We start from the raw sequence: 56485 nt of genomic DNA, 5'->3' as shown, positions 1-56485 counted from the left end.
CTGTTCTTCGGCTGGGAAGGCGTGGGTCTGGCCTCGTATCTGCTGATCGGCTTCTGGTTCAAGAAGCCCTCGGCCAGCGCCGCCGCCATCAAGGCCTTTGTCGTGAACCGCGTCGGCGACTTCGGTTTCGCCCTCGGGATCATGACCACCTACTGGGCGTTCGGCACCATCGAGTTCGCTGAACTGTTCCCGCTGATCCAGGCCAGCGCCGGCAAGACCTGGGAATTCGCCGGCCACCTGTGGCCGCTGATGGATATCGCCTGCTTCCTGCTGTTCATCGGCGCGATGGGCAAGTCGGCGCAGTTCTTCCTGCACACCTGGCTGCCGGACGCCATGGAAGGCCCGACCCCGGTGTCGGCCCTGATCCACGCGGCCACCATGGTGACCGCCGGCGTCTACATGCTGTGCCTGCTGTCGCCGATGTTCGAATACGCCCCCGTGGCCAAGAACATCGTCACGGTCATCGGCGCGGTGACGGCCCTGTTCGCCGCCACGGTCGGTCTGACCCAGAACGACATCAAGCGCGTCATCGCCTACTCGACCTGCTCGCAGTTGGGCTACATGTTCTTCGCGGCCGGCGTCGGCGCCTACCAGGCGGCCATGTTCCACCTGTTCACGCACGCCTTCTTCAAGGCCCTGCTGTTCCTGGGCGCCGGTTCGGTGATCCACGGCATGCACCACGAGCAGGACATGCGTCGCTACGGCGCCCTGGCCAAGTTGCTGCCGGTGACCTTCATCGCCATGACGATCGGCACGATCGCCATCACGGGCCTTGGCTTCCCGCCGCTGCACCTGGGCTTCGCAGGCTTCTACTCGAAGGACACCATCATCGAGGCGGCGTTCGCTGCGGGCGGCCACAACGCGCTCGCCATGTTCGCCTGGGTGATCGGCGTGCTCGTCGCGGGTCTGACCTCGTTCTACTCCTGGCGCTTGGCGTTCTTCACCTTCAACGGCACGGCGCGTTGGGGTCATGACGCCCATGGTCACGACGATCACGCCCATGCGGCGCACGGTCATGATGACCATGCCCACGACGCCCACGGTCATGACGACCACGGCCATGGTCACGACCACAAGCCGCACGAAAGCCCGTGGGTGATGCTGTTCCCGCTGGTCGTCCTATCGATTGGCGCTGTCGCCGCCGGCTTCGTCTTCGTCGGCCACTTCGTGGGTCACCACCAGGAAGAGTTCTGGCGCGGCGCGATCTACACCGCCCCGACCAACCACGTGCTGCATGAGGCGCACGAGGTGGCCATGTGGGTGAAGTGGAGCCCGCTGATCGCCTCGCTGATCGGGCTGCTGATCGCGGTGTACGTCTATCTGATCAAGGGCAACGAGCGCCTGGGCCTGAAGCTGGCCGAGCGCAAGGGTCCGCTGTACGTCTTCTTCTACAACAAGTGGTTCTTCGACGAGCTCTATGAGGCGACGTTCGTGCGCTTCGCCAAGTTCCTCGGCGACCTGTTCTGGAAGGGCGGCGACCAGAAGATCATCGACGGCCTGGGCCCCGATGGCGTGAGCGCGGTCTCGTATGAGGTCGGCAAGCGCACCGGCAAGCTGCAGACCGGCTATCTCTACCACTACGCGTTTGTCATGCTGCTCGGCGTCGCCGGCCTGCTGACCTTCGCCTTGTACGCATTCCGTTGAGGGGGACGGAGCTCATGAGCGGCCTTCTCAGCCTTACGACCTTCGCGCCCCTGGCCGGCGTCGCGGTGATCCTCGCCGCGCGCGCCCTGCATGGCGCCGGGGAAAAGACCGACACCCTGGCCAAGTGGATCGCGCTCGTGACCACGCTGGTCACGTTCGGCCTGTCGATCGTTCTCACCGTCCAGTTCGACCCGAAGAACCCGGGCTTCCAGTTCGTGGAAGACATCGCCTGGTTCGCGGGCCTGCACTACCGGATGGGCGTGGACGGCATCTCGGTGCTGTTCGTCCTGCTGACCGCGTTCCTGCTGCCGATCTGTATCGTGGCCAGCTGGAAGTCGGTCGAGAAGCGCGTTGTCGAATACCTGATCGCCTTCCTCGTGCTCGAGACCCTGGTGATCGGCGTCTTCTGCGCGCTGGACATCGTGCTGTTCTACCTCTTCTTCGAGGGCGGCCTGGTTCCGATGTTCCTGATCATCGGCATCTGGGGCGGCAAGCGCCGGATCTACGCGGCCTACAAGTTCTTCCTCTACACCCTGCTCGGCTCGGTGCTGATGCTGGCTGCGATCCTGGCGATGATCGGGATTTCGGGCACCTCGTCGATCCCCGAGTTGATGACCTTCAAGTTCGCCCCGTGGCTGCAGACCTGGCTCTGGCTGGCCTTCTTCGCCTCGTTCGCGGTGAAGATGCCGATGTGGCCGGTCCACACTTGGCTGCCCGACGCTCACGTCGAGGCGCCGACGGCCGGTTCGGTGATCCTGGCGGGCATCCTGCTGAAGATGGGTGGCTACGGCTTCATGCGCTTCAGCCTGCCGATGTTCCCGCACGCCTCGGAGATGTTCCAGCCCCTGGTGTTCGCGCTGTCGGCCATCGCCATCGTCTACACCTCGCTGGTGGCCTTCCGTCAGACCGACATCAAGAAGCTGATCGCCTATTCGTCGGTCGCCCACATGGGCTTTGTGACCATGGGTATCTTCTCGGGCAATGCGGCTGGCGAGCAGGGCGCTCTGTTCCAGATGCTGAGCCACGGGATCATCTCGGGCGCGCTCTTCCTCTGCGTCGGCGTGGTCTACGACCGCATGCACACCCGCGAGATCGCCTTCTACGGCGGCCTCACCAACCGGATGCCGATGTATGCGGCGGTGTTCATGCTGTTCACCATGGGCAATGTCGGCCTGCCGGGCACCTCGGGCTTTGTCGGTGAAATCCTGACGATGACCGGCGTCTACAAGGCCTCGACCTGGACCGCGATCGTGTCGGCCCTGGGGGTGATCCTGTCGGCCATGTACGCTCTGACCCTGTATCGCCGCGTGATGTTCGGCGAGATCACCAACCCGCAACTGGCCACGATCACCGATCTGGACAAGCGCGAGATCCTGATCTTCGCCCCGCTGATCGTCTCGACCCTGGTGCTGGGCATCTATCCCAATCTCGTGTTCAACCTGACCGCGACGTCTGTCGACGCGCTCGTCGGCGCCTGGCGCGCCGCCGTGGGTGGGTGAGGAGCCAATGACCTTTTCCGCCAACTTCTCGCTCGTGCTGCCTGAGGTCGTTCTCGCGATCGCGGCGCTGGTCCTGCTGGTCGCCGGCGCCTTCCGAGGCAAGGTCGGGGCCATCTTCACCCTTGCGGCCGTCGCGTCGCTGATCGCCGCCGCCGCCACGGCGGTGCTGGGACCCAAGGGCGTTGCTTTCGGCGGCGTTTACGTCGCCGACGCGGCTGCGACCTACGCCAAGGTGGCCATCTATCTGTCGAGCGCCGTGGCCGTCGTCCTTGGTGACCGCTGGCTGGCTCAGCGCGGCGACCAGAAGTTCGAGTACGCCGTCCTGGTGATCCTGGCCGCGCTTGGCATGGGCGTCACCGCCTCGGCCGGCGACCTGATCAGCCTCTACATCGGTGTCGAACTGCAGTCGCTGGCCCTGTACGTCCTGGCCGCCATGCGCCGTGACGACGCCAAGTCGTCGGAAGCGGGCCTGAAGTACTTTGTGCTGGGCGCGCTGTCGTCGGGCCTGCTGCTGTACGGCAGCTCGCTGATCTACGGCTTCACCGGCTCGACCCACTTCAGCCAGATCGCCCTGGCGGCCGCACACGGCGGTTCGCATGGCGTGGGCCTGCTGTTTGGCCTGGTGTTCGTGATCTGTGGTCTGGCGTTCAAGGTCTCGGCCGCCCCGTTCCACATGTGGACCCCGGACGTCTATGAAGGCGCCCCGACTCCGGTCGTCGGCTTCTTCTCCGCCGCGCCCAAGCTGGCCGCCATGATGATGTTCGCCCGCGTGCTGGGCGACGCCTTCCCGGCGTCCGAGGAGCAGTGGCGCCAGATCCTGGTGATCGCGGCTCTGCTGTCGGTGTTCGTCGGCGCCTTCGCGGGTCTCGCGCAGAGCAACCTCAAGCGCCTGTGGGCCTATTCGTCGATCGCTAATGTCGGCTACGCGCTGCTGGGCGTCGCCGCAGGCGGCGAGGTCGGCCTGCAGTCGATGCTGATCTTCATGACGCTCTACATGGTGGACGTCACCGGCTTCTTCGCCTGCCTGCAGGCCCTGAACCGCGACGGCAAGCCGATGGAGACGATCCAGGACATGGCGGGCCTTGTGAAACAGCGTCCCGGCATCGCCCTGGCCATGACCGCCTTCTCGCTGTCGGCCCTGGGGCTGCCGCCGTTCTCGGGCTTCTGGGCGAAGTACTTCGTCTTTAAGGCCGCCATGGGCTCCGGCGATGTGATGCTGCAGTGGGCCGCCGTGATCGGTCTGGTCGGCTCTGTGGTCGCGGCCTTCTATTACCTGCGCCTGATCAAGGCGATGTGGTTCGACGACGCCGCAGGCGCCGTCGACGCCCCGTCGCCTTCGGCCCGGGCCGTGGGCTTCGCCGCCGCGATCTTCTCGTTCCCGATCGTGCTTGTGGCCCTGGTCTGGCTGGAACCAGCCGCCAAGGCCGCCGCCGCCGCCTTTGGTCACGCGTGACGTGACGGGCGTTTCGCCCGTCACCGTGCCTCCCATCGTCGTTCTCGACGAGATCGACTCGACCAACGCCGAGGCCCGTCGCCGGGCCGAGGCCGGCGCGGTGGAGCCCCTGTGGCTCGTGGGCCTTCGCCAGACAGCCGGGCGGGGGCGTCGCGGGCGGGCCTGGGAAACCGGCGAGGGCAACCTCGCCGCCACCCTGTTGTTTCGCACTGAGCGGCCGCCTGCCGAGGCGGCGCAGGTGTCTTTTGTCGCCGCTCTGGCGGTGGCTGACCTGCTGGCGCGTTACGTCCCCAGTCACCTGATCAGCCTGAAGTGGCCGAATGACCCTCTGCTGGGGGGATTGAAAGTCAGCGGCATCCTCGTTGAGTCGGGCGCCTCGCCGTTCGGCGGGCTGTGGCTGGCGGTCGGGATCGGCGTGAACCTGAAGCGCAAGCCGATCGACGCCGAGCGCCCGGCCACGGCGATCGCAACCTATCTGGAAGCGCCGCCATCGCCGCAGGAGGCTGCCGAGGTTCTGGCGGAGGCCTTCGAGCGCTGGCTGCGGACATGGGACATCCTGGGCTTCCGCGCGATCGCCGACGCCTGGACCGCCCGGGCCCATGGGTTGGGCGAGCCTTGCGTGGCGCGTCTGGGCCATGAGACCGTCGAAGGGGTCGCTGAAGCCCTGGACGCCGATGGCGCGCTTCGTCTGCGCCTGGCTGATGGAAGTGTGCGTCGGATTACGGCCGGCGACGTGTTTTTTGGAGGCGCGTGATGCTGCTGGCCATTGAGCAGGGCAACACCAACACCATGTTCGCCATTCACGATGGCGCATCGTGGGTCGCGCAGTGGCGGTCAGCGACCGAAAGCACGCGCACGGCCGATGAGTACGTCGTCTGGCTTTCGCAACTGCTGTCGATGCAGGGGCTTGGCTTCCGGGCGATCGACGCCGTGATCATTTCCAGCGTCGTGCCGCAGTCGATCTTCAATCTGCGCAACCTGAGCCGCCGCTACTTCAACGTCGAGCCTCTGGTCATCGGTGAGAACGCCAAGCTGGGCATTGATGTCCGCATCGAGAAACCCTCCGAGGCCGGCGCCGACCGCCTGGTCAACGCCATTGGCGCGGCGATGGTCTATCCGGGTCCGCTGGTCGTGATCGACAGCGGCACCGCGACGACGTTCGACATCGTGGCCGCCGACGGCGCCTTCGAGGGCGGGATTATCGCGCCCGGTATCAACCTGTCGATGCAGGCTCTGCACGAGGCGGCGGCGAAGCTGCCGCGCATCGCCATCCAGCGTCCCGCCGGTAACAAGATCGTGGGAACCGATACGGTCTCCGCCATGCAGTCCGGCGTCTTCTGGGGCTATATTTCGCTGATCGAAGGCCTCGTCGCGCGGATCAAGGCCGAGCGCGGCGAGCCTATGACCGTTATCGCCACGGGTGGCGTCGCCTCGCTGTTCGAGGGCGCGACTGACAGCATTGACCACTTCGACTCTGATCTGACGATCCGGGGTCTTCTCGAAATCTACCGCCGAAACACCATCGCCGAGTCCTGATGAAAAAGTCCAAGAACGACGAGTTCGTCTTCCTGCCGCTGGGCGGGTCGAACGAGATCGGCATGAATTTCAACCTGTATGGCTTTGGGCCGGCGCACGATCGCAAGTGGATCGTGGTCGATCTGGGCGTGACGTTTGGCGACCAGACGACCCCCGGCGTCGAGATCATCCTGCCCGACCCGAGCTATATCGAGCCCTATGCCGACGATATTCTTGGCATCGTACTGACCCACGCGCACGAGGATCACCTGGGCGCCGTGCACTGGCTGTGGCCGCGTCTCAAGGCGCCGGTGTTCGCTACGCCGTTCACCGCCTTCCTGCTGCGCGAGAAGCTGCGCGACGCCGATCTGCTGGGCGAGGTGCCGATTACCGAGGTGCCGCTGGGCGGTAGCTTCAAGCTTGGTCCGTTCGAGCTGGAACTGATCACCCTGACCCATTCGATCCCGGAGCCGAACGGCCTGGCGATCAAAACGCCTCTGGGCACCGTTCTGCACACCGGCGACTGGAAGATTGACCCTGACCCGCAGCTTGGCGCGCCGACGGACGAGGCGGCTATCCGACGCCTTGGTGACGAAGGCGTGCTGGCCATGGTGTGCGACAGCACCAACGTTTTCCAGGAAGGCTCTGCCGGTTCCGAGGCCGACGTCCGCACGGCCCTTGGCGACCTGATCAAGAGCCTGAACGGCAAGATCGCCGTGGCCTGTTTCGCCTCCAACGTTGCGCGCATGGACACCGTCATCCGCGCGGCCCAGGCTTGCGGCCGCAAGGTCAGCCTCGCTGGCCGGTCAATGCATCGCATGGCGGCGGCCGCCCGCTCCGTCGGTCTGTTGGAAGGCCTCGAGCCCTTCATCAACGACGACCAGGCCAAGCATCTGCCGGAGAACGAGGTCCTCTATCTCTGCACTGGCAGCCAGGGCGAGGCGCGCGCCGCCCTGTCGCGCATCGCCGACGGCAGCCATCCGCATGTGAAGATGGGCTCGGGCGATCATGTGATCTTCAGTTCGCGCGTGATCCCGGGCAACGAAATCCCGATCCGCAACCTGCAGAACAAGCTGGCCGACCGCGGCGTTCGGCTGCACACCGAACGCGACACGCCGGGTATCCACGTGTCGGGTCACCCGTGCCGGGATGAGCTGCGCCAGATGTACGCCTGGGTGCGGCCGCATATCGCCGTGCCCACGCACGGCGAACGTCGTCACCTGATCGAGCATGCGGCCCTGGCCAAGGATCTTCAGGTCCCGCACGCCGTCAGCCCGCGCAACGGCGACATGGTGCTGCTGGCGCCCGGCCAGCCAGGCATCATCGACGAGGTGCCCGCCGGCCGTCTCTATGTGGACGGTGGGGTGGTCACGCCCGAGAACGGCGAAGCGCTGCGTGAGCGTCGCCATGCCGCCTTCAACGGGGTGCTGGCGGTGTCGATCGTGCTCGACGGTCGCAACAAGATCGTCTCCGGACCCCAGATCCGGGGTATCGGCCTGACGGGCGATGACGAGTACACGCTGGACGATGCTCTGGACGATCTCTGCGAGGAGGCCGAGAGCGCCTACAAGAAGCTGGACGGCGACGCGCGCGAGATTGACGAGACGATCGAAAGCGCGATCTCCCGCGCCGTGAAGAAGGCGGCTTTTCGCATCTGGGAGCGCAAGCCCGTCGTAGAAACCACGGTTCTTCGCATTTGATGGGAGGGGGCGGCTGCGGCGGTTCCGTGGACGCCCCATCTTTCCGCGTTGCAGCACTGGTGCTAGGCCAACAGCCAACAATCAGAACAGCAGCGGGAGTTCCTCAAGATGATCGGCAAGCTCAATCACGTTGGCGTCGCCACACCGTCCATCGATGAGTCGGTGAAGATGTACCGCGATCTGCTCGGCGCCACGTCGATCACCGACAAGTGGGCGATGCCGGAGCAGGGGGTGTGGGTCTGTTTCGTCAACCTGCCCAACAGCCAGATCGAGCTTATTGAGCCTTATGGTGAGAAGTCTCCCATCCATGGCTTCCTGGCCAAGAACCCCAAGGGCGGTCAGCACCACATCTGCTTCGAGGTGGAGAACATCTACGAAGCCCGTGACGCCCTTGTGGCCAAGGGCGCGACGGTGCTTGGCGAGCCTCGCATCGGCGCGCACGGCACCCTGATCATCTTCGTCCACCCCAAGGACATGGGCGGCATGCTTGTCGAGCTCATGGAAACGCCAAAGGACGCGCATCACTGATGAGCCCCATGACCTGGTTCGCGATCTACATGATCATCTGGTGGACCGTGTTGTTTGCGGTCCTGCCGCTCGGGTCGCGCAGCTTCTTCGAGGCCGGGATCAAGCCGCCGCCGGGCGTTGATCCCGGCGCGCCGATGAACCCGAATCTGAAGCGCAAGTTCATCACCACGACCTGGCTGTCGGCCGTGGTTTTTGGCCTGTTCTTCCTGATCATGCACTTCAAGCTCATCAGGCTTCCGGATCTGCCCGCCGGCGCCTGATGTGCGAATGCACAAGCCTTGGGCGTGGAGCGGGCGATTTGCCTCCAAACGCTCAAGGCTTGGGCGAATGGCCTCATTGTTAGCGCTTCCGGCGGTTGGGCGTGCCCCAACAAACGTTTGGCGGGTAGAGTGTTTTTCAGGAGATCGGCCTTGCCGGTCTCGCTCTGTGGCGTCTTCCCCGACGATGACTGTCAGGCCGCGCGGCGATCCGCGCGGCCTTTCTTTTGTCCGTCACGCAGCCTTACTTCCGCCCAAAGCGCGACTGCACAAAGTGGTCGTTGGTGTCTGTAATCGTCGCGCTTCCGGGCTTGGAGGGACGAGCTTGCTGCCCGGTTTGGATCAAAGATCTGAGCCAGGCCGGCTCTACCGCGTTGCCAAGCTGTCGGGCGAGGGGCTATCTCAGGCCCTTCTCGAATTCCCGGAGTTTCCAAGCTGATGCGCTCTTCGCGCTATTTCCTGCCGGTGCTGAAGGAAGCGCCTTCCGACGCCCAGATCGTTTCGCACCAGCTGATGCTCCGCGCCGGCATGATCCGCCAGGAAGCGGCGGGCATCTATGCCTGGCTTCCGCTGGGCTTGCGGGTGCTGAACAAGATCGAGCAGATCGTCCGCGAGGAAATGGATCGCGCCGGCGCCATCGAGCTCTTGATGCCGACCATCCAGCTGGCCGATCTGTGGCGCGAGAGCGGTCGCTATGACGACTACGGCGACGAGATGCTGCGCATCACCGACCGCCACAAGCGCGAACTGCTGTTTGGTCCCACCGCCGAGGAGGTCGTCACCGACATCTTCCGCGCCTCGATCAAGAGCTACAAGGACCTCCCCAAGAACCTCTACAACATCCAGTGGAAGTTCCGGGACGAGCGCCGCCCGCGCTTTGGCGTGATGCGCGGCCGCGAGTTCCTTATGAAGGACGCCTACAGCTTCGACCTCGACGCCGACGGCGCGCGCAAGTCGTACAACCGCATGTTCGTGGCCTATCTGAATCTGTTTGCGCGGATGGGTCTGAAGGCCGTGCCGATGCGGGCGGATACGGGTCCGATCGGCGGCGACCTTTCCCACGAGTTCATCGTGCTGGCTGAAACCGGCGAAAGCGCCGTGTTCTGCCACAAGGACCTGGTGGAGATGCCGGCGCCCGGTCCGGATCTCGACTGGATCAACGGCGACCTGCAGCCGCTGGTGAACCAGCGCACGGCGCTGTACGCCGCGACCGAGGAAATGCATGACGAAGCGGCCTTCAACGCCCTGCCGGAAGGCGACCGCCTGTCGGCGCGCGGTATCGAGGTCGGCCACATCTTCTCGTTCGGCACGAAGTACTCCGAGCCGATGAAGGCCACGGTGCAAGGGCCGGACGGCCAGCAGGTCCCGGTGCAGATGGGCAGCTACGGCGTCGGCGTCTCCCGTCTCCTGGGCGCGATCATCGAGGCCAGCCACGACGAGGGCGGCATCATCTGGCCGGAAAGCGTCGCGCCGTTCGACGTCGGGATCGTGAATATGCGCCAGGGCGACGCGGCCTGCGACGCCGCCTGCGAGACAGCCTACAACGCTCTTAAGGCCGCCGGCCGTGAGGTGCTTTACGACGACACCGACGCCCGTGGCGGCGCCAAGTTCGCCACCATGGACCTGATCGGTCTGCCCTGGCAGCTGATCGTCGGACCCAAGGGCATCGCCGAAGGCGTCGTCGAGATCAAGAACCGCAAGACCGGCGAGCGCCATACCGCCTCGCTGGAATCCGTCCTGGACGGCCTGACCAAGAGCAAGACCGCCTGATGCCAGACGCCCGCGCCGCCGGTCCCTTCAGTCGCTGGGAGCGCTCGGTCGCTCGCCGGTATCTGTTCGCCAAGCGCAAGAACGGCGGCGTGGCTCTGATCTCGATCATCTCGTTCAGTGCGGTGATGCTGGCGGTCTTCGCCCTCATCACCGTGATGAGCGTGATGAACGGCTTCCGCGCCGAGCTTCTGGGGCGCATCCTCGGCTTCAACGGCCACCTCTACGCCCAGTCGCCGCTGATCAACGGTCCCGATCGCGACACCATCATACGCCGCATCAAGGCCGCCCCAGGCGTTATCCAGGCCGCGCCGATGGTCGAGGCGCAGGCCATGGTCATTGGTCCCACGCAAGTGACGGGCGCCATCGTTCGAGGCGTCACGACCAGCGACCTGCGACACATGTCGCTGATCTCGGGTAACATCAAGAACGGCTCGATGGAGGGCTTCGGCCAGGGCGAATATGGCGGCGACATCGTCCTGATCGGCGAGCGCATGGCCCAGACCCTGGGCGTTCAGCCTGGAGACCCGATCACCATCATCTCGCCGTCCGGGCCGGCCACGGCCTTCGGCAGTTCGACGCGCGAGAAGAACTACATCGTCGGCGGCGTGTTCAGCGTCGGCATGAGCCAGTTCGACGAGGCCTTCATCTACATGCCCCTCGAACAGGCCCAGCTGTTCTTCGGTCGCGACACCACGGTCGACTATGTCGAGATCAAGGTCGAGGATCCGGACAAGGCCAAGGAACTCAAGCAGGCGGTCGAGATCGCCAGCGGGCCGGGCGCCGTGGTCAATGACTGGATGGACAAGAACCACAGCTACTTCACCGCGCTGCAGGTCGAGCGCAAGGTGATGCGGCTGATCCTGTTCTGCATCGTGGCGATCGCGACGCTGAACATCATCTCCAGCCTGGTCATGCTGGTGAAGAACAAGGGCAAGGACATCGCGATCCTGCGCACCATGGGCGCGAGCCAGGGCGCGGTGCTGCGCATCTTCCTGATGGCCGGCGCCTCGATCGGCGTGGCCGGCACTCTGTGCGGCCTGGCGCTGGGCGTGCTGTTCTGCGCCTACATCACCCCGATCCAAAACTTCGTGGAATGGGCGACCGGAACGTCTGTGTTCAACGCCGACGTCTACATGCTGTCCCATATCCCGGCGAAGATCGACTGGCGCGAGGTGGGCGGCATCGTCCTCGCCTCGGCCGCCATGAGCATCCTGGCGACTTTGCCGCCCGCCCTGCGCGCCTCGCGCCTCGATCCGGTGGAGGCGCTCCGCTATGAGTGATCCTGTTCTCGCGCTGCGCGGCCTGGAACGTGTCTACAAGACCGAAGCCGGCGATTTGCCCGTGCTGCGGGGCGTTGATCTGGACGTCTATCCGGGTGAGGTGGTCGGCCTGATCGGCCCGTCGGGCTCAGGCAAGTCGTCGCTGCTGCATTCGGCGGGCCTGCTGGAGCGGCCCGACGCGGGTCTTGTCGCCCTCGAGGGACGCGACTGTTCCAAGCTCTCAGAGCGGGCGCGTACCCGCATCCGTCTTGGCACAGTGGGCTTCGTCTATCAGTTCCACCACTTGCTGCCGGAGTTCTCGGCGCTCGAGAACGTCGCCATGCCGCTGACCATCGCCGGCAAGAGCCGCCGCGAGGCCGAGGCGCGGGCGCGTGAGCTGCTGGAGAGCCTGGGTCTGGGTCATCGCCTCAACCACCAGCCGGCGCAGATGTCAGGCGGCGAGCAGCAGCGGGTCGCCATCGCCAGAGCGCTCGCCAACCGTCCGAAACTGCTGCTGGCCGATGAGCCGACCGGGAACCTGGATCCCGCGACCTCCACCGCCGTCTTCCAGGCGCTCTACCAGGTCTGCCGTGAGCAGGGCGTCGCCGCGGTGATCGCGACGCACAACATGGAGCTTGCGCGCTACATGGACCGCGTGGTGGCCCTGAAAGACGGCCACTTGGAGCTTCAACGCGTTTAGAGCAGTGCGGTCCGCATCGCCGCGAAGAAGCCTTCGCGGTCGATGGCCTTGATCACGCGGGCGTTCGGCGGGCGGCGCTTGAGGGCGGGGTCGGCGATCTCGATGTCCGGCAGGATCGAGTGCGAGACGCTCAGATAGCCGCGCGTGAGCTCGCCCACCGTTTCAACGTCGACGACACAGGTTTCCGCCTCCAGGATCAGGCCCTCGTCCAGTGCGATCGCGCAGGTCAGCGCATCGGGATGCAGGCTGCCGTCCAGGCCTTCGGTCTCGCGCGCGAACGCCAGCGATGCGCGGTTCACATCGGTGAAGAACCGGGCTTTCTCGGTGTCCAACGCGTCAAGCGCGTCCAGTTGCTCTGTCGTCCATAGACCGTCCTTCAGGGTCAGGGTCCAGGTGGCGATGGAGAGGTTGAAGCCCGCATTGATGACGATCTTGGCGGCTTCCGGGTCGGCGTAGAAATTGTACTCGGCCGCCGGGGTCACATTGCCCACGCCGTTGTCTGTACCGCCCATCACCCACAGATGCTTCAGCGCTTTGGCGATGCGGGGCTCTCGCTGGTAGGCGAGGGCGATGTTGGTCAGCGGCGCTTGGGCGATCAGGGTGATCTCGCCGGGCGCATCCATGATCCGGCGCACCAGCTCATCCACGGCATGGCCCTCGGCGGGGCGCTGCGAGGTCCGCGCAAAGCAGCTATCGCTCATGCCGTCGCGGCCGAACACATAGGCGGCGTCCAGCGGCGCGCGCATCAGGGGAAACTGGGCGCCCAGATAGACCGGAACCTCGCCGGCCCGCCCGCAGCGATCCAGGGTCACCAGGGCGTTCTCGGCATGCTGCTCGAAGCCCACATTGCCGTGCGCGATGGTGATGGCCTCCAACTCAACACCCGGGCGGGTGAGGGCGAGCATCAGGGAGAAGACGTCGTCTCCCGCCGTGTCTGTGTCGATGATCAGGCGCATGGCGTTGATCTGGCCGACTCCCGGCGGCTTGGCCACTCGTTTCGAGGCTTGCGCGGGACTGACCAACGCTCCGCGCAAAGAAAATGCACAAGATTGCAGTGGAACATCTTGTGAACAGAACAAAACCGGAATATGGAACAAAACAAGAAATCTGTGGAGGTTCCGATGATCCGTGTCGCGCGTGAGTCTTTCGCCCTTGTTTCTGTGATCGGCTTCGTCTGGATGATGTGCACGGTGGCCAATCTCGTGGCCTGAGTCGCCAAGCGGCGATGATCTAGCGGAGGTCGGTCATGTCGGACGCGGAGGGGCAAGGCTTCGTCCACCTGCGGGTCCGTTCGGCCTATTCGCTGCTGGAAGGCGCTATCAAGGCCGACCATATCGGCAAGCTGGCCGCCGAGGCCAAGATGCCTGCCGCCGGCCTTGCCGACCGCGCCAACCTGTTCGGCGCTCTTGAGTACTCGTCCTACGCCAAGGATGCGGGCGTTCAGCCGATCATTGGCTGCGCCATCCCCGTCGTCGGGATTGGCGGCGGCCCGACCGAGCGCTGGGCCCGTGCGCCGACGCTCATGCTGCTGGCGCAGAATGAGCGCGGCTATCTCAACCTCTCTGAACTGTCGTCGATCGCCTATCTCGACAGCGCTGAACTGCCCGAACCCGTTGTTCCGTGGGCCAAGGTGGCCGAGCATAGCGAGGGCCTGATCCTGCTGTCAGGCGGGACCGATGGGCCCGTCGACGCTCTCTTCGCCGCCGGCAAGACCGCCGAGGCCTCGGCGGCCTTGGCCGAGATGCATCGCGTGTTCGGCGATCGCTTTTATGTCGAACTGCAGCGCCACGGGCTGCCTCGCCAGGCGGCGGCGGAGCCGGGTCTGGTCAACTGGGCGTATGACCACGACGTGCCGCTGGTGGCGACCAACGACGTCTATTTCGCCAAGCCGGGCTTCTACGACGCCCACGACGCGCTGCTGTGTATCTCCGACGGCGCATTCGTCGGCCAGGACGAGCGGCGGCGTGTCACGCCCGAGCATTGGTTCAAGCCGGCTGAAGAGATGCGCAAGCTGTTCGCCGATCTGCCCGAGGCTTGCGACAACACCCTCGACATCGCCCGGCGCTGCGCCTTCATGGTGCACAAGCGCGACCCGATCTTGCCCAGCTTCCCGACCGGCGATGGCCGCAACGAGGCCGAGGAGCTCGAGCACCAGGCGCGCGAGGGCCTGAAGATGCGCCTTGAGGGGCTGACCCTCTCGGCCCCCGAGGAAGAGTATTGGAAGCGGCTCGATTTCGAGCTCGGCATCATCAAGAAGATGGGCTTCCCAGGCTACTTCCTGATCGTGTCGGACTTCATCAAGTGGGGTAAGGCTCACGGAATCCCCGTCGGCCCCGGCCGGGGTTCGGGCGCCGGCTCGCTGGTGGCCTGGGTGCTGACCATCACCGACCTGGATCCGCTGCGGTTCGGGTTGCTCTTCGAGCGCTTCCTCAATCCCGAGCGGGTTTCGATGCCCGACTTCGACGTCGACTTCTGTCAGGAGCGGCGCGAAGAGGTGATCTCCTACGTGCAGGAGAAGTACGGCCGCGATCGCGTGGCCCAGATCATCACCTTCGGCTCGCTTCAGGCGCGCGCGGTGCTGCGCGACGTGGGGCGCGTGATGCAGCTGCCACTGGGTCTCGTCGACCGGCTCTGCAAGATGGTGCCGAACAACCCAGCCGCGCCGGTGACCCTGGCCCAGGCGATCGATCTGGAGCCGCGCCTCAAGCAGGCCAAGAAGGAAGACGCCAACGTCTCAGCCTGTCTGGACGTCGCACTGCAGTTGGAAGGCCTGTTCCGCAACGCCTCGACCCACGCCGCCGGCTTGGTGATCGGCGACCGGCCGCTCACGCAACTTACGCCGCTTTACAAGGATCCGCGATCGGACCTTCCCGCCACCCAGTTCAACATGAAGTGGGTTGAGAGCGCCGGTCTGGTGAAGTTCGACTTCCTGGGCCTCAAGACGCTGACGGTGCTGGACCGGGCGGTGAAGCACCTCAAGAAACGCGGTTTCGAGATCGATCTCGGCAAGCTGCCCTTCGACGACGCCAAGACCTACGAATTGCTCGCTTCTGGTCAGACGGTCGGCGTGTTCCAGCTCGAAAGCCAGGGCATGCGCGACACGCTGCGCAAGATGCGCTGCGGCTCGATCGAGGAGATCACCGCGCTGATCTCGCTCTATCGTCCGGGCCCGATGGATAACATCGACACCTTCGTCGACTGTAAGTTCGGTCGAAAGCCTGTCGACACCTTGCACCCGTCGCTCGAGGCCGTGCTGAAGGAGACCTACGGCGTCATCGTCTACCAGGAACAGGTGATGCAGATCGCCCAGATCCTGGCGGGCTACAGCCTGGGCGAAGCCGACCTTCTGCGTCGCGCCATGGGCAAGAAGAAGAAGGAAGAAATGGATCTCCAGAAGATCCGTTTCGTCTCGGGCGCCAAGGAAAAGAACGTTCCGGAGGAGCAGTCCGGCTCGATCTTCGAACTGGTCGCCAAGTTCGCCGGCTATGGCTTCAACAAGTCGCACGCCGCCGCCTACGCCTTCATTTCGTACCAAACCGCCTGGCTGAAGGCGAACACGCCCGTCGAGTTCTTCGCGGCGTCGATGAGCCTGGATCTGTCGAACACCGACAAGCTGGCGGTCTTCCACCAGGATGCGCGGCGTTTCGGGATCACGGTGCGCGCGCCGGATGTGAACCGGTCCGGCGCCGACTTCGAGGTCGAGAACGGCGAGGTGCTCTATGCGCTGGGCGCCATCCGCAATGTCGGCCTCGAGGCGATGAAGCATCTGGTGGCGGTACGCGCGGAGGGCGGGCCGTTCCGCGACGTCTTTGACTTTGTCGAACGCATCGACCCCCGGCAGGTCAACAAGCGGGCGATCGAAAACCTGGCGCGGGCCGGGGCCTTCGACTCGATCCACAAGAACCGCGCCCAGATCGTCGCCTCGGCCGACGTCTTGATCGCCCATGCCCAGAGCTGCCACGCCGACCGCCAGGGCGGGCAGGGCGGCCTTTTCGGCTCAGACCCCGGCGCGGGCCGGCCCCGTCTGTCGAAGACCGAGAACTGGAACCAGGTCGATCTGCTGGATGAGGAACTGTCGGCTGTCGGCTTCTACCTGACCGGCCACCCGCTGGAGGACATGGTCGGCATGCTGCGCCGTCGGCGCACGGTCATGCTGGCCGAGGCCATGGCCCAGGCCGAGGCCGGGGCTGAGGCCTTCCGGATGTGCGGCGTGGTGCGTCGCCGCCAGGAGCGCGCCTCCCAGAGCGGCGAGAAGTTCGCCTTCGTCTCCCTTTCCGATCCCACTGGCGAGTACGAGGTGCTCTATCCGCCGGAGTCTCTTCGCAAGTGCCGAGATGTCCTGGAGCCTGGGAAGGCCGTGGCCATCAAGGTGCGCGCCAAGGCGAGAGACGGCGAGGTGCGTTTCTTCGGCGACGACGCCGAACCGATCGAGAAGGCGGTGGAGAACGTCGTGGCGGGTCTGAGGGTCCACCTGTCACCGTCGGCCGCCGAGATTGATGCGCTGAAACGGCGTCTCGAACCCGCTCAAGCTCAGAAGGGGGGCGAGGTCACCTTCGTCGCGGCGATCGGCGGCGGCCGAGAGATCGAGCTCCGGCTGCCTGGGCGTTATACACTCGATGCGGCGCTGCGCGGTGCGCTGAAGACCGCGCCCGGGGTGGCGCTGCTGGAAGACGTTTAGGAAAATATTCCCACGACCTCTCCTGGTGCGGCTCGGCGCGAGCGGAGTGCGATGAATATGGACGGGGCGATGGAACGGCCGCTGAGGGGGCTCGCTGGCCACGGCGCCGAAGACGGTTGGCGCCATGATCGTAAGCGTGCTCACGCCGATCTTGGGGAACGACCACGATGACGCCAGCCGGCAAGGCGGATGAGGACGGCTCATACGATGAGGTAACGCTGCGCTTCTACGCTAACCAGGCGCAGGCCTATGCAGCTACCGCACGGGATGCGCCCAGCCGACTTCTCGCTCGGTTTCTGAGCCAGCTTCCGCCTGGGGGATATATTCTGGAGCTGGGATGCGGTGATGGCCGGGACAGTGAGGCCATGTCGGTGCTCGGCTTTCTGATCGACCCCACGGACGGCGTGGAGGCCATGGCCAAGCAGGCCGAGGGCAGGCTAAAGCGCCCAGTGCGGGTCATGCGGTTCGATCAGCTAGATGCTCAAGGCGCTTACGACGGTGTTTGGGCAAACGCCAGCCTGCTCCATGTCCCCGGATCAGCGCTTCCTGATGTTCTGTCTAGGATCTTCAGGGCCCTGAAGCCCGGCGGTCTTCACATGGCGACTTACAAGGCGGGCGCGATCGAGGGACGAGATAGCCTGGGGCGCTATTTCAACTATCCGACGACCGAGGCTCTGGAGGTCGCCTACCAGACCTCAGCGGGCTGGGAGATCCTGTCCATTCAGGACTTTGAGGGTGGCGACTACCAGGGCGGCCGACGGCCCTGGCTTGTGGTCACGGCGCGCAGGCCCGACTGATCCGCAGCCTCGTCACCAGGCCGCCGCGCGCCCGTTCAACAGCCCTGCGCGGAACAGGCGTCGCTCGGCAGCTTTGCCGCCTTTGACAATGACCGGCCGGTCCGCCGCGCGCAGGATCGGCAGATCATCCAGGCTGTCGGTATAGGCATAGGCCCAGCGGGCGCCATGGCCGGCCTCGGCCAGGGCCTGGCACTTGCGTTGGTTGCGGCAGTGGATGTTGGCGATCCAACCGCCCAGCCCTGGCTTGAGCGACGTGCCCAGCACCTCCACGCGTCGATCCAGGGTCCGGAGCAGGGCGTTCGCCAGGCACAGTGGCGCTGCGGTGACCACGACGACTCGGTCGCCGGCGGCCGCATGCTGGTCCAGAGCAGCCAGGGCCTGCGGCTTCCAGGACAGGCTGCAGCGCCTCTCGGCGAACGCGTGGGCGAAGTCGTCGCAGGACGCCAGCAACTGTTGCTCCGACAGACCCGCCGTCGCGATCCACAGCAGGATTGACGCACCCGCGCGACGGGTGAGGGGCAAGGCCACCATCGGTACGGCGACGGGCGCGACGGCGAGGATGCCCAGCATCCGCAGTGGCGATCGCTTAGCACGCTCCCACAGCCAAACCGCGGTCGAGTCGCCGTTCAGCAACGTGCCGTCCATGTCGAACACCGCGAGCATTGTCATCTCCGCCACAAGCGTCAGTATGGAGCCACGCTCCCGTGGAAGATTTGCGACACTGCCCGCAGTTTCTGTGGACGAAGGCGGCCGCATGGTGCGGCTGATGGTCTCGCCGGGGCATATCGCTACGCCCGATCGCCGAAGAGCGGGCTTGCCTTTTCGCGCAACAGCGACTATTTGCGCGGCCATTCCACACGTGGACGTTCGGCCGCACTGGGGAGACATCCCGGCGTCGCCGTTCCGGTCCCGCTCCAGAATGGTCTGGAACGGGGGTGTCCACGGAGGTTCAACCGGAAAAAGGATTAAGGCCCGATGGCTCTTCCCGAATTCTCCATGCGTCAGCTCCTGGAAGCCGGCGCTCACTTCGGTCACCAGACGCACCGCTGGAACCCGAAGATGGACCGCTACATCTTCGGTTCGCGCTCGAACATCCACATCATCGACCTGTCGCAGTCGATCCCGCTGCTGCACCAGGCCCTGGTGAAGGTTCGTGAAGTCGCCGCCGCCGGTGGCCGCGTGCTGTTCGTCGGCACCAAGCGCCAGGCCAGCGACCCGGTCGCCACCGCCGCCAAGCGCTGCGCCCAGTACTACGTGAACCACCGCTGGCTCGGTGGCACCCTGACCAACTGGCGCACCGTCTCGGGCTCGATCGCGCGTCTGCGCGAGCTGGAAGGCGTGCTGGCCGGCGAAGGTCAAGGCCGCTCCAAGAAGGAGCTGCTGCAGCTGACGCGCGAACGCGACAAGCTGGAGCTGTCGCTGGGCGGCATCAAGGACATGGGCGGCATCCCCGACATCATGTTCGTGATCGACACTAACAAGGAAGCGATCGCGATCCTGGAAGCCCGCAAGCTGAACATCCCGGTCGTCGCCATCCTCGACACCAACTGCGATCCGGACGGCATCACCTATCCGATCCCGGGCAACGACGACGCCGCCCGCGCCCTGCAGCTGTACTGCGACCTGATCGCCGACGCCGTCCTGGACGGTCTGGCCGCTGGTCAAGCCGCTGCTGGCGTGGACCTCGGCGCCTCGGTGGCTCCGGTCGAGCCGGCCCTGGCCCGCGAACTGGCGCCGGAAGCTCCGGCCGCCGAAGCAGCCCCGGAATCGGCCGAAGGCTGATTTCCCACGTGTCCCCGCTTCGCGCGGGGACCGTCGCGACCCTGACATGGGACCGGGCTAAGTAGTCCGGTCCCAACTCTTTATCGATTTGGCGAGCTAACAAGCTCGGTCGCCAACCGTTTGAATCTGGAGATTTTCGATGGCTGAGATCACCGCCGCCCTCGTCAAGGAACTGCGCGAAAAGTCCGGCGTCGGCATGATGGACTGCAAGAAGGCGCTGGCTGAGAACAACGGCGACATCGAAGCGTCCATCGACTGGCTGCGCGCCAAGGGCCTGTCCAAGGCCGCCAAGAAGGCTGACCGCGCCGCCGCCGAAGGTCTGGTGGCCATCGCCACCGCCGAGCAAGGCGCTGGCGAAACCGCCACGGCCGTCGAAGTGAACGCCGAAACCGACTTCGTGTCGCGTAACGACCTGTTCCAAGGCGCCGCCCGTCAGATCGCCGGCGCTGCGCTGGGCACCGACGGTTCGGTCGACGCGATCACCGCCGCCAAGCTGGCCGGCGGCGAGACCGTTCAAGACCACCTGACCAACCTGATCGCCACGATCGGCGAGAACATGATGGTCCGTCGCGCCGCCAAGTGGACGGTCGAGAACGGCGTCGTCGCCTCGTACATCCACAACGCCACCGCGCCGGACCTCGGCCGCATCGGCGTGCTGGTGGCCGTCGAGTCGACCGGCGACAAGGCCGCCCTGCGCGAGCTGGGCCGCAAGATCGCGATGCACGTCGCCGCGACCTCGCCGCTGTCGCTGTCGCCGGACGATCTGGACCCGGCCGCCATCGAGCGTGAAAAGGCCGTGTTCACCGAGCAGGCGCTGGAGTCGGGCAAGCCCGCCGCCGTCGTCGAGAAGATGATCGAAGGCCGTATCCGCAAGTTCCTGGAAGAAGTCGTGCTGCTGAAGCAGGCTTTCGTCATGAACCCGGATCAGACCGTCGAGCAGCTGGTCGCCGAAACCGCCAAGACCCTGGGTGCTCCGGTCGCCGTGAAGGGCTTCACGCGTCTGGCCCTGGGCGAAGGCGTCGAGAAGAAGCAAGACGACTTCGCGGCTGAAGTCGCCTCGATGACCGGTCAGGCCTAAGGTCTGATCGCCGGCGCGGCATAGCGTCGGATCGATAAATTGGGCGCGGCGCGTTCGACGCGCGCCGCGCCCTTTTCACGCCTGCCATCCGGCGTACGCACCGTGGTTGGCAAAACCCATCCCACTTCTGTAGAACGCACGTAATGTGCGTGCCGACGACTCAGGAATAGCGGTCCCATGTCCGATACCAGCGCGCCCCAGAAATATCGCCGCATCCTGCTCAAAGTGTCCGGCGAGGTCCTGATGGGCGATACGCCCTACGGCATCGACACCAACACGGTTCAATCCGTCGCCGAGGACGTCGCCGAGATCGTCAAATCGGGCGTCGAGCTTTGCCTGGTGATCGGCGGTGGCAACATTTTCCGCGGGATGGCTGGGGCCGCCAAGGGCATGGAGCGGTCGAGCGCCGACTATATGGGCATGCTGGCCACAGTCATGAACGCGCTGGCCATGCAGGACGCGCTGGAGCGCATCGGCGTGGAAACGCGCGTGCAGTCGGCGATCCCGATGGCCACCGTCTGCGAGCCCTATATCCGCCGCCGCGCCCAGCGCCATCTCGAGAAGGGCCGCGTGGTGATCTTCGCCGCCGGTACGGGCAACCCGTTCTTCACGACCGACACCGCCGCCGCCCTGCGCGCCGCTGAGATGCAGTGCGACGCGCTGTTCAAGGGCACCAGCGTCGATGGCGTCTATACCGCCGATCCCAAGAAGGATCCGACGGCCCAACGCTACGACCGCCTGAGCTACATGGACGTGCTGGCCAAGGACCTGCGCGTCATGGACGCCTCGGCCGTCGCGCTCATGCGCGACAGCAACATTCCGATCGTGGTCTTCTCGATCAAGGGGCGCGGCAACCTGCTGACCGTCCTGCGAGGCGAGGGGACCCACACCGTGGTCGCCGAAGACCGCGCCGCCTGAAGATAAAGTCTAGCGAGGAGAGCCACATGGCCGCCGCCGAAAAACCCGTTCTGTCGCGCTATCGCGACCGCATGGACAAGGCCGTTTCCGCCCTGAAGGAAGAGTTCGGCAGCCTGCGCACCGGACGCGCCTCGGCCAGCCTGCTCGATCAGGTGATGGTTGAGGCCTATGGCTCCACGACGCCGCTGAACGCCGTGGCTTCCGTCAGTGTGCCCGAGCCCCGCCAGATCAACGTCAGCGTCTGGGACCGTGGTGTCGTGGTTTCCGTTGAGAAGGCGATCCGCGCGTCGGGCCTGGGCCTGAACCCGGTCGTCGAAGGCCAGAACCTGCGTATCCCGATCCCGCCGCTGACCGAGGAGCGTCGTCGTGATCTCCAGAAGATCGCCGGCAAGTACGCTGAGCAGCAGAAGATCGCCGTGCGTAACGTTCGTCGTGACGCCAACGACGATCTGAAGAAGGCCGAGAAGGACGGGGCCATCGCCGAGGACGAGCGCAAGAAGATGGAAACGGAGGTCCAGAAGATGACCGACGACGCCATCAAGCGCATCGACGAGGCCTTGAAAACCAAGGAACATGAGATCATGCAGGTCTAATCGCCCGCATCGCGAGTTTTCATGGGGAGCGTAGAGGGAAGGTTGAAGCGAATGCCGGCGACCACCGGTCCGCAGGACGTTTCGGGACGCGCCGGGGGGCAGGCGTCCACGGAGCGTCTGCACGTGGCCATTATCATGGATGGCAACGGCCGCTGGGCGAAGCAGCGGGGCATGCCGCGCGTGCTCGGGCATCGCGCGGGCGTCAACGCCCTCAAGCGCACCGTCGAGGGCGCTCAGAGCCAGAATGTCGGTGTTCTGACGGTTTTCGGCTTCTCGACCGAGAACTGGAGTCGTCCTCCGCAGGAGGTCTCCGAGTTGATGGGCCTGCTGAAGGCCTATGTCGAATCGGACCTGGAGCGACTGGCCAAGGCCGGCGTGCGCGTCCGCATCATCGGGCGTCGCACGGGTCTCTCTACGGATATCGCCGAGGTGATCGAACGCGCCGAGCGGCGCACGGCGCAGAACTCCGAGTTCGTCCTGCAGGTCGCGTTCAATTACGGCGGGCAAGCCGATATCACCGACGCCGCGCGCGCCTTCGCCGAGCGGGTTGAACGAGGCGAAGCAAAGGCTTCGGACCTGAACGAGAAAACGTTCGAGCAGTTCCTCTCCACCGCATCTGCGCCGTCGCCGGATTTGATTGTTCGAACCAGCGGCGAGCGTCGGATTTCGAACTTCCTTCTTTGGGACTGCGCCTACGCCGAGCTCGTCTTCCAGGACGTTCTATGGCCGGACTATGGCCCCGAGGCTCTTGCGGCGGCGATCGCCGAGTATCGCGGTCGCGACCGCCGGTATGGAGGGGTCGCTGCCGATGACGTCGCCGTCGCCGGCTAAGCGCTTCAACTGGGGCAATCTTCGAACGCGCGTGGTCTCGGCGACCGTGCTCGTTCCCACCGTCGTGGCCGCGATATGGCTCGGCGGTTACTGGTTCATGGCCCTGTCTCTGGTCTGCGTCGGGCTTTTGGCTCGCGAGTGGGGACGGATCAGCGCGCCAAAGGCGCCGAACGCCGTCGGCGCCGTGGTTGGCGTCTTCTGCGGGATCGCCGTCGTCGCGGCGTTCCTGCAGCAGTTTCTGGTCGCCTGGGCCGTTGTACTGGTGGGCTCTTTCCTAGCTGGCCTGATCGCGCGCGGCGCCGTGGAGCGGCGCGCCGACGCCGCCTATGGCGTGGTCTATATCGCGCCGGCGGTGATCGCGATGGTCTGGGTGCGGTCGCTGGACGACGGGCTTTGGTGGACCCTGCTGCTGTTTGTCGTGACGTGGTTCGCCGACATCTTCGCCTATGTCACGGGCAGCATTCTCAAGGGGCCGAAGCTTTGGCCGCGCATCTCGCCCAACAAGACGTGGGCGGGCTTCGTCGGCGGTCTTGCAGCTGCAACCATAGGCGCGGTCGTTGTCGCCTCTCTGGCCAAGCTTGATCTGATCTGGCAGGCGGCGGCGCTGATCGGTCTGCTGGGCGGTCTGGCGACGATGGCGGGCGATCTCTGGGAGTCGATGCTCAAGCGTCGGTTCGGCGTCAAGGACAGTGGCGATCTCATTCCCGGGCATGGCGGCCTGCTGGATCGGGTGGATGGTCTGATGTTCGCGGCCATTGTGATCGCGGCCGTACGGCTGGTCGATCAGATCGGATGGGGGCATTGACCTCTCCCCGCAAGGTGGTGGTGCTAGGCTCGACCGGATCGATCGGCCTTTCGACCTTGAGCCTGTTCGAAGAGTCCGGTGCGCCGGTTCAGATCCTGGCGCTCACCGCCGGTCGCAATGTCGAGCGCCTGATCGAGCAAGCGCGGCGCTGGAAGCCCTCCCTAGCGGTCATCGAGGACGAAAGCCGTCTTGCTGATCTTCGCGCCGGTCTGGCCGGTACGGGCGTCGAGGCGGCCGCCGGCGCCGACGCGGTTCGCGATGCTGCGGCCATGGGCGCGGACTGGGTCATGTCGGCCATCGTCGGCGCGGCGGGTCTGGCCCCGACGGTCGCCGCCGCGCGCACGGGCGCCGTGATCGCTCTGGCCAACAAGGAGAGCCTTGTCTGCGCGGGGCCGGCGCTGCTGGCCATCGCCAAGGCCGCCGGCGGGTCGGTCATTCCTGTCGACTCGGAACACTCGGCCATTTTTCAGGTGCTTCAGTCCGAGTGCGCGCACCGCGTATCACGCCTGATCCTGACGGCCTCTGGCGGGCCCTTCCGGACCTGGGACAAGGCGGCGATGGCCCGCGCCACCCCCGAGCAGGCGATCGCTCACCCGAACTGGTCGATGGGCGCCAAGATTTCGGTCGATTCCGCGACGATGATGAACAAGGGCCTCGAGATGATCGAGGCGTCCTATCTGTTCGCAACCCCGGAAGACCGCGTCGACGTCGTGATTCATCCGCAATCGGTGATCCATAGCCTCGTAGAGTATGTCGACGGTTCGACCTTGGCGCAGCTTGGCCCGCCGGACATGCGCGCGCCGATCGCCTGCGCCTTCGCATGGCCGGATCGTCTGCCGTGGCCTGCGCCGCGCCTTGATCTTGCCGCCTACGGCCAGCTCACCTTCGAATCGCCCGACGTCGAGCGGTTCCCCGCAATCGGGATCGCGCGCGAAGCGCTGAGGTTGGGCGGAGGCGCGCCGGCGGCGATGAACGCCGCCAACGAGGTGGCCGTGGCTGCTTTCCTTGACCGCCGTATCGGGTTTCTCGATATTGCCGGCGCGGTGGCGGGGACCCTGGAGCGGATGAACAGCCTGGGTGACCTCTCCGTCGCGGAAAGCGACGCTGTCGAGACCGCCATGTTGATCGATGGCAGCGCTCGCCGCATTGCGGCCGAGGTTGTCGCGCAGAAGCGTCAGCGGGCCTGACCGGGGAGAGTATTTTCGCGCGATGATCGGCTTTCTGATCATGCTTGTGTCGCTGTTGTTCGTGCTGTCCGTCGTGGTGACGGTGCACGAGCTGGGACACTATTGGGCTGCGCGCGCTTGCGGCGTGGCCATCGAGCGCTTTTCCATCGGATTTGGCGCGCCGCTGATTTCCTGGCGCGACAAGCGCGGCGTCGAGTGGTGCGTGGCGTCTATACCGCTCGGCGGGTACGTCCGCTTCGCAGGCGATGAGAACGCCGCCAGCGTGCCTGACCAGAACGACCTCGACGCGATGCGGAACGAAATCCGCCGTCGCGAGGGCGACGACGCTGTAAATCGCTACTTCCACTTCAAGCCGGTCTGGCAACGCGCCTTTATCGCCGTCGCTGGTCCCATGGCGAACTTCATCCTGGCGATCCTGGTCTTCGCCGTGATCCTGGTGTCGTTCGGCGCCCAGAAGACGTCGACGACCGTCGGTGAGGTTGTCGCCGGAACACCGGCGGCGGCGGCCGGCTTCAAGCCGGGTGACGTCATCCTGAAGGCCGACAACCGTCAGATCCGATCCTTCCAGGACATCCAGGGCTATGTGGCGCTGCGGGCGAACATGCCGATCGACTTCGCGGTCGAGCGGGATGGGCGCACGGTGCATCTCACCGCGACGCCGCGCCTGGTGGAGCGCCAGAACGAGATCAGCGGCCGCGTTAAGGTGGGTGAGCTGGGTCTGCGCAGTGCGCCGGGCGGTCGGTTCGAGCGTTCGTCGCTGCTCAGCGCGATCCCCGACGCGACCGTCGAGGTCTGGGACATGATCAAGACGATCGCCTTCTATCTGGGCCGCCTGCTGATGGGACAGCTTCCGGCGGATCAGATCAGCGGGATCATCGGCATTGGTCACACCGCCGGCGCGGTCACCAACGGCGTTGTCGAGCAGGCTCCGAACGGCAAGGCCTTGGCGATTGGACTGATCTATTCGCAGTTCTGGCTCATCGCCAGCCTGTCGGTCAGCATCGGTTTCATGAACCTGTTGCCGATTCCGGTTCTCGATGGCGGCCACCTGGTGATGTACGCCTATGAAGCGGTGGCCAAGCGGCCCCTGCGGGCCGAGTTCCAGGCCGCCGGCTTCCGGGCGGGGCTTGCCTTGATCCTGGGTTTCATGCTGTTCGCGGCGTGGAACGACCTCAACCGCTACGACGTGTTCAAATTCATCGGCGGACTTTTCACGTGAACGTCCGTCCTCCGTCCATGATTGGTCACATGAACAAACTTCGCGCCCAAAGCGCCGCGTTCGCCACGGGTATGGCGCTGCTCCTCGGCTCGACGGCCCTGGTGGCGCCGCAACAGGCCTTCGCTCAAGCGGCCCAGACGGGCGTGGTGCAGCGCATCCTGGTGCAGGGCAACGAACGGATCGAGCAGGGCACGGTGCTGTCCTATCTGCCGATCCAGCCCGGCGACACGGTCGACTCCCAGCGCCTCGACCTGGCGCTGAAGACCCTGGCGCGCACCGACCTCTTCGCGGACGTGAAGATCGAAATGCTGGGCGGCGACCTGGTGGTGAAGGTCGTGGAAAACCCGATCATCAATCAGGTGGTCTTCGAGGGGAACTCGTCCCTGAAGGAAGACAAGCTGAAGGACGAGGTGCAGATCCGTCCGCGCGGTATCTTCACGCGCGCCAAGGTCCAGGCCGACGTTCAGCGCATCATCGAGCTTTATCGCCGCTCCGGCCGGATTTCGGCCACGGTGACGCCCAAGGTGGTTGAGCTGCCGCAGAAGCGCGTCGACCTGGTGTTCGAGATCAACGAAGGCGCCAAGAGCGGCGTGCTCGGGATCAACTTCCTGGGTAACGCCGAGTACTCGGACAATGATCTGCGCGACGTCATCGTCACCAAGGAAAGCCGCTGGTACAAGATCCTGACCAGCAACGATAACTATGATCCCGACCGGATCGAGTACGACCGCGAGCAGCTGCGCAAACACTATCGCAATCGTGGCTATTTCGATTTCCGCGTGATCTCTTCGGTGGCCGAGCTAGCGCCGGACAAGAACGGCTTTGCGGTCACCTACACCCTCGAGGAAGGGCCCAAGTACAAGTTCGGCAAGATCACCGTCGAGACCGAGCTCAAGAAGCTGGACGGCAATCTGCTGGCGCAGATCCTGCCTGTGCGCACGGGTCAGCTCTATGAAGACGAGCGGATCGAGCAGGCGACCGACGCCCTGACCTTCGCGGCCGGTGCGGCGGGCTTCGCCTTCGTGGATGTTCGCCCCCGCTATGTCCCGAACCGCGAGACCAAGACGGTCGACGTTGTGTTCCAGGTCCGTGAAGGTCCGCGCGTCTATGTCGACCGCATCGACATCGTCGGCAACACCCGCACGCTCGACTATGTGCTTCGCCGCGAGCTGGAGGTCGCCGAAGGCGACGCCTACAACCGCGTTCTGGTCGATCGGTCCAAGAACAACATGCGCCGCCTGGGCTTCTTCAAGGAAGTCGAGATCGAGGACGCGCCCGGCTCGGCCCCCGACCGCACCAGCCTGCGGGTCAAGGTCGAGGAGCAGCCTACCGGCGAACTGTCGTTCAGCGCCGGCTACAGCTCGATCGACAAGCTGGTGCTAGACGTGGGCATCACCGAGCGGAACTTCCGCGGTCGCGGCCAGAACCTGCGCGCGCGGGCGTCGGTGGGTTCGCTGCGCCAACAGATCGATTTCGGCTTCAGCGAGCCGCGCTTCCTGGGCCGGAACCTGGTCGCGGGCGTGAACCTCTACACCTTCCGCTACGACCTGTCGGAATTCGCGGCCTATGACACCAAGTCGGTCGGCGGCGATGTCCGCTTCGGCTTCCCGCTGACCAACGACTCGTCGATGAGCCTGCGCTACACGGTCCGTCAGGACGAGGTGAGCGTTGCCGACAGTCTCTGCGCCAGCGGCTCGGTGTCTCAGATCCTCTGCCTGCAGCGCGGCGCCTATATCACCTCGCTGATCGGTTACGGCCTGCGCATCGACAAGCGCAACGACCCGATCAATCCGACCCGTGGCTGGTTCGCCGACCTGAACCAGGATCTGGCCGGCGTCGGCGGCGACGTGAAGTACCTCAAGACCGAAGCGGATGCTGGCTGGTACTGGGGCTTCACCAAGGATCTGGTGTTCAGCGCGACCGGCTCGTTCGGCTACATCGAAGGCTGGGGCGGCGACAATGTTCGCATCAACGACCGCTTCTATCGCGGCGGTACGTCGTTCCGCGGCTTCGAGATCGCCGGTATCGGTCCGCGCGACATCTCCAGCTCGTTCAATTCGATGGGCGCGAAGCTCTACGCCATCAGCACCTTCGAGCTGACGGTTCCGACGTTCCTGCCCGAGCAGTACGGCATCAAGGCCGCCCTGTTCAGCGACGTCGGTACGGCCGGTCTGCTGGATGATGTTGACCGCCAGAGGTCGCCCGGCGTCTTCGATCCGAACATCAAGGATAACCTTGGCTTGCGTGCCTCGGCGGGTATCTCGATCGACTGGAAGTCCCCCATGGGGCCCATTCGTTTCGACATCAGCCGCATTCTCTCCAAGGAAGACTACGACCGAACCGAAACGTTCCGGTTCTCCACCTCCACAAGGTTCCAATAGACATGTCCAAGTTCCTGTTCGCGGCCGCGTCCAGCGTCGTCGCCCTCGCCATCGCGTCCAGCGCCTCGGCCCAGACGGCTCCGGCTGCCGCTCCCGCTGCTCCGGCCGTTACGCACGGCCCGGCTCTGCCGGGCGTCTGCATCTTCTCGAGCCCGCGCGCCGTCGGCAGCTCGCTGGTCGGCAAGGCTGTCGATGCGCGTCTGAAGACCATCATCCAGCAGGTCAACGCCGAACTGACCGGCGAGCGCACCGCGCTGGATAACGAAGCCAAGGCTCTGGACGCCAAGAAGACGACCATCGCCCAGGACGCCCTGGAGCAGCAGGCCGCGACCCTGCAAGCCAAGGCCAACGCCTGGCAGCGCAAGGGTCAGCTGCGCCAGAAGGAAGTTGAAGCGACTGAGCAAAAGGCGCTCTCGCGCGTCTATCAGGAACTGAACACGCCGATCCAACAGGTCTATCAGGCGCAGAAGTGCAGCGTCCTTCTGGACCGCGAAGCCGTGATGCTGGCCAACCCGGCCATGGACATCACCGACGCCGTCGTGGCGGCGCTTGATGCGCGCATCAAGACCTTGACCTTCGACCGTGAGCGTCTGGACCAGCAAGTTCCGGGCGCTGCGGCGCTGCAACCGACCAACAAGTAAGCGAATCGTCCCCCGCGTGGTTACGTAGGGGGACCTTCTCGCCGTGAGGAACCATGCCGGACCCGCGTTTTTTCGATAGCCTGGGTCCGGCCTTGCTTTCCGAATTGGCCCAGGCCGGCGCCGCCACTCTGGCGGACGCCGCGCTGGGCGGGCGAGTTATTACGCACGCCGCGCCGCTCGATGCTTCGGACGCCCAGGCGATCACCTTCTTTTCCGACGCGAAGCGCAAGGACGCCGCCGCCAGCACGCGCGCCGGCGCCTGTTTTGTGCGCCCGGAGCACCAAGGCTTTCTGCCGCCGACTTGCGCGGCCCTGGTCACCGGGCGTCCACAGGCCGCCTGGGCCGCCGCCGCCAATCGCCTGCACGCGCCGCGTCGCCATGAGGCCGGCGCCCCGTCCTTGCATCCAGACGCGGCGCTTGAAGACGGTGTTGCGTTGGCCCCGAATGTCACGATCGGCCAAGGGGCCAGTATCGGCCGAGGAACCCGAATTGGCCCCGGCGCCGTTATAGGTCCAGGGGTCGTGATCGGCCGCGACTGCCGCATCGGCGCCAACGCGGTGATCGGTTTTGCGATGCTGGGCGACAATGTCGCCATCTCCGCGGGGGCGGTGATTGGCGAGGCGGGTTTTGGCGCCGCGCTGGGACCGCGGGGCATGGTCGACCTCCCGCAACTGGGGCGCGTCGTGATCCAGGACAACGTGACCTTGGGCGCCAACAGTTGCGTCGATCGCGGCGCGTTCGGCGATACGACCATCGGCGAGAACACCAAGATCGACAATCTGGTCCATGTCGCGCACAACGTCCGTATCGGGCGCAATTGTGTGCTGGCGGCCTATACCGGCGTCTCGGGCAGCACCGTCGTCGGCGATGGTGTCGCGTTCGGCGGCAAGGCCGGCGTGGCCGATCATTTGAACATCGGCTCGGGCGCGAGCATCGGGGCGGCCGCCTCGGTGTTCAAGGACGTGCCGGACGGTGAAACTTGGACGGGCTTCCCCGCGCGGCCGCTGAAGCGGTGGCTCAGGGAGACCGCATGGCTGTCGCGTATGGCGGGCGGTCGAGGGACGAGGGGCTGAAGATGGGCGACAATGCAGATCAAGCGGTGCAGACCGATATCGACATCGCGGAAATCCTGGCGCGCATCCCGCACCGTTATCCGTTCCTGCTGGTCGACCGCGCCGAGGACTATAATCCCCACCAGTCGATCGTCGGCATCAAGTGCGTGACGATCAACGAGCCGTTCTTCCAGGGCCACTTCCCGGGCAACCCGGTCATGCCGGGTGTGCTGATCATCGAGGCCCTGGCTCAGACCGGCGCGGTGCTGATGAGCAAGTCGCTCGAAGTCGACACCGAGGGCAAGACGATCTTCTTCATGTCGGTCGACAACGCCCGTTTCCGCAATCCGGTGCGGCCCGGCGACGTGATCCGCATGGAGGTCGAGGTGCTGCGCGCGCGCTCGTCGATCTTCAAGTTCAAGGGCGTGGCCAAGGTCGGCGACAAGGTCGCGGCCGAGGCTGAGTTCGCCGCCATGGTCGTCGAGACGGGACCCAAGGCATGAGCATCCATCCCACCGCCATCATCGCGCCGGAAGCCAAGCTGGCCCCCGACGTCGAGGTCGGGCCCTACAGCATCGTGGGTCCGGACGTGACGCTGGCGGCCGGCGTGCGCCTGCTGTCCCACGCGGTGGTGGAAGGCGCGACGACGATCGGCGAGGGATGCGTCGTGCATTCCTTCGCCAATCTCGGCGGTCCCCCGCAGCACCTGGGGCACAAGGGCGAGCGCACCGAGCTGATCATCGGCCCGCGCAACATTATCCGCGAACATGTGACCATGCACACGGGCACCGCCTCGGGTAAGGGCGTGACCACGATCGGCTCGGACGGCCTCTACATGGTCGGCTCCCACGTGGCGCACGACTGTACGGTCGGCGACTTCGTCGTCCTGGCCAAGGGCGCGACCTTGGGCGGCCACGTGGCCATCGGCGACTATGTGTTCATGGGCGGCCTGGCCGCGGCGCACCAGTTCTCACGCATCGGCCGCTACAGCTTCATCGGTGGGCTCGCCGCCGTGACCAAGGACGTCATTCCGTACGGCTCGGTGTGGGGCAATCACGCGCACCTGGAGGGCCTGAACCTAGTCGGCCTCAAGCGTCGTGGGTTCCCGCGCGAGACGATCAATGCGCTGCGCGCCGCCTACCGCCTGATGTTCGCTGACGAAGGCACGTTCCAGGAGCGTCTCGACGACGTTGCCGAGATCCATGCCGGCAACGCCGAGGTTATGGAGATCGTCGATTTCATCCGCGCCGACGCCAACCGTCCGCTCTGCCTGCCGGAGCGGGAAGTCTAGGTATCGCCGATGCGTAAGCTTGGCCTGATCGCCGGCGGCGGGGCGCTTCCCGTCGAACTGGCGTCGCACTGCGAAGCCGCCGGACGCGCCTTTGCGGTGATGCGTCTGCGATCGTTCGCCGACCCGTCGCTTGACCGCTATCCGGGCGCAGACGTGGGGATCGGCGAGTTCGGAAAGATCTTTACGGCCCTGCGTGCCGAGGGCTGTGACGTTGTCTGCTTCGCCGGCAATGTCAGCCGGCCGGACTTCTCGGCGTTGATGCCCGACGCGCGCGGGCTGAAGGTTCTGCCCAGCCTGATCGTCGCCGCGCGCAAGGGTGACGACGCCCTGCTGCGGCGCGTGCTCGACGAGTTCGAGAAGGAAGGTTTCGAGATCGAGGGCGCGCATGAGGTCATGGGTGAAATGACCCTGCCGCGCGGCCGCCTGGGCAAAGTGTCGCCGGCGCCAGAGCACATGGCGGATATCGACAAGGCGCTGGATGTCGCTCGCGAGATCGGGCGTCTGGACATCGGGCAGGGCGCGGTCGTGTGCGAGGGCCTGGTGCTCGCCGTCGAGGCGCAGGAGGGCACCGACGCCATGCTGCGTCGCGTGGCTGACCTGCCCGAGGCGATCCGGGGGCGCGCCGAGCGCCGGCTGGGGGTCCTGGCCAAGGCTCCCAAGCCGATCCAGGAGACGCGCGTCGATCTGCCGACGATCGGGGTGGCGACGATCCATCGGGCCGCGCGCGCCGGCTTGGCGGGTATTGTCGGCGAGGCTGGACGCTTGCTGGTGGTCGATCGCGAAGCCGTGATCGCCGCCGCAGACGATCTGGGTCTGTTCGTGCTGGGGGTCGATCCGCAGGAGCGGCTGTGACGATCAATCGTGATAAACCCCTGAAGGTGATGCTCGTGGCCGCCGAGGCGTCTGGTGACGCGCTCGGGGCGGGCCTTGCCAAGGCTCTGCGGGCTCGCCTGGGTCAGGGTGTGACGTTCGTCGGGATCGGCGGGGCCAAGATGGCCGAGCAGGGGGTTCAGAGCCCCTTCGACATCGCGCAGCTGTCGATCCTGGGCATTCTGGAGAGCCTGAAGGCCTATCCCCGCGCCATGGCGCGCTTGAAGGACACCGTAGCCCTGGCGGCGCGTGAAAAGCCCGATGTCGCGGTGCTGATCGACAGCTGGGGTTTCAATATTCGCCTGGCGCACGCCTTGCGCAGGCTCGACCCGACCCTGCCGCTGGTGAAGTACGTCGCGCCGCAGGTCTGGGCGTATCGTGAAGGCCGGGCGCAGGCGCTGGCCAAGGCTGTCGATCTGTTGCTGTCGATTCAGCCGATGGATAAGGCCTACTTTGACGCCGCTGGCTTGCAGAACGTCTTCGTCGGTAACTCCGCCCTCGCCAAGCGCTTTGATCACGCTGATCCAGGACGCTTGCGCGCGGCGATTGGCGCCGCCGCCTCCGAGCAAATCCTCCTGGTCCTGCCGGGCAGCCGCCCCTCAGAGATCGAGCGGGTGATGCCGGCGTTCGAGGACGCCGTTCGGCGGCTCAAGGTCGAGCGACCGGATCTCCACATTGTTGTTCCCGCCGCCTACACCGTCGCGGAGGCGGTAAAGGCTCGTGTTGCCGGCTGGCCGTTCCGCGCCCATGTCATCGAGGACGAGGGCCTGAAGGACGACGCGTTCCTGGCGGGTGACGTGGCCTTGGCGTGCAGTGGCACCGTGACCACCGAACTGGCGCTGGCGGGGCGCCCGATGGTGGTCGGCTACAAGACTGGCGCGGTCACCTACGCCATCGTCAAGCGGCTAATGAAGCCGCGCTGGATCACGCTGTTCAACATCGCCGCCGGGAAGGCCGTGGCGCCGGAATTCATTCAGCACGACTGCGAGGGCCAAGGCCTCGCGCGCGAGGTCGCTCTGAGGCTGGATGATCCCGACCTGCGCCAGCATCAGACCGCCGAGCAGTATGCGGCGCTCGACAGGATGGGGCGAGGTATGCCGGATCCCTCCGAAGCGGCGGCCGAGGCGCTTGTGGACTTCCTGAGCGCACGCAGAGCTTTGGGGCGCGCCGGCTAGACGCCGTCGGCTCCCCCTGAAGTTAATCGGCAGTTTACGTTCGCGGCCTTAACCTTTGTAAAGCTGTCGCCGTGGAGTCGTTGTCGTGGCTGTAGACCCGACCGCGCCCGTGCCTACGATCCTTCCAACCGTTCCGGCTGGAACCGCAGTGGATTCCACAGCGGTCCTCCAGGCCTTGGCCCGCCAGGCGCTTGCCGGTTCGACGGCGCAACTCGCAGAGATGGCCGCTCAGGCTGAGGGCAAGACCTCGCCGGTTCAAGGGCAGGTGGCGGCGGCGGCGCAGTCGACAGCAAAGGATGCTGGCCATTCTGCGAGCGCGCTGGACGCACGACCAGCGCCGGCTCAGGGGGCTTCGGCGTCTGCGCCTTCAAGACCGCCCACGGAGACGCGAACAACGCGCGCCGTTCGGCTGGCGATGGCTGAGGCTGTGCCGCGACAGGCCGGCCTTGCGCCGCTGATGGCGGATGTTCAGGCCATGGTCGATCAGCCCGATACGCCGCCTGAAGTCCGAGACGCCGGGCGCGCGGTTCTGTCCACGACCCCGACGATCCCGGATATCACGACCGCACCGGGTCTTCGCCGCGCGGTCGAGCGATCCGGAGTTCTTCTTGAGGCGCATCTGGCGAGAGCGGCCGCGCCGCCTTCGGCTGTTGGCGCCGCGCCGCCGATGGTCGCTGAGGGAGACCTTAAGGCGGCCTTGTGGGTGTTGCGCAGCGCATTGTCAGCCTGGTTGGCGAAGGCCGAGGTCCCGAGTGGCGCCGTCGCGCCGCACGTCGGTTCCGTGGCCGACGACGGGGGCGCCGATGGGCCAGACCCGCAGGGGCCGATGACCCATCAAGTCCGCGCGAATAGCAGTAGCAGCAGCGCGGGCGCTATGGCCTCATCGCCGCCGGCTCAGAGCCGCTTGGCCGCCGACGCCCCGGACGCCCCGGCCGCGACGTCGTCGCCGATAGCGCGTGCGCTTCCTGCCGGAGCGCCGGTCGATGCCGAAGATCCCCCGCCGGCGCGCGTGGGGGCGCCGCCGTCTGGCAGTCCCACGACGCATGACGCCGATCCGGAGCTCGCCGTGCGGTTTGGAGCCTTTGTCGCGCCGCCGCAGAAGACTGCGGAGCGATCGCCGGGCAAGGTCGCGCTGGGCGGGACCAGCCTGCCGGCGCTGGTGCAGCTGGAGCCACGCGACGGCGAAGGTGAACCGCTGGCGACGGAGCCGGTGGAGCCTCGGCCGCTCATGACACGCGGCTATGGCGCGCCGGTGGAGGACGTCCGGTCGAAGACGCCTCCGCCACCCTATGCGGGCGGCCCTACGGCAGGCCAAAGGCCAGAACCGACACCGTCTTTGAGCTGGGCGCCGGAGGCTATGGCGCGCCGCCTGCTCAAGGGCACCCAATCGGCCCTGGCCCGTCAGGACTTGATGCAGATCGCGTCACTGCCTGAACCCCTGGTTCACGAGCAAGAGCCATCGGACGCGCGCGCCCAAGCGGCAAAGCTGAACTTTGATCTTCCGTTCGTCACGCCCCAGGGAGTCGCTGTGGCGCAGTTCGAGATCAGTCGCGATGGTGGCGGCGGGGGTGGCGGCGCAGCGGCCGCGATCGAGCCGACCTATCGCGCTCGCTTTTCGATCGATGTCGAGCCGCTGGGGCCGGTGCATGCCATGGTCGTGCTCACCGGCGCACGCGCACGCGTCTCGCTCTGGGCCGAGCGCGCTGAGACGATCACGCGATTGAGGGCTGGCGAGGAGGCGCTCGGAGCGGCTTTGCGTCAGGCGGACCTGACACCGGAAGTGGCCGTTCATTCCGGAGCTCCGCCGACGCGAGGCGTCAGCCCGCTGGGGCACTTCGTGGACCAGGCCTCATGAGCGGGATTTCGGGGCTCTCGTCCAAGCCGCGCATCGCTGTCGCGCTCCTCTATGAGGAGCCGAACGCCCCCAAGGTCGTCGCCTCCGGCCAGGGTTGGATCGGCGAGAAGATCATCGAAACCGCCAAGGAGCACGGGGTGCCGATCGAGGAGGACCCTGTGCTGGCCCAGGCGCTGTCGACGATCGAGATCGACGGGGAGATCCCCGAGGCGCTCTACCGCGCGGTCGCCGAGGTGTTGAGCTTCCTGCTCAAGCGCTGAAACGAAAAAGGCCCCGCCGAAGCAGGGCCTAATCCGTGGAGCAAAGCTTCTTGCAGCTTAGCGCTTGTCGAGCGTGACGTAGTCGCGATGCGTGGCGCCCGTGTAGAGCTGACGGGGACGACCGATCTTGCGGGTGGGGTCCTCGAACATTTCCTTCCACTGGCTGATCCAGCCCACGGTGCGGGCCAGGGCGAACAGCACGGTGAACATGTTGGTCGGGAAGCCCATCGCGCGCAGGGTGATGCCCGAATAGAAATCGATGTTCGGGTACAGCTTGCGATCGACGAAGTACGGGTCGTTCAGGGCGACCTTTTCCAGCTCCTGGGCGACCTGCAGCAGCGGATCGTTGTTGTGGCCCAGTTCGGCCAGAACCTCGTGCGCGGTCTTTTGCATGACCTTCGCGCGCGGGTCGAAGTTCTTGTACACGCGGTGGCCGAAGCCCATCAGCTTGTACTTCCGGTCCTTCACGCCCTGGACGTAGTCCTTGATGTTGTCGACCGAACCGATGGTCTCCAGCATCTCAAGCGCTTCCTGGTTGGCGCCGCCGTGCGACGGGCCCCACAGGCAGGCGATGCCGGCGGCGATACAGGCGAACGGGTGCGCGCCCGACGAACCGGCCAGACGGACGGTCGAGGTCGAGGCGTTCTGCTCGTGATCGGCGTGCAGGATGAAGATCCGGTCCATGGCGCGGGTCAGCACCGGGTTCGGCTTCCAGTCCTCGGCCGGCACGGCGAAGCACATGCGCAGGAAGTTTTCCGAATACGACAGGTCGTTGCGCGGCGACACGAACGGCTGGCCGACCGTGTACTTGTAGGCGCGGGCGGCGATCGTCGGCATCTTCGCGATCAGGCGATGGGCGCTGATCTCGCGCTCACGGGCGTCGTCGACATTGATGCTGTCCGAATAGAAGGCCGACAGAGCGCCGACGGCGCCGGTCATGACCGCCATCGGGTGAGCGTCGCGGCGGAAGCCCTCGAAGAAGCGGTCGAACTGAGCGTGCAACATCGTGTGGTAGGTGATGTTGTGCTCGAACTTGGCGAACTCGTCGGCCTTGGGCAGTTCGCCGTTCAGCAGTAGGTAGCAGACCTCGAGGAACGAGGACTTCTCGGCCAGCTGGTCGATCGGATAGCCGCGGTGCAGCAGGATGCCCGCGTCGCCGTCGATATAGGTGATCTTGCTCTCGCACGAGGCGGTGGAGGTGAAGCCTGGATCGAACGTGAAGTGATCGCTTTCACCGTAGATCTTCCGAACGTCGATGACGTCCGGACCCGTGCTGCCCTTGAGGATCGGCAGCTCATAGCTCTTGTCGCCGATCGTCAGCGTGGCTTTATCGGTCATCCGTAGACCCCTTCATTATTGGGACGGGCAGTCCAATTTTCGCTTTTCGCGGGTGCGTTATAGCGCCTCATGCGCGAGGCGCTAGCGCGTCGTCAAGACGGCCAATCGCCTCATCGCGGGAGAGGGCCGCCATGGTCTTGTTCAAGTCGGGAGCCTGCGCCCCGCCCGTGAGGACTCCGCGCAGCGCGGGACCGAACTTGCCAAAGCCGACGCCCTCGGATTCCGCGAATGATTTCAACACAGTTTCCAGGGTTGCAGCGTCGAAGTCGGGCGCGGCGGCCAGTTGGTCGCGCAGACGCTTCAGCCGCTCGACCGTCTCTTCGGTAAGCTGTTTTTGGGTTTTCTCTTCCAGCGCCAATGGGCGGGTCTTCAGCGCGAATGCGCAGTGATCGACCAGTTCGAGGATCGTCTTGGCGCCTTCCTTGACCTCGGGAACCGTGCGGGCGATGCGCTCGGCCGCGTCGGCGGGCAGGGGCTCGCCGCGCGTTTCCGCCGCCGCCAAGGCTAGGGCCGTCAGACGCGCGTCGTCGGCCTTGCGCAGGTGCTGGGCGTTGATGTGATTGAGCTTGGCCCAGTCCAGGCGCGCGGGGGCTTTGACGACATCGGCGACGTCGAACCAGCTGATCGCCTGCTCGTCGGTGAAGACCTCGTCGTCGCCGTGGCCCCAGCCCAGGCGGGCCAGATAGTTGCGCATGCCTTCGGGGATGTAGCCGAGGTCAGCGAATTCGCCGACGGCCTGGGCGCCGTGGCGCTTGGAGAGCTTGGCGCCGTCCGGGCCGTGAATCAGCGGGATGTGGGCGAAGGCCGGCACCGCCCAGTCCATGGCCTGATAGATCAGGGTCTGGCGGGCGGCGTTGTTCAGGTGATCGTCGCCTCGGATCACGTGGGTCACGCCCATGTCGTGATCATCCACCACGACCGCGAGATTGTACGTGGGGGCGCCGTCTGCGCGCAGCAGGACAAGATCGTCCAGTTCGATGTTCTTGAAGGTGACAGGACCCTTGACCAGGTCGTTGACCACGGTCTCGCCGTCCAGCGGTCCCTTGAAGCGGATCACGTGGGGCGCGGAGAGGTCGCCATCAGGCGCGTCGCGCCACGGCGAACGGATCGCGCGGCCTTCGGCGCGGGCCTTTTCGCGGGCGACCTCCAGCTCCTCGATGCTCATCCAGCAGCGATAGGCGCGGCCCTTGGCCAGCAGCTCATGCACCACCTCCACGTGACGCGGCGCGCGGGTGTGCTGGAAGATCACCTCGTCGTCGGATTTCAGGCCCAGCCAGTCCAGCCCTTCGAAGATCGCGGCGACGGCCGCTTCGGTCGAGCGCTCGCGATCGGTGTCCTCGACGCGAATAAGGAACTTCCCTCCCGTATGGCGTGCATATAACCAGTTGAACAGCGCCGTACGAGCGCCGCCGATATGCAGGAAACCGGTGGGCGAGGGGGCGAAGCGCGTGACGACGCCGGTAGGGGTGGGGTTCGACATGGACTTCAAGGCTGCAGGACAGGGCGCCGGAGCGGCGCTGGGAAACGTTCGCCGCGAAGCGACGCGGGCGAGGCGTCTTAGCATGCGGCTCAACGCCGGGCCTAGCGGTTTTCCGCAGCGCGGAATGCGTTCGCAACCCACAGAAAATACAGTGGTTTCTGCGTGTTGATCCAAAGCGCATCGCCGGATCGACAGGCCTCGACGCCCGAGGCCGCCGGCGCGCCGGCGGCTCGATGGGCGTTGACGGCGGAGTTGGCGAACAATCTGGATCGCCGCTTTCTGTGGGTGCCTGTCGCGTTTGGACTTGGCGCGGCGGCGTATCTTGAGGTGAGGGTCGAACCGGCGCTTTGGGGCCTGACCCTGCTGGCGGGCGTGATTGGGTTGGCGGCATGGGGCGCGAGGCGTTGGAACGCGCCCGCGCTGCTCGTGGTGCTGCTGGGCCTGATCGCCTTCGGAGCCGCCGGCGCGTGGGCCGCCAAGGTCCGCAGCGAGCGTGTCGCCGCGCCGGTCATGGACGGCGAACGGATCGTGCGCCGCGTCGACGGCTTTGTCGTCGACGTCGTCAGTCCCGGCGCGGGCGGACAGCGATTGCTGATCGCGCCTGTCCGGGTCTCAGGCTTGTCGCCGGAGGATACGCCGCGGCGGATCAGAGTGACCATTGGCGAGAACCCGGTTCCGAAGCCGGGCCAGGCGATCGGTCTGCGCGCGATGCTGGGGCCGCCGCCGCCGGCGGCTGCGCCTGGCGCCTACGACTTCGCGCGCGACGCCTGGTTCGATTCCATCGGTGGGGTCGGCTTCGCGATCGGCGATATCGGCGAGGTCACGCTGGATCAGCCGCCCTTGCGCCTGCGCCTGGTGATGGCTGTGAACGCCTTTCGCTGGGATCTGGCTCAGCGACTGCTCGCCAGGATGGGACCGACCAGCGGCGGGATCGGGGCGGCCATGGTGACAGGCCACGAGGCCTGGATCTCCGAGACGCAGACCGAAGCCATGCGGGCCTCAGGTCTGGCTCACATCCTGTCGATCTCGGGTTTGCACATGGCGATCGTGGGCGGGTTCGTCTTTGTCGTGGTCCGTATGGGCGTTGCGGCGTGGCCATGGCTGGCGCTCCGCGCACCGGGCAAGAAGATCGCTGCCAGCGCCGGACTGGTCGCCGTGCTGGGCTATCTGATCGTGTCGGGCGCGCCGCCACCAGCTGAACGGGCCGCTATCACCGCCAGCGTGGCTTTTCTGGCGATCCTGTTCGATCGACGCGCGATCACACTGCACGGTCTGGCGCTGGCGGCGCTCTCGATCCTGCTGCTCAAACCGGAAACGGCGGGGGAGCCGGGCTTCCAGATGTCCTTCGCCGCTACCGCCGCCTTGGTGGCCCTGGCTGAGTCCTGGCCAACGCCGGTGCGAGAGTTGTCAACGCCCTGGTGGATTCAAGGCCCTCAGGCGATCGCCACCTGGCTGGCCGCCAGCATCGCCGCCAGTCTCGTGGCGGGTTTGGCCACCGCGCCGTTCGCCATGCAGCACTTCAATCGGGTTGCGGTCTGGGGGCTGCCCGCAAATCTCGCCGTCTCGCCGCTGTCCTCGTTCGTGATCATGCCCTTTCTAGCCATCGGCACGGTTCTTGAGCCATTCGGCCTGAGCGCACCGTTTCTGGCGGTGGCGGGCTGGGGCATAGACGCCATGCTGAATGTCGCGGGGCTGTTTTCCGAAGCGCATGGAGCGCAGCACATCGTCGCCAGCGCCCCGCCGGAGGTCCTGCTCGTGGCCTTCCTGGGCCTGATGGTCCTTTGTCTCTGGAGAGGCCGTCTTCGCTGGATCGGCGCGCCCCTGGCGCTCGCCGTAGCCCTGTGGCCAAGACCAACGCCGCCCGACGCCTGGATCGCGGCCGATGGCGCGACGGCCGCCGTGCGCTCGGGCAACGCCGCCGTGCTGCTCCGACCAGACGCGAAACGTTTCGGCGCGGAGCTCTGGGCTCGGCGAAGAGGATTGGAGCCGACGACCTGGAACCTCTACGGTTGCGACCGCTGGATCTGCGCGCCTGGTCGCGGAGCGCCCGTGCGACTGTCCCTGGCCTGGTCGCGCAGAACCCCCGACGCCGAGACACTGAGTGGTCTGTGCGTTCTGAGCGATGTCGTGGTGGTGCGTGGCCCTGCGCCTGCGCGCACCCCGCCGCTGTGCGCGGATACGGTGCTGCTGACCGGCGATGATTTCGCGCGCTACGGCGCGGCCGAGCTCTATCGACGAGCCGATGGCTGGCGGATCGTCTGGGCCCAACCCTTGCGCGGCGTACGGCCCTGGAGCGGGCTGCTGACAATCCGCGACGCAAGAGGCGATAGAGAACCCTAGTCACCCGCCAAGATCGGAAGTTCAGCCATGCCAGACCCCTACAGCACACGCCGGGCCGCATTTCGGGCGCTCCACGCCGAAGGCTGCTTCGTATTGCCCAACCCTTGGGATGCGGGGGGCGCCAGGCGGCTGGAGCGGCGGGGCTTCAAGGCGTTGGCCTCGACCAGCGCGGGCATGGCGTGGGCTATGGGCAGGGACGACGGCCAAGTGACGCGCGACGAAGTCATCGCGCATCTCAGAACGCTCTGCTCAGCCACTGAACTGCCGGTCAATGCGGACTTCGAGAACGGCTTTGGCGAGACGCCTGCCGAGGTCGCAGAGAGCGTCACTCTGGCGATCCAGGCAGGCGTGGCGGGCTTGTCCATTGAGGACTGGTCGGGTTCGGAGCTCTATCCCCTCGCCTTAGCGGTTGACCGCCTCAAAGCCGCCCGCGCCGCGATCGATGCGAGCGGGCAGGATGTGATCCTGGTGGCGCGAACGGAAGGCTACCTTCGAGGCTGTCGTGATCTCCAGCCGACCCTGGAGCGCCTAGGCGCCTACGCCGCCGCCGGCGCAGACTGCCTGTATGCGCCCGCCGTGAGCGATCCGGCCGAGATCAAGGCCATCGTCGACGCTGTCGCCCCCAAGCCCGTCAATGTGCTGCTCTGGGGACCGGAGATGACCGTGGAAAGCCTCGCCGAGCTTGGCGTGCGTCGCGTCAGCACGGGGGGCGCTTTGGCCGCTGCGGCTTGGGCTGGCTTCGACGCCGCCGCTCAGCGACTAGCAGAGCAGGGGCGGATTTCACCCGACGCCTGAATAACAAGAGGCCCTGATCTTGGCGGGATCAGGGCCTGCTCCATTTTGCGCAGCGATGATCGCCAAGCCGTCAGTGGTAGCGCCGGATCAGGCCGACCAGCTTGCCCTGCACCTCGACCTGATCAGGGCCAAAGATCCGGGTTTCATACTTGGGGTTGGCGGCTTCCAGTGCGATGGATCCGCCCTTCTTGCGCAGACGCTTGAGCGTGGCTTCCTCGCCCACCAACGCGACGACGATCTCGCCCGAGGTGGCGGTGTCGCCCTTCTTGATGATCACGTAGTCGCCATCGAGGATGCCGGCCTCGATCATCGAGTCACCCTGGACTTCCAAGACATAGTGCTCACCGGCCCCCAGCATCGCTTCCGGCACCGGCAGGCGTTCGCGTTCGTGCTGGATGGCGTCGATCGGCGTACCGGCCGCGATCCGGCCAAGGATGGGCAGTTCGCGACTGTCGTTGGCGGCGGCGGCAGGACTGGCGGCCGGAGGCGGCGCCCCGCCGCCTTCGAAGACCTGCGGACGGAAGGCGCCGCGTCCCTTGGGAGGGGCGGCGGCCGTCGCCTGCTGAGGGAGCTTCACGACCTCGAGCGCTCGGGCCCGGTGCGCCAGACGGCGGATGAAGCCGCGCTCTTCCAATGCGGTGATCAGGCGGTGAATGCCGGACTTGGACGCCAGATCGAGGGCTTCCTTCATCTCGTCGAACGACGGCGAGACGCCGGTTTCCTTGATCCGTTCGTGGATGAACATCAGCAGTTCGTGCTGCTTGCGCGTGAGCATGTCGGCCTCGCTGGAGCGCGGAACAAACCGCAAACCTTTCGAATGTTCTCCTGGTGTTCCGCCGCAAAGTCAAGCTGAGCTTTGTTAACGGGCGAAAGGTTCGAAAAATCAGCGAGTTAGTCGGTGGATGGGCGAAAGTCGCGAAGAATCAGAAGCTTAACGGAACCTTTCAGGGGCTTTTTCGGGCGACGATGATGTCCTGATCCTGGATCGGCTCGCGCCGCCAGACGCCGAGCGCCTCATTGAGGATTTCAAGTCCCAGACCCTTGTACTGCTCTTGGATCAGCGCGAGGTCATAGCCGATCACCGCCTCGGGCAGGTCGGGCGTGGCGGTCCAGCATCCGTCCAGGGGGTGGATGAAATCGAAGGCGATCCGGCCCTGGCCGGTATTGGCCCTGGCCTCGTCGTCTATGAGATACCAGGAGACGATGCTGATGCCGCCGGGCTTGAGAACGCGCACGATCTCACGGGCGAACTGCGACTGATCAGCGGCGAGCAGGTGCGTGAATACCGAACCCAGCCAGACATAGTCGAAACTGGCATCGGGGTAGGGGAACACATAGGCGCTCGCCGGCTGGGTTCCGCTCGGATTGTAGCGGTCGCTATGCATGTCGGCGTGCAGGAACTCGAACCGCGGGTCGCCGACCGCGATATTGGCGCGGCACCAGTCGATGGCTTCGGCCATGACGTCGAACCCGGCGTAGCGACCGTTGTCGTCGAGATAGTCAACCAGGGGCGCGGCCGCGCGCCCGATGCCGCAACCGACATCGAGAATGGCGTGATGAGGCTTGAGGCCGGCGTCGAGAAAGAGCGCCTTGAACTGCTGCCCGACCCGCACGAAGTCGGCGTCGGCGGCGCCGACCAGGCTCCATAGCGCCTGGGGCGCTTGTATCGTCCCTGGCTCAACGGGCGTGTCGGAAGTGGGCGCCAAGGTTCCCCGAGGCGATGAGCGCAGGCGATTGATCACGGACCGGATCTGGCGGGGCGCGAGCGTCCTCAAGGTGTTCAGCAAGACGCGCATCCGATTCTCCCCGTCAGAACGGCGCCTGCCTTATAGACCAGTGGGTCGCGTCATGCGTCCGGCGTTGGGCCTAGATCATCGAACCGCGTGGCCATCTCGGGGAACTTGGGCGTGCAGCTTTGATAGAAGCTGGCGATGCGGCGCATGTCCGCAGCGTAATCGCCCGTGGGGTAGATCGCGGGGCCCAGGGTCACAAGCTTGCGCTTGTAGTCCATCATGCCCAGCACCATCGGCACCTTGGCGCCCATGGCGATGTGGTAGAAGCCCGTCTTCCACTGCCGCGCCTTGCCGCGCGTGCCCTCTGGCGCGATCGTCAGCATGAAGGTGTCGCGCCGGCCAAACTCCTCGACCATGGCCTTGACCATGTCCTTGGAACGCTCGCGATCCAGCGGGATGCCGCCCAGATCACGCATCATCTGGTCGAACGGCGCCTTGAACAGCGACGCCTTCCCGATGAAGCTGAGATCAAGGCCCAGGGCGTCGGCGGCGCCGACGAAATAGACGAAGTCCCAGTTGCTGGTATGGGGCGCGGCGATCACCACGAACTTCCGCGTTTCGGGCGGCGCGCCTTCGATCTTCCAGCCCTGCAGCTTGAAGTTCGTGGCCAGGGCCCATTTCACGACTCGTGCGAGCCAGTTCATGCACGTTTCCTCATCCGCGTTCTCGGCGCGGCGATGGTTGAAGGATGGGACTGTTTCGCCTCAAGGCGCCAGCGTTAGGAAAGCCCGTTTTGGGTTTAACCGATCAGGACGCGCGTGGCGCTCGTCACGTCCGCGTGCCGCATCAGGCTTTCGCCGACCAGCATGGCCTTGGCGCCGGTGGCTTCCATGCGCACGACATCGTCATGGGTGAAGATGCCGCTTTCGGTGACCAGAAGCGCGCCTTCGGGCGCCTGGACCGACAGGCGCTCGGTCACCGCCAGATCGACGACAAAGCTCTTGAGATCGCGATTGTTGATCCCGACCAGATCCGAGCCCAAGGCGCCGGCGCGCGCCATCTCGGCCTTATCGTGCACCTCGACGAGGGCGTCCATGCCCAGCCGGCGCGCTTCTGAAATCAGCTCTGCGGCGAGAACGTCGTCGATCATCGCCAGGATCACCAGGATCGCGTCGGCGCCCAGGGCGCGGCTTTCGGCCACCTGCCAGGGATCGACCAGGAAATCCTTGCGGATGCAGGGCAGGGTGACCGCCGCGCGGGCGCTGACCAGATGCTCATCCGCGCCCTGGAAACTCGGTCCATCGGTCAGCACGGAGAGGCAGGCCGCGCCGCCGGCTTCATAGGCCTTGGCCAGGACCGGCGGGTCGAAGTCCTCGCGGATCAGGCCCTTGGACGGCGACGCCTTCTTGATCTCGGCGATCAGCGACAGGCGGCCGGGCGCATGATGGGCCTCAAGGGCGGCCTTGAAGCCGCGCGGCGCCGAAGCGGCCTTGGCGGCGGCGTCGATCTCGGCTTGAGACCGCTCGGCTTTTCGCGCCGCCACGTCCTCACGCTTGTAGGCGGCGATCTTGGCCAGGATGTCGGTCACGCAGGAACTTCCGTGTTGGTGGCGGCCACGAGGCCGGCGAGGGCGGCCTTGGCGCGGCCGCTGTCGATGGCTTCGGCCGCCAGGGCAACGCCCTCGACCAGGGTCTCGACCCTGTCGGCGACCAGGAAGGCGGCGGCGGCGTTGAGCAGCACGATGTCGCGGTAGGGGCCGGTCTCGCCGTCGAACAGGCGCGTCAGGCCCGCGGCGTTGAAGGCGGGATCGCCGCCGGTCAGGTCCGCTAGCGCGGCGCGCGGCAGGCCAACGGCTTCGGGGGTGATCTTGAACAGGCGAACGACGCCGTCGCGCCATTCGGCCACTTCGGTCTCGCCGGTGGTCGTCAGCTCGTCCATGCCCGAGCCATGCACCGACCAGGCGCGCTCGGCGCCAAGAGCCCCCAGGGCCTTGGCGATCGGCTCGACAAAGCGCGACGCCGAGACGCCGACCACCTGACGCTTGGCGCCGGCTGGATTGGTCAACGGGCCCAGCAGGTTGAAGATCGTGCGGAAACCCAGCTGCTGTCGGATCGGCGAGACATGCTTCATCGCGCCATGGTGGGCCTGGGCGAACAGGAAGCAGATGCCGGCCTCGTCCAGCGCCTTGCGCTGCTGCTCGCGCGTGGCGTCAATATTGACGCCGAGCGCGGTCAGAACATCGGCGGTGCCGGACTTGGACGTGATGGCGCGGTTGCCGTGCTTGGCGACCTTCAGGCCGCCCCCGGCGACCACGAAGCCTACGGCGGTGGAGATATTCAACGTGTGAAGGCCGTCGCCGCCCGTGCCGCAGACGTCGATGACGTCATACGGGTGCTCCAGTTGGATGGCGGCGCGGCGCATGGCGCGGGCGCAGGCCGCAATCTCGCCCACCGTCTCGCCGCGCAGGCGGATTGCGGTGACGGCGGCCGCCACCTGGGCCGGGGTCGGCTCGCCGCGCAGGCAGGCGGCAAAGAACAGCTCGGCGTCGCTGTCGTCGAGGGTCTGGCCATCGGCGAGTTTCGCCAGCAGCGGCTTGAAGGCGTCGGACATCGCAGTGCCTAGACCCAGATCGCCGCGTCGCGCTTGACGCCGGCCAGATCCATGAAGTTCGCCAACATCTGGTGGCCGCCCTCGGTGGCGATCGACTCGGGGTGGAACTGGACGCCGAAGATCGGGCGCGTCTTGTGCTGCACGCCCATGATCTCGCCGTCATCGGTCCAGGCGGTCACCTCCAGGTCGGCCGGCAGGTCTTCGCGGCGGACGGCCAGGCTGTGATAGCGCGTAGCGGTAAACGGGTTGGGCAGACCCTTGAAGATGCCCTTGTCGTTGTGGCGCACCTTGCTGACCTTGCCGTGCATGACAGCCTTGGCGCGGATCACCTCGCCGCCGAACGCCTGGCCGATGGCTTGGTGACCCAGACAAACGCCGAGGATCGGCAGATCGGCGGGCGCGGCCTCCAGCAGCGGCAGGCAGATACCGGCCTGGTCGGGCGCCTTGGGACCCGGCGACAGCAGCACGGCGGCCGGCTTGAGGCCCAGCGCTTCAGTCACGCTCAGGGCGTCGTTGCGGTAGACGGCCGTGTCGGCCCCAAGCTCGTTCAGATAGTGGACGAGGTTGTAGGTGAAGCTGTCGTAGTTATCGATGACGAGGATCATGACGCCGCCTTTCGGAGGTCGGTTCTAGCGCGAGGCGGGCGGATGTGTAGCGCCATTTTCGCCTGCGGCTTTCAGTAACGGTTACAGTGATCGCGGAGTTGAGCATCATGGGCCCATGGACCCGCGTGATTCCGCCTTGGACCCCGTCGCCGTCGCCTATGTCCGCGCCTTGCTGCGGCCCAAGCAACGCACCCAGAAGATGGGCCCGGTGCTGGCGGCTGCGGCCTTCGCCGCGTTCTGTGCGCTGAGCTTCGCCACGGTGATGGTGTTGGCGCCGCCGGCGGTGACGCAACACCTTCCCGACGATCGGCTGGGCGGTCCTTAGCGGAACAAAGCAGCCCTCAGGCTCAGCTGAATCGCCAGGCCTCTTCGGCCGCGCGCTTCAGAGCGCGGGACTTGTGCAGGGTCTCGTCGTACTCGGCGTCCGGATCGCTGTCGGCGACGATGCCGCCGCCGGCCTGGACGTACATCATGCCGTCCTTCACCAGAGCGGTCCGCAGCACGATGCAGGTGTCGACTGCGCCGTCGGCGCCGAAATAGCCGACCGCGCCGGCATAGCTGATGCCGCGCTTCTCGACCTCGAGCTCGTCGATGATCTCCATGGCGCGAACCTTAGGCGCGCCAGACAGCGTGCCGGCGGGCAGGGCGGCCATCAGGACGTCGACGGGATCAACGCCTTCAGGCGCGGTTCCTTCGACGTTCGAGACGATGTGCATCACGTGGCTGTAGCGCTCGATCGTGAAGCTCTCGGTCACGCGCACGTTCGGGCCCTTCGGGCGGGCCTGTTCCGGCGGTGCGTTGCGGCCGTGATGGTTCAGCATCGCCACGCGGCCGACGTCATTGCGGCCCAGATCCAGCAGCATCAGATGCTCGGCGCGCTCCTTGGGATCGGCCAGCAGCTCGGCTTCCAGCGCGGCGTCTTCCTCGGGCGTCGCGCCGCGCGGACGGGTGCCGGCGATCGGCCGGATGGTGATCTTGCCGTCGCGCAGGCGAACCAGAATCTCGGGGCTGGAGCCGACCAGATTGAAGCCGTCCAGGTTCAGGAAGAACAGGAAGGGCGAGGGATTGGTTCGGCGCAGCGACCGATAGAGGGCGAACGGCGGGAGGTCGAAGGGCGCGCGGAAGCGGTGGCTGGCCACCACCTGGAAGATGTCGCCGGCGGCGATGTAGTCCTTGGCCTTGGCCACGACCTCTGCGTAGTCCGCGCGGCTGACCGGGGTGGTGAAGTCCATCGGCCCGCGCGGCGGGCGGGGCGCGTCGTGGGCGAGCGGACGGTGCAGGTCGGCCATCACCGCCTCGATCCGCGCGCGGGCGGCGTCGTGGGCCGCCTTGGCCGATACGCCGGCCTGGGGGCGTACGGTCGTCGTCAGGATGATCTCCTGCGCGATGGCGTCGAACACCGCCACGATCGACGGGCGGGTCATGATGCCGTCAGGCAGGTTCAAGGCGTCCGGATTGACGTCCGGAAGGCGCTCGACCAGGCGCACCAGGTCGTAGCCCAAGGCGCCGAACACGCCGGCGGCCATCGGCGGTAAGCCCTTGGGCAGGTCCATGCGCGAGCGCGCCACCAGATCGCGCAGACTGTCCAGCGCGCCGCCGGGCTGCGGCGTAAACCGGCCGGCGGCGATGTCGTCGCCCTCGGCGATCTCGGCCTGGTCGCCGCGACAGCGCCAGACGAGATCCGGATTCATCGTGACGATCGAATAACGACCGCGCCACGCTCCGCCCTCGACGCTTTCGAACAGGAAGCTGTAGGGCCGCGCCTGGGCGATCTTCAGATAGGCCGAAACCGGCGTCTCCAGATCGTCGATCAGGCGGGTCCAAACGACTTGCTGCCGCCCGGAGTCATAGGCTTCCGAGAAGGCGTCGAACGCGGGCTCCAAACTCATTACTCGGCTTTCTTTCCAGCCTTGGCGGCCTCGGCCTTGGCCAGGGCGTCGGTGTCGACGCCGATGGCTTGGCGGGCCAGGGTCAGGTTGCTCTTGGCCTTCATCTGGGTGCGGGCGACGACGCGCGTGGCCTCGGCCAGGTCGCGCATCAGCCCGTTGGCGGCCTGACCTTGGGCCAGAACAGCGATCTGGGCGACATTGGCGGTTGGCGCGGCGCGGACGGCGTCCAGCTTGGCGACGACATAGGCCTGGCCCTGCTGACCGGCGCGCGCGGTGAACACAGCGCCCGGCTTGGCCGTGAAGGCCGCGCCCAGGAACTCCTGCCCCAGCGCCACGTGCTGTTGAGCGTTCTGGCGGGTCAGGCCGCCGGGGATCTTCTGCACATTCGACTGAGCCGCGGTGGCGACCGCCTCCAGGCTCTCGCCCTTCTTGACACGTGCGGCCAGCTCATCGGCCTTGGCCTTCATCCGCTTGGCCATCTCCTGACCAAACCAGACGGCCGTCAGTTGCGGCTTGACCTCGGCCAGCGGCGGCAGGGCCGCAGGCACGATCCGCTCGACCTTGACGGCGTAGTATTCGCCCTTGCCGGCCTCGACCAGCTCGCTCTCGCCGCCTTGCGACAGATCGAACGCGGTCTTGATAATGTCCGGCGTCAGGCCGGCGAAGGGCTGGCCCATCTGGTCGGTTCCCTGCGCCGTCACCGGGGCGGTCGTGATGACCAGCGCGCCGGCCTTGCTGGCCGCCGAGATGAGATCAGCGCCCGCGTCACGAGCATCCTGGTAGGTCTGGGTCTGCTCATAGGCCTTGGCTTGAGCCGTCTGGCTCCGGACCTCGGCCTCGATCTGCGGGCGGACGCTGTCCAGCGTCGCGACGGCGCCGGGCGTGATCTTGGTGACCTTGACGACGGCGACGCCCAGGTCGCCGATGATCGGGCCGCTGACCTGGCCGGTCTGCAGGGCGAAGGCGGCGTCGGCGACCTTGCGATCGGGAACGGCGCTCTTGGGCTTGTCGGTCAGGACCAGCGGCGTCTTGCCGTAGGCCTTGGCGACGGCTGCGGGGTCCTCGCCCTTGCCGAGACGCTGGGAGATCACTGCGGCCGCCTTGGCGTCGGGCGCGGCGATCTGAACGATCGTGCGGGTCTCGGGCCTGGCCAGGCTATCTTTCCGGAAGTCGAAGGCCTTCTGGACATCGGCGGGATTGATCGTCACCGATGGCTCCAGCGCAGTGGCGCTGACCCGCATGATCGACAGAACCCGGGTTTCAGGGCGGGTCAGCCGATCGGCGTTTTCCTTCATGAACGCCGTCAACTGCGCATCAGTCGGCGGGTTCGGTCGCTGAACCGTCGAGGGGTTGACGACGAAGGCCGAGACCTCACGCGCCTCCAGCAGGTAGGCGCCCTGAAGCGCCCCATAGATGCGGGGCGCTTTCAGGCCGTCGGCGATCGCCGAGAAGAAGTGGGTCTGGGCGATCTCATCGCGCAACGAGGCTTCATAGGTCTCCGGGGTGAGACCGTTCTGCTGCATCAGCGTCGCATAGGCGCGAGAATCGAACTTGCCGGTGATCGGGTCGAAAGGACGGGTCGTCGGCGGCAGTTGGCTCATCTGCTCGTGAACCGTATCGGCCACCAGCTTGTCGGACGGGGCGACCCCCATCTTGTGAAGAGCGGCGGCCAGCGATTCTTGCAGCACCAGTTCCTGGACGATCTGACGATCGACGCCCTGCTCAACCGCCTGATCGGGAGTCAGGGTCGTGCCGTTCTGCTGCTCCATCGCCTTGCGATAGTTGTCAAAGCGCTGCTTGAAATCGATCGCGCTCATACTGCGCGAGCCGGCGCTGATTACGCCCGATCCCTGCGGGCCCTTGAACACGTCGCTAATGCCGAAGATGGCGAAGCTGACAATCAGCAAGCCAAACAGCACCACCGCGAAGGGCGATTTGGCGAACTTGCGGAAACCGGCGAGCATGAGCGCGAAAACCTTCCAGACAGACCGCTGCGCACAGGGACGCGACGGTCGAGAGCAGCGGGTATAGTAGAGCCGAAGGCGAGGGGGCAAGCGGCGTGGGCTTGACTTCCCAAGGGAGCGTGACCTCAAGAAGGCGCTCATGACCCTTTCGAGCACAACGCCCCGGCCTCTGATCGCCGGAAACTGGAAGATGAACGGCCTTTCGGTCGCCCTCGACGAGGCCCGAGCCGTCGCCGCCGCCCTGGAGGCGAAACCTCCGGCCGCCCGCGTCGCGATCTTCCCGCCCGCCACCCTGTTGCATCGTCTGAGCCAGGCGGTGGAAGGGGCGCATCTCCTTACCGGCGGTCAGGATTGCCATGGCAAGTCGAGCGGCGCGCACACGGGCGATGTCTCCGCCGAGATGATCGCGGACGCAGGCGGATCGCTGGTGATCTGCGGCCACTCCGAGCGGCGCACTGACCACGGTGAAACCTCCGCCCAGGTGGCCGGAAAGGCTGAAGCCGCCGCCGCGGCGGGCTTGGAGCCGATCGTCTGTGTCGGCGAGACCCTGGAGACGCGTGAAGCGGGCCAGGCGGTAAGCTTTGTCGTGAGCCAGGTGCGGGACTCGCTGCCAACCTCGCTGGCCGGCAAGGCGTTCAGCGTAGCCTATGAGCCTCTGTGGGCTATCGGCACGGGCCGAACGGCCTCGGTCGACAACATCGTCGAGATGCACGCGGCCATCCGCGCCGAGCTGGTCTCCCGTTTCGGCGAGCAGGGCCGGACCGTCCTGATCCTCTATGGTGGCTCCGTGAAGCCCGAAAACGCTCGCGAGATCCTCGCCGCGCCCGAGGTTGGTGGCGCGCTGGTCGGCGGCGCTTCGCTGAAGGCCAAGGACTTCCTGGCGATCATCCAGGCGCTTTAAGCCTGAAGAACCTTCCACGGACGGGCCGGGCAAGCGCACGGTCCGTCCCAGAATCCTTGACATCGCGGCGCCCACGTGCGCCTTACCGCGCCTTGCAAATCAGCGCGTATTCAAGACTTTCATGACCACCATGCACGCCTATCGCACCCATAACTGCGGCGCCCTGCGCGCTTCCGACACCGGCGCGGCCGTGCGTCTGTCCGGCTGGATCCACCGCAAGCGCGACCATGGCGGGCTGGTCTTCATCGACCTGCGCGACCACTACGGTCTGACGCAGCTGGTGCTGCACCCGGAAACCCCCGGTTTCAACGTCGTCGAGCGCCTGCGCGCCGAGAGCGTGATCCGCGTTGACGGCGAAGTGATCGCCCGTGACGCCAGCGTGGTGAACCCCAACCTGCCGACCGGCGAGATCGAAATCCGCGTCTCGGCCGTCGAGGTGCTGTCCGAGGCCGCCGAGCTGCCGCTGCCGGTCTTCGGCGAGCCGGACTATCCCGAAGAGATCCGCCTCAAGCACCGTTATCTCGACCTGCGTCGCGAGACCCTGCACAAGAACATCGTCCTGCGCTCGCGCGTGATCCAGTCGATCCGCAACCGCATGTTCGCCCAGGGCTTCAACGAGTTTCAGACGCCGATCCTGACCGCCAGCTCGCCGGAAGGCGCGCGCGACTTCCTGGTGCCCTCGCGTCTGCACCCCGAAAAGTTCTACGCGCTGCCCCAAGCGCCCCAGCAGTTCAAGCAGCTGCTGATGGTCTCGGGCTTTGACCGCTACTTCCAGATCGCGCCCTGCTTCCGCGACGAAGACCTGCGCGCCGACCGTAGCCTGGAGTTCTACCAGCTCGACGTCGAGATGAGCTTCGTCACCCAGGAAGACGTCTTCGCGGCTATCGAGCCCGTCATGCATGGCGTGTTCGAGGAGTTCAGCAACGGCAAGCCGGTGTCGCCGATCAACGGCACGCACACCTTCACCAACGACTTTGGCCAATCGTTCGAGCACAAGGGCTTCGAGCGCCTGACCTACGCCCAGTCGATGGCCTGGTACGGCAGCGACAAGCCGGACCTGCGAAACCCGATCAAGATGGCGAACGTCTCGGAGCACTTCCGTGACGGCGGCTTTGGCCTGTTCGCCAAGATCCTGGGCGTCGACGCCAAGAACCAGGTGTGGGCCATCCCCGCGCCGACCGGCGGTTCGCGCGCTTTCTGCGATCGCATGAACAGCTGGGCTCAGGGCGAAGGCCAGCCGGGCCTTGGCTATGTGTTCTGGTCGGAAGACCAGGGCGGCTGGGGCGGCCCGATCGCCAAGAACCTCGGCGAACCGACCCAGGCCCTGATGGAGTCGCTGGGCCTGGGCGCCGGCGACGCCGCCTTCTTCGTGGCCGGCGATCCTTCCGTGTTCGCCAAGTTCGCGGGTCTGGCCCGCACGCGCGTCGGCACGGAGCTGAAGCTGGTCGACGAGAACCAGTTCAAGTTCTGCTGGATCGTCGACTTCCCGATGTTCGAGTGGAACGAGGAAGAGAAGAAGGTCGACTTCTCGCACAACCCGTTCTCGATGCCGCAGGGCGGTCTGGAGGCCCTGGAGACCCAGGACCCGCTGACCATCCGCGCCTATCAGTATGACATCGTCTGCAACGGCTACGAGCTGTGCTCGGGCGCGATCCGGAACCACAAGCCCGAGATCATGCTGAAAGCCTTCGCCACCGCCGGCTATGGCCCGGAAGTGGTCGAGGAGCAGTTCGGCGGCATGCTGAACGCCTTCCGCTACGGCGCACCGCCGCACGGTGGTCTGGCGCCGGGCATCGACCGTATCGTCATGCTGCTGGCCGACCAGGTCGCCATCCGCGAAGTCATCGCCTTCCCGCTGAACCAGCAGGGCCAGGACCTCCTGATGAACGCCCCGGCCAACGTGCTCGACAAGCAGTTGAAGGAACTGCACATCCGGACCGCGCCGCCGATCAAGGTGTAGGCGGGGTTCCGACCCTCCACGAAAAAGCCCTCCGGTCTTGCGATCGGAGGGCTTTTTCTTTGGCCTACTAGCGACCTTACTTGGGGCCTTTGGGGGCCTTCGGCGGGGCGGGGGGTGCGGGCGGCTTGGGCACCGCGCGCAGGAGCATGAAGTGCTGGCCGCTTCGCAGGCCATTACAGGTGCGGACGCTCAGTCCCGAAGGCAGTCGCGTGCTGCTATCGCCACAGGCCTCGTCCAGCTGTTCCTGTTCCAGCCCCCGGGCGCTCGATAGATCAGCGCCGCTGAGATTGACCATGGTCAGGTCGGCGTTCCGGAAGTCCGCGCTGTTGAAGATCCCGCCGCGCAGATTCGAGCCGGTCATGTCGGCGTTGTGGAACCGCGCGCCGTCGAAGCGCGCGCCCTGGAAGTTGGCGTGGTTGATGTCGGCGTTCGAGAAGTCGGCGTCGCGGGCGTTGGCGCCCGACAGATTGGCGGCGATCAGCTCGGCGTTGGCGAAGCGCGCCTTCTGCAGGTTGGCGCCGGCCATGTTGGCGGCGTGCAGCTCCGCCGAAGACAGGTCGACGCGGACCAGAGTCGCCTGAGCGAAGTTGGCGCCGCTGCTCTCGACGCCGGACATACGCGCGTCGGTGAAGTTGGCGCGGGTGAAGTTGGCGCCGCGCATCTCAGCGCCGCGCAGATCGGCGCGGCTCAGATCGGCCCATCCGAAATCCGAGCCATAAAACATCGCGCCGCGCAGGTCGGCGCCGATCAGAACGGCCTTGGCGAAGTTGGCGCCGGTGAACTTGGCGTTCATCAGCTTGCGGCCCGCCAGGTCGCAATTGGCGCACATCCCGCCGAAGGACGTCAGCTTGGCGACGTCCTTGTCTTCGGCCCAAGCGTGCGCCTGGCCCGTCATGGCCAAGAGGCTCAGCGTCAAGGCGGCGATGGAAACGCCCAAGCGGGACATCGACTACTCCGTTCAGTCCATACGCGACTGTGTGAGTTACGGTTTGGACCGACGGAGGGCCAGAGACCACTTAAATTGCGGTAATGACGGGGATTTAACGGCAGCGCGGAATGGAAAGTCCGCGGGGCAACAACGTGGAGTCATCGCCGCACGCCTGGCTCAACTGACTCTGTTTCAGACCCGTCGCGCGATCCATCTCCGCGCCCGAAAAGTTGACGCCGGAGAGTCGCGCGCCGGCAAAGTTCGCGCCTTGCAGATTGGCTCCGACGAAGCTGGCGTTGGTCAGGTCGGCCCGCGCGAAGCTGGCTCCGGTCATGACCGCGCCATAGGCGTTGACGTCCCGAAGATCGCCGCCGGCGAAGCGTGTCCGGTTCATGACCGCCGTCGACAGGTCCGCCTGTCGAAGACGCGCGCCGGCCAGATTCTTGCCCTTCAGGGTCAGGTTGGAGAGATCGGCCTGGAACAGGTTGCAGCGTGGGCAGTTCGCGCCGTTGCGCACGGCCGCGATCTGGCCGGCGTTCTGGGCGCTGACGGGCGTCGCGACGGACAACGCCACGCCAAGGGCGGCGGCGAGCAGGGCGATCGGTTTCATTCTGGCGCACGTCCTGAGCGGAAAAGCAGGTCTTACCCTTACCCAGCAAGCTTAACGCCAGGCGAACGCCGTCAGGTGGATGCGACCGGCCCTGGCCGCTCCGACTGAGCGCCGCAGGTGTCGCAGACCGTCATTCCGCCTCTCCGCACGAGAGACAGATCGCCGCAAGCCGGGCACATCTCGCCATCCGCGCCGGGACGATCGGCGCCTTCCACGCGACGGTGGCCGAAGCTGGCGAACACCAGATTGTCCGGCGTGGCGCCCCGTGAAAAGCCCTTGGAAATGAAGCGGCTAGCCGGAACGGGATCGGCGTCGTCGTCCAGCAGGTCGTCTTCGGCAAGGCGCTTGCCCGCGCCGAGCCCATCGGCGTTGAACTCTCCGGGGTCGCCATTGGCGAGGTCGTCTCGGCCAAGGTAGGAGACGCCCAGTTCTCGGAAAATGTAGTCCAGGATGGAGGTCGCGGACTTGATCGAGTCATTGCCGGTGACCGGACCCGCCGGCTCGAACTTGGTGTAGACGAAGGCGTCGACGAACTCGTCCAGCGGCACGCCGTGCTGCAGGCCCAGCGAGACGGCGATGGCGAAGTTGTTCATCAGGCTCCGGAAGGCCGCGCCTTCCTTGTGCATATCGATGAACAGCTCACCCAGTTCGCCGTCCTCGTACTCGCCGGTATGCAGATAGACCTTGTGCCCGCCCACGGCCGCTTTCTGGATGTAGCCCTTGCGACGGTCGGGGAGGCGACGGCGCGAGCGGTCGCGCTCGACGATCCGCTCGACGACGCGCTCGGTCACCAATGGTTCTCGCGCCGGAGCGGGGCGGGGCGCTTCGGCCGTCGGCTCCTCGGGCAGATCGAGCTTGAAGTCGTACGGCGTGGGCGCGCGCTGCAGGCGCAGGGCGCGAACGCCGGCCCTGGCCGCCGCAGCCTGGGCGCGCACGGCATCGGCCGGGCGCGCGTCATGCGGAATCGAGACCGTTACGGCCGTCGGCAGGCAAGCGAAGCTCTCCACCGCCGCCAGCATCGCCAGGCGGTCATTGAACGAGGGAGCCTCCACGGACCGGAAAGCTTCGCGAAGATCAGGGTTCAGGGCTTCGCAATCGCCCAGCGTGCCCGCGCCCAGCGCATGGCGCTCGGCGGCCGCGATTTCCGCCGCCGAGAAGTCGGCGAAGGCCAGGGTGTCGAAGTCACGGCGCGCGACATCTTCGGCGGACGCGCCCAGGACGTCGCGAAGGAAGCCTGCGCCGACAATCGCCGGGGCGAAGGCCGCCCGCACGCCCTGATGCTCGCGCAGGGCGTTTTCGGCCTTCTCGATCTCGTGAGCGGTGAAGCCGCGCGCCTGCAGCATGGCGTGATCGATCGCGGGGCTCTCGGCCAGCGATCCGTGGCCCAGCGCATGCCGCCGGGCGGCATCGAGATCGACGCCCTCCGATGACAGCGCCTCGAAAGCGGCGGCGCTGAAGCTCGGCATCAGGAAGCCGTCTGCGGTTTGTGACACAGACACCGGCGCCATGGCGCCTGCCGCGCCGACGGGCGCGCCGCCCAGGCGCAAGGTCGCCTCGAGGTCCGTGAACGGTCCCACCAAGCCGGCCGAACGCA

At 66.1% G+C, this 56485-nt stretch carries 52 protein-coding genes and 1 pseudogene (2 of these 53 running past the window's edge); 38 read left to right on the top strand and 15 right to left on the bottom strand.

What is annotated here, in order from left to right; translation table 11 throughout:
• The 12 genes and pseudogenes from nuoL to CVUC_RS15785 form a co-directional block, all read left to right on the top strand.
• A protein-coding gene (gene nuoL, locus CVUC_RS15840) for an NADH-quinone oxidoreductase subunit L (protein ID WP_096033405.1) crosses the window boundary here: on the top strand, positions 1-1644 show its 3' portion. Its footprint begins 417 nt before the window's first position; only the last 1644 of its 2061 coding nucleotides appear in the window; its start codon lies beyond the left edge, outside the window; its stop codon occupies positions 1642-1644.
• Positions 1641-3143, top strand: a complete 1503-nt coding sequence (locus CVUC_RS15835; RefSeq protein WP_164468134.1) for an NADH-quinone oxidoreductase subunit M — start codon at positions 1641-1643, stop codon at positions 3141-3143. The genes nuoL and CVUC_RS15835 overlap by 4 nt, the downstream gene beginning before the upstream one ends.
• A complete protein-coding gene (gene nuoN / locus CVUC_RS15830) occupies positions 3136-4596 on the top strand; it encodes an NADH-quinone oxidoreductase subunit NuoN (RefSeq protein ID WP_164468133.1) in 1461 nt (486 codons plus the stop codon). Before CVUC_RS15835 ends, nuoN begins: the two co-directional genes overlap by 8 nt.
• Before the next feature lies 1 nt (position 4597).
• Positions 4598-5350, top strand: a complete 753-nt coding sequence (locus CVUC_RS15825) for a biotin--[acetyl-CoA-carboxylase] ligase (protein ID WP_096034778.1) — start codon at positions 4598-4600, stop codon at positions 5348-5350.
• Positions 5347-6132, top strand: coding sequence for a type III pantothenate kinase (locus tag CVUC_RS15820; RefSeq protein WP_096033402.1), 786 nt, complete (start codon positions 5347-5349; stop codon positions 6130-6132). The genes CVUC_RS15825 and CVUC_RS15820 overlap by 4 nt, the downstream gene beginning before the upstream one ends.
• Positions 6132-7811 carry a ribonuclease J gene (locus tag CVUC_RS15815; protein WP_096033401.1) on the top strand — a complete coding sequence of 560 codons (1680 nt, stop codon included), beginning with the start codon at positions 6132-6134 and terminating at the stop codon, positions 7809-7811. Before CVUC_RS15820 ends, CVUC_RS15815 begins: the two co-directional genes overlap by 1 nt.
• Positions 7812-7919: 108 nt before the next feature.
• Positions 7920-8339 (top strand): methylmalonyl-CoA epimerase, encoded by a 420-nt coding sequence (mce, locus tag CVUC_RS15810; RefSeq protein WP_010919799.1) that lies wholly within the window; start codon positions 7920-7922, stop codon positions 8337-8339.
• The gene (locus CVUC_RS15805; RefSeq protein WP_010919798.1) at positions 8339-8599 is read left to right on the top strand and encodes a DUF1467 family protein; all 261 of its coding nucleotides are present in this window, start codon (positions 8339-8341) and stop codon (positions 8597-8599) included. The genes mce and CVUC_RS15805 overlap by 1 nt, the downstream gene beginning before the upstream one ends.
• 18 nt (positions 8600-8617) lie before the next feature.
• Positions 8618-9035: pseudogene (locus CVUC_RS15800) on the top strand (hypothetical protein).
• Positions 9035-10366, top strand: coding sequence for a proline--tRNA ligase (gene proS / locus CVUC_RS15795; RefSeq protein WP_096033400.1), 1332 nt, complete (start codon positions 9035-9037; stop codon positions 10364-10366). The pseudogene CVUC_RS15800 and the gene proS overlap by 1 nt, the downstream one beginning before the upstream one ends.
• Positions 10366-11646: a lipoprotein-releasing ABC transporter permease subunit gene (locus CVUC_RS15790; RefSeq protein WP_096033399.1), complete on the top strand. Its 1281-nt coding sequence runs from the start codon at positions 10366-10368 to the stop codon at positions 11644-11646. The genes proS and CVUC_RS15790 overlap by 1 nt, the downstream gene beginning before the upstream one ends.
• On the top strand, positions 11639-12325 hold the full coding sequence (locus CVUC_RS15785) for an ABC transporter ATP-binding protein (RefSeq protein ID WP_010919795.1): 687 nt from the start codon (positions 11639-11641) through the stop codon (positions 12323-12325). The genes CVUC_RS15790 and CVUC_RS15785 overlap by 8 nt, the downstream gene beginning before the upstream one ends.
• On the opposite strand, the gene CVUC_RS15780 is transcribed toward CVUC_RS15785, so the two are convergent.
• A complete protein-coding gene (locus tag CVUC_RS15780) occupies positions 12322-13281 on the bottom strand; it encodes a nucleoside hydrolase (protein WP_096034777.1) in 960 nt (319 codons plus the stop codon). The genes CVUC_RS15785 and CVUC_RS15780 overlap by 4 nt on opposite strands.
• A gap of 165 nt (positions 13282-13446) precedes the next feature.
• On the opposite strand from CVUC_RS15780, the gene sidA reads away from it, so the two are divergent.
• The 3 genes from sidA to CVUC_RS15765 all read left to right on the top strand — a co-directional run bounded on the left by sidA (position 13447) and on the right by CVUC_RS15765 (position 17800).
• A complete protein-coding gene (gene sidA, locus CVUC_RS15775; protein WP_024265750.1) occupies positions 13447-13536 on the top strand; it encodes a cell division inhibitor SidA in 90 nt (29 codons plus the stop codon).
• Positions 13537-13571: 35 nt separating this feature from the next.
• Positions 13572-17003 carry a DNA polymerase III subunit alpha gene (gene dnaE, locus CVUC_RS15770; RefSeq protein ID WP_096033398.1) on the top strand — a complete coding sequence of 1144 codons (3432 nt, stop codon included), beginning with the start codon at positions 13572-13574 and terminating at the stop codon, positions 17001-17003.
• A gap of 167 nt (positions 17004-17170) precedes the next feature.
• Positions 17171-17800 carry a class I SAM-dependent methyltransferase gene (locus CVUC_RS15765; protein ID WP_096033397.1) on the top strand — a complete coding sequence of 210 codons (630 nt, stop codon included), beginning with the start codon at positions 17171-17173 and terminating at the stop codon, positions 17798-17800.
• A gap of 12 nt (positions 17801-17812) precedes the next feature.
• On the opposite strand, the gene CVUC_RS15760 is transcribed toward CVUC_RS15765, so the two are convergent.
• Positions 17813-18463 (bottom strand): HAD family hydrolase, encoded by a 651-nt coding sequence (locus CVUC_RS15760; RefSeq protein ID WP_096033396.1) that lies wholly within the window; start codon positions 18461-18463, stop codon positions 17813-17815.
• Between the two features lie 312 nt (positions 18464-18775).
• Between CVUC_RS15760 and rpsB the strand changes: the two genes are divergently transcribed.
• The 17 genes from rpsB to CVUC_RS15675 all read left to right on the top strand — a co-directional run bounded on the left by rpsB (position 18776) and on the right by CVUC_RS15675 (position 35738).
• Positions 18776-19582 carry a 30S ribosomal protein S2 gene (gene rpsB, locus CVUC_RS15755; RefSeq protein ID WP_010919789.1) on the top strand — a complete coding sequence of 269 codons (807 nt, stop codon included), beginning with the start codon at positions 18776-18778 and terminating at the stop codon, positions 19580-19582.
• A 139-nt stretch (positions 19583-19721) separates the two neighbouring features.
• Entirely contained in the window at positions 19722-20660 is a 939-nt protein-coding gene (gene tsf, locus CVUC_RS15750) for a translation elongation factor Ts (protein WP_010919788.1), read from the top strand.
• Between the two features lie 177 nt (positions 20661-20837).
• Positions 20838-21578, top strand: a complete 741-nt coding sequence (gene pyrH / locus CVUC_RS15745) for a UMP kinase (RefSeq protein ID WP_010919787.1) — start codon at positions 20838-20840, stop codon at positions 21576-21578.
• A 26-nt stretch (positions 21579-21604) separates the two neighbouring features.
• Complete coding sequence (frr, locus tag CVUC_RS15740) at positions 21605-22171, top strand: ribosome recycling factor (protein ID WP_010919786.1); 567 nt, start codon at positions 21605-21607, stop codon at positions 22169-22171.
• Between the two features lie 51 nt (positions 22172-22222).
• Entirely contained in the window at positions 22223-23002 is a 780-nt protein-coding gene (uppS, locus tag CVUC_RS15735) for a polyprenyl diphosphate synthase (RefSeq protein ID WP_096033395.1), read from the top strand.
• On the top strand, positions 22962-23807 hold the full coding sequence (locus CVUC_RS15730) for a phosphatidate cytidylyltransferase (RefSeq protein WP_096033394.1): 846 nt from the start codon (positions 22962-22964) through the stop codon (positions 23805-23807). Before uppS ends, CVUC_RS15730 begins: the two co-directional genes overlap by 41 nt.
• Entirely contained in the window at positions 23795-24994 is a 1200-nt protein-coding gene (dxr, locus tag CVUC_RS15725; protein WP_096033393.1) for a 1-deoxy-D-xylulose-5-phosphate reductoisomerase, read from the top strand. Before CVUC_RS15730 ends, dxr begins: the two co-directional genes overlap by 13 nt.
• A 22-nt stretch (positions 24995-25016) precedes the next feature.
• Complete coding sequence (locus CVUC_RS15720; RefSeq protein ID WP_010919782.1) at positions 25017-26213, top strand: M50 family metallopeptidase; 1197 nt, start codon at positions 25017-25019, stop codon at positions 26211-26213.
• A gap of 17 nt (positions 26214-26230) precedes the next feature.
• Positions 26231-28594, top strand: a complete 2364-nt coding sequence (gene bamA, locus CVUC_RS15715) for an outer membrane protein assembly factor BamA (protein ID WP_012640362.1) — start codon at positions 26231-26233, stop codon at positions 28592-28594.
• A gap of 2 nt (positions 28595-28596) precedes the next feature.
• Positions 28597-29235 carry an OmpH family outer membrane protein gene (locus CVUC_RS15710; RefSeq protein WP_010919780.1) on the top strand — a complete coding sequence of 213 codons (639 nt, stop codon included), beginning with the start codon at positions 28597-28599 and terminating at the stop codon, positions 29233-29235.
• A gap of 53 nt (positions 29236-29288) precedes the next feature.
• On the top strand, positions 29289-30308 hold the full coding sequence (gene lpxD / locus CVUC_RS15705; RefSeq protein ID WP_096033392.1) for a UDP-3-O-(3-hydroxymyristoyl)glucosamine N-acyltransferase: 1020 nt from the start codon (positions 29289-29291) through the stop codon (positions 30306-30308).
• Between the two features lie 2 nt (positions 30309-30310).
• A complete protein-coding gene (gene fabZ, locus CVUC_RS15700; RefSeq protein ID WP_096033391.1) occupies positions 30311-30790 on the top strand; it encodes a 3-hydroxyacyl-ACP dehydratase FabZ in 480 nt (159 codons plus the stop codon).
• Complete coding sequence (gene lpxA, locus CVUC_RS15695; RefSeq protein ID WP_096033390.1) at positions 30787-31578, top strand: acyl-ACP--UDP-N-acetylglucosamine O-acyltransferase; 792 nt, start codon at positions 30787-30789, stop codon at positions 31576-31578. The genes fabZ and lpxA overlap by 4 nt, the downstream gene beginning before the upstream one ends.
• Positions 31579-31587: 9 nt before the next feature.
• Positions 31588-32430, top strand: a complete 843-nt coding sequence (lpxI, locus tag CVUC_RS15690; RefSeq protein ID WP_096033389.1) for a UDP-2,3-diacylglucosamine diphosphatase — start codon at positions 31588-31590, stop codon at positions 32428-32430.
• A complete protein-coding gene (lpxB, locus tag CVUC_RS15685) occupies positions 32427-33623 on the top strand; it encodes a lipid-A-disaccharide synthase (RefSeq protein WP_096033388.1) in 1197 nt (398 codons plus the stop codon). Before lpxI ends, lpxB begins: the two co-directional genes overlap by 4 nt.
• 85 nt (positions 33624-33708) lie before the next feature.
• Complete coding sequence (locus CVUC_RS15680) at positions 33709-35478, top strand: flagellar hook-length control protein FliK (protein ID WP_096033387.1); 1770 nt, start codon at positions 33709-33711, stop codon at positions 35476-35478.
• Positions 35475-35738, top strand: a complete 264-nt coding sequence (locus CVUC_RS15675) for an EscU/YscU/HrcU family type III secretion system export apparatus switch protein (RefSeq protein WP_096033386.1) — start codon at positions 35475-35477, stop codon at positions 35736-35738. The genes CVUC_RS15680 and CVUC_RS15675 overlap by 4 nt, the downstream gene beginning before the upstream one ends.
• A gap of 57 nt (positions 35739-35795) precedes the next feature.
• On the opposite strand, the gene gltA is transcribed toward CVUC_RS15675, so the two are convergent.
• Together gltA and gltX are read right to left on the bottom strand one after the other, a co-directional pair.
• Complete coding sequence (gltA, locus tag CVUC_RS15670) at positions 35796-37076, bottom strand: citrate synthase (RefSeq protein WP_010919772.1); 1281 nt, start codon at positions 37074-37076, stop codon at positions 35796-35798.
• Positions 37077-37143: 67 nt separating this feature from the next.
• A complete protein-coding gene (gltX, locus tag CVUC_RS15665; protein ID WP_096033385.1) occupies positions 37144-38556 on the bottom strand; it encodes a glutamate--tRNA ligase in 1413 nt (470 codons plus the stop codon).
• Here gltX and CVUC_RS15660 point away from each other — a divergent pair.
• The 3 genes from CVUC_RS15660 to CVUC_RS15650 are packed head-to-tail and all read left to right on the top strand — an operon-like array spanning position 38555 to position 41691.
• Positions 38555-38725: a hypothetical protein gene (locus CVUC_RS15660; RefSeq protein ID WP_101685846.1), complete on the top strand. Its 171-nt coding sequence runs from the start codon at positions 38555-38557 to the stop codon at positions 38723-38725. The two genes, gltX and CVUC_RS15660, sit on opposite strands and share 2 nt — an antisense overlap.
• Complete coding sequence (locus CVUC_RS15655) at positions 38719-40896, top strand: ComEC/Rec2 family competence protein (protein ID WP_096033384.1); 2178 nt, start codon at positions 38719-38721, stop codon at positions 40894-40896. The genes CVUC_RS15660 and CVUC_RS15655 overlap by 7 nt, the downstream gene beginning before the upstream one ends.
• 27 nt (positions 40897-40923) lie before the next feature.
• A complete protein-coding gene (locus CVUC_RS15650) occupies positions 40924-41691 on the top strand; it encodes an isocitrate lyase/PEP mutase family protein (protein WP_096033383.1) in 768 nt (255 codons plus the stop codon).
• Positions 41692-41761: 70 nt separating this feature from the next.
• Here CVUC_RS15650 and lexA read toward each other — a convergent pair whose 3' ends face one another.
• The 6 genes from lexA to CVUC_RS15620 form a co-directional block, all read right to left on the bottom strand.
• On the bottom strand, positions 41762-42466 hold the full coding sequence (lexA, locus tag CVUC_RS15645) for a transcriptional repressor LexA (RefSeq protein ID WP_024265748.1): 705 nt from the start codon (positions 42464-42466) through the stop codon (positions 41762-41764).
• Between the two features lie 169 nt (positions 42467-42635).
• Positions 42636-43487 (bottom strand): class I SAM-dependent methyltransferase, encoded by an 852-nt coding sequence (locus CVUC_RS15640; RefSeq protein ID WP_010919767.1) that lies wholly within the window; start codon positions 43485-43487, stop codon positions 42636-42638.
• Between the two features lie 50 nt (positions 43488-43537).
• A complete protein-coding gene (locus CVUC_RS15635) occupies positions 43538-44128 on the bottom strand; it encodes a lysophospholipid acyltransferase family protein (protein ID WP_010919766.1) in 591 nt (196 codons plus the stop codon).
• 95 nt (positions 44129-44223) lie between these two features.
• Positions 44224-45012 (bottom strand): indole-3-glycerol phosphate synthase TrpC, encoded by a 789-nt coding sequence (gene trpC, locus CVUC_RS15630; RefSeq protein WP_096033382.1) that lies wholly within the window; start codon positions 45010-45012, stop codon positions 44224-44226.
• Positions 45009-46034 (bottom strand): anthranilate phosphoribosyltransferase, encoded by a 1026-nt coding sequence (trpD, locus tag CVUC_RS15625; RefSeq protein WP_096033381.1) that lies wholly within the window; start codon positions 46032-46034, stop codon positions 45009-45011. Before trpD ends, trpC begins: the two co-directional genes overlap by 4 nt.
• An 8-nt stretch (positions 46035-46042) precedes the next feature.
• Entirely contained in the window at positions 46043-46639 is a 597-nt protein-coding gene (locus tag CVUC_RS15620; RefSeq protein ID WP_010919763.1) for an anthranilate synthase component II, read from the bottom strand.
• Positions 46640-46754: 115 nt separating this feature from the next.
• Here CVUC_RS15620 and CVUC_RS15615 point away from each other — a divergent pair, with 115 nt between their 5' ends.
• Positions 46755-46964 (top strand): hypothetical protein, encoded by a 210-nt coding sequence (locus CVUC_RS15615; protein WP_012640361.1) that lies wholly within the window; start codon positions 46755-46757, stop codon positions 46962-46964.
• Positions 46965-46986: 22 nt separating this feature from the next.
• Here CVUC_RS15615 and trpE read toward each other — a convergent pair whose 3' ends face one another.
• Together trpE and CVUC_RS15605 are read right to left on the bottom strand one after the other, a co-directional pair.
• A complete protein-coding gene (trpE, locus tag CVUC_RS15610) occupies positions 46987-48528 on the bottom strand; it encodes an anthranilate synthase component I (protein WP_010919761.1) in 1542 nt (513 codons plus the stop codon).
• The gene (locus tag CVUC_RS15605) at positions 48528-50492 is read right to left on the bottom strand and encodes a peptidylprolyl isomerase (RefSeq protein ID WP_096033380.1); all 1965 of its coding nucleotides are present in this window, start codon (positions 50490-50492) and stop codon (positions 48528-48530) included. Before CVUC_RS15605 ends, trpE begins: the two co-directional genes overlap by 1 nt.
• 139 nt (positions 50493-50631) lie before the next feature.
• Here CVUC_RS15605 and tpiA point away from each other — a divergent pair, with 139 nt between their 5' ends.
• Entirely contained in the window at positions 50632-51393 is a 762-nt protein-coding gene (gene tpiA / locus CVUC_RS15600; RefSeq protein WP_096033379.1) for a triose-phosphate isomerase, read from the top strand.
• Positions 51394-51514: 121 nt separating this feature from the next.
• A complete protein-coding gene (aspS, locus tag CVUC_RS15595; protein ID WP_164468132.1) occupies positions 51515-53353 on the top strand; it encodes an aspartate--tRNA ligase in 1839 nt (612 codons plus the stop codon).
• 76 nt (positions 53354-53429) lie between these two features.
• Here the strand turns inward: aspS and CVUC_RS15590 are convergent, their stop codons facing one another.
• The 3 genes from CVUC_RS15590 to CVUC_RS15580 form a co-directional block, all read right to left on the bottom strand.
• Entirely contained in the window at positions 53430-54299 is an 870-nt protein-coding gene (locus CVUC_RS15590; protein ID WP_012640359.1) for a pentapeptide repeat-containing protein, read from the bottom strand.
• Between the two features lie 94 nt (positions 54300-54393).
• Positions 54394-54891 carry a pentapeptide repeat-containing protein gene (locus tag CVUC_RS15585; protein ID WP_096033378.1) on the bottom strand — a complete coding sequence of 166 codons (498 nt, stop codon included), beginning with the start codon at positions 54889-54891 and terminating at the stop codon, positions 54394-54396.
• Positions 54892-54962: 71 nt separating this feature from the next.
• A protein-coding gene (locus CVUC_RS15580) for a ribonucleotide reductase (protein WP_096033377.1) crosses the window boundary here: on the bottom strand, positions 54963-56485 show its 3' portion. The gene runs 1201 nt beyond the window's last position; 1523 of the gene's 2724 nt are visible here — the last part of the coding sequence; its start codon lies beyond the right edge, outside the window; the stop codon is at positions 54963-54965.

It is taken from the genome of Caulobacter vibrioides (genome assembly GCF_002858865.1).
Lineage (GTDB): Bacteria > Pseudomonadota > Alphaproteobacteria > Caulobacterales > Caulobacteraceae > Caulobacter > Caulobacter vibrioides.
Note: the sequence above shows the minus strand (reverse complement) of the source record. Positions and strands in the feature narration are given on the sequence as shown.

What these genes read in the sequence shown, in the direction of transcription:
- CVUC_RS15815 (WP_096033401.1), top strand. Translation starts at nt 6,132, where the DNA reads ATGAAAAAGTCCAAGAACGACGAGTTCGTCTTCCTGCCGCTGGGCGGG.
- mce (WP_010919799.1), top strand. Translation starts at nt 7,920, where the DNA reads ATGATCGGCAAGCTCAATCACGTTGGCGTCGCCACACCGTCCATCGAT.
- CVUC_RS15805 (WP_010919798.1), top strand. Translation starts at nt 8,339, where the DNA reads ATGAGCCCCATGACCTGGTTCGCGATCTACATGATCATCTGGTGGACC.
- proS (WP_096033400.1), top strand. Translation starts at nt 9,035, where the DNA reads ATGCGCTCTTCGCGCTATTTCCTGCCGGTGCTGAAGGAAGCGCCTTCC.
- CVUC_RS15790 (WP_096033399.1), top strand. Translation starts at nt 10,366, where the DNA reads ATGCCAGACGCCCGCGCCGCCGGTCCCTTCAGTCGCTGGGAGCGCTCG.
- CVUC_RS15785 (WP_010919795.1), top strand. Translation starts at nt 11,639, where the DNA reads ATGAGTGATCCTGTTCTCGCGCTGCGCGGCCTGGAACGTGTCTACAAG.
- CVUC_RS15780 (WP_096034777.1), bottom strand. Translation starts at nt 13,281, where the DNA reads ATGCGCCTGATCATCGACACAGACACGGCGGGAGACGACGTCTTCTCC.
- sidA (WP_024265750.1), top strand. Translation starts at nt 13,447, where the DNA reads ATGATCCGTGTCGCGCGTGAGTCTTTCGCCCTTGTTTCTGTGATCGGC.
- dnaE (WP_096033398.1), top strand. Translation starts at nt 13,572, where the DNA reads ATGTCGGACGCGGAGGGGCAAGGCTTCGTCCACCTGCGGGTCCGTTCG.
- CVUC_RS15765 (WP_096033397.1), top strand. Translation starts at nt 17,171, where the DNA reads ATGACGCCAGCCGGCAAGGCGGATGAGGACGGCTCATACGATGAGGTA.
- CVUC_RS15760 (WP_096033396.1), bottom strand. Translation starts at nt 18,463, where the DNA reads ATGCTCGCGGTGTTCGACATGGACGGCACGTTGCTGAACGGCGACTCG.
- rpsB (WP_010919789.1), top strand. Translation starts at nt 18,776, where the DNA reads ATGGCTCTTCCCGAATTCTCCATGCGTCAGCTCCTGGAAGCCGGCGCT.
- tsf (WP_010919788.1), top strand. Translation starts at nt 19,722, where the DNA reads ATGGCTGAGATCACCGCCGCCCTCGTCAAGGAACTGCGCGAAAAGTCC.
- pyrH (WP_010919787.1), top strand. Translation starts at nt 20,838, where the DNA reads ATGTCCGATACCAGCGCGCCCCAGAAATATCGCCGCATCCTGCTCAAA.
- frr (WP_010919786.1), top strand. Translation starts at nt 21,605, where the DNA reads ATGGCCGCCGCCGAAAAACCCGTTCTGTCGCGCTATCGCGACCGCATG.
- uppS (WP_096033395.1), top strand. Translation starts at nt 22,223, where the DNA reads ATGCCGGCGACCACCGGTCCGCAGGACGTTTCGGGACGCGCCGGGGGG.
- CVUC_RS15730 (WP_096033394.1), top strand. Translation starts at nt 22,962, where the DNA reads ATGGAGGGGTCGCTGCCGATGACGTCGCCGTCGCCGGCTAAGCGCTTC.
- dxr (WP_096033393.1), top strand. Translation starts at nt 23,795, where the DNA reads ATGGGGGCATTGACCTCTCCCCGCAAGGTGGTGGTGCTAGGCTCGACC.
- CVUC_RS15720 (WP_010919782.1), top strand. Translation starts at nt 25,017, where the DNA reads ATGATCGGCTTTCTGATCATGCTTGTGTCGCTGTTGTTCGTGCTGTCC.
- bamA (WP_012640362.1), top strand. Translation starts at nt 26,231, where the DNA reads ATGATTGGTCACATGAACAAACTTCGCGCCCAAAGCGCCGCGTTCGCC.
- CVUC_RS15710 (WP_010919780.1), top strand. Translation starts at nt 28,597, where the DNA reads ATGTCCAAGTTCCTGTTCGCGGCCGCGTCCAGCGTCGTCGCCCTCGCC.
- lpxD (WP_096033392.1), top strand. Translation starts at nt 29,289, where the DNA reads ATGCCGGACCCGCGTTTTTTCGATAGCCTGGGTCCGGCCTTGCTTTCC.
- fabZ (WP_096033391.1), top strand. Translation starts at nt 30,311, where the DNA reads ATGGGCGACAATGCAGATCAAGCGGTGCAGACCGATATCGACATCGCG.
- lpxA (WP_096033390.1), top strand. Translation starts at nt 30,787, where the DNA reads ATGAGCATCCATCCCACCGCCATCATCGCGCCGGAAGCCAAGCTGGCC.
- lpxI (WP_096033389.1), top strand. Translation starts at nt 31,588, where the DNA reads ATGCGTAAGCTTGGCCTGATCGCCGGCGGCGGGGCGCTTCCCGTCGAA.
- CVUC_RS15675 (WP_096033386.1), top strand. Translation starts at nt 35,475, where the DNA reads ATGAGCGGGATTTCGGGGCTCTCGTCCAAGCCGCGCATCGCTGTCGCG.
- gltA (WP_010919772.1), bottom strand. Translation starts at nt 37,076, where the DNA reads ATGACCGATAAAGCCACGCTGACGATCGGCGACAAGAGCTATGAGCTG.
- CVUC_RS15660 (WP_101685846.1), top strand. Translation starts at nt 38,555, where the DNA reads ATGGACTTCAAGGCTGCAGGACAGGGCGCCGGAGCGGCGCTGGGAAAC.
- gltX (WP_096033385.1), bottom strand. Translation starts at nt 38,556, where the DNA reads ATGTCGAACCCCACCCCTACCGGCGTCGTCACGCGCTTCGCCCCCTCG.
- CVUC_RS15650 (WP_096033383.1), top strand. Translation starts at nt 40,924, where the DNA reads ATGCCAGACCCCTACAGCACACGCCGGGCCGCATTTCGGGCGCTCCAC.
- lexA (WP_024265748.1), bottom strand. Translation starts at nt 42,466, where the DNA reads ATGCTCACGCGCAAGCAGCACGAACTGCTGATGTTCATCCACGAACGG.
- CVUC_RS15640 (WP_010919767.1), bottom strand. Translation starts at nt 43,487, where the DNA reads ATGCGCGTCTTGCTGAACACCTTGAGGACGCTCGCGCCCCGCCAGATC.
- CVUC_RS15635 (WP_010919766.1), bottom strand. Translation starts at nt 44,128, where the DNA reads ATGAACTGGCTCGCACGAGTCGTGAAATGGGCCCTGGCCACGAACTTC.
- trpD (WP_096033381.1), bottom strand. Translation starts at nt 46,034, where the DNA reads ATGTCCGACGCCTTCAAGCCGCTGCTGGCGAAACTCGCCGATGGCCAG.
- CVUC_RS15620 (WP_010919763.1), bottom strand. Translation starts at nt 46,639, where the DNA reads ATGATCCTCGTCATCGATAACTACGACAGCTTCACCTACAACCTCGTC.
- CVUC_RS15615 (WP_012640361.1), top strand. Translation starts at nt 46,755, where the DNA reads ATGGACCCGCGTGATTCCGCCTTGGACCCCGTCGCCGTCGCCTATGTC.
- trpE (WP_010919761.1), bottom strand. Translation starts at nt 48,528, where the DNA reads ATGAGTTTGGAGCCCGCGTTCGACGCCTTCTCGGAAGCCTATGACTCC.
- CVUC_RS15605 (WP_096033380.1), bottom strand. Translation starts at nt 50,492, where the DNA reads ATGCTCGCCGGTTTCCGCAAGTTCGCCAAATCGCCCTTCGCGGTGGTG.
- tpiA (WP_096033379.1), top strand. Translation starts at nt 50,632, where the DNA reads ATGACCCTTTCGAGCACAACGCCCCGGCCTCTGATCGCCGGAAACTGG.
- aspS (WP_164468132.1), top strand. Translation starts at nt 51,515, where the DNA reads ATGACCACCATGCACGCCTATCGCACCCATAACTGCGGCGCCCTGCGC.
- CVUC_RS15590 (WP_012640359.1), bottom strand. Translation starts at nt 54,299, where the DNA reads ATGTCCCGCTTGGGCGTTTCCATCGCCGCCTTGACGCTGAGCCTCTTG.
- CVUC_RS15585 (WP_096033378.1), bottom strand. Translation starts at nt 54,891, where the DNA reads ATGAAACCGATCGCCCTGCTCGCCGCCGCCCTTGGCGTGGCGTTGTCC.